The sequence below is a fragment of the Bacteroides sp. 14(A) genome (assembly GCF_000526555.1).
Taxonomy (GTDB): domain Bacteria; phylum Bacteroidota; class Bacteroidia; order Bacteroidales; family Bacteroidaceae; genus Bacteroides; species Bacteroides cellulosilyticus.
Map to the genome: position 1 here is coordinate 749,730 of NZ_JAGH01000004.1, position 55,693 is coordinate 805,422.

The 55,693-nt window shown below is 42.1% G+C and carries 67 protein-coding genes (2 of these 67 only partly in view); 49 read left to right on the plus strand and 18 right to left on the minus strand.

Annotated features, from left to right (window positions below; translation table 11 throughout):
- From K429_RS0122005 to K429_RS0122025, 5 genes are all read right to left on the minus strand, one after another.
- Positions 1-113: the 5' portion of a flavodoxin family protein gene (locus K429_RS0122005; protein ID WP_029328054.1), read on the minus strand. The gene continues 430 nt to the left of window position 1, outside the view; only the first 113 of its 543 coding nucleotides appear in the window; the start codon lies at positions 111-113; its stop codon lies beyond the left edge, outside the window.
- 40 nt (positions 114-153) lie between these two features.
- Positions 154-1,350, minus strand: a complete 1,197-nt coding sequence (locus K429_RS0122010; RefSeq protein WP_029328055.1) for an MFS transporter — start codon at positions 1,348-1,350, stop codon at positions 154-156.
- 171 nt (positions 1,351-1,521) lie between these two features.
- Positions 1,522-1,992 (minus strand): HU family DNA-binding protein, encoded by a 471-nt coding sequence (locus K429_RS0122015; RefSeq protein WP_029328057.1) that lies wholly within the window; start codon positions 1,990-1,992, stop codon positions 1,522-1,524.
- A 225-nt stretch (positions 1,993-2,217) separates the two neighbouring features.
- Positions 2,218-2,445: a hypothetical protein gene (locus K429_RS0122020; RefSeq protein ID WP_007216281.1), complete on the minus strand. Its 228-nt coding sequence runs from the start codon at positions 2,443-2,445 to the stop codon at positions 2,218-2,220.
- Between the two features lie 332 nt (positions 2,446-2,777).
- A complete protein-coding gene (locus tag K429_RS0122025) occupies positions 2,778-3,818 on the minus strand; it encodes a site-specific integrase (protein WP_029328059.1) in 1,041 nt (346 codons plus the stop codon).
- 198 nt (positions 3,819-4,016) lie between these two features.
- Between K429_RS0122025 and K429_RS0122030 the strand changes: the two genes are divergently transcribed.
- The 3 genes from K429_RS0122030 to K429_RS0122040 all read left to right on the plus strand — a co-directional run bounded on the left by K429_RS0122030 (position 4,017) and on the right by K429_RS0122040 (position 6,667).
- Entirely contained in the window at positions 4,017-4,751 is a 735-nt protein-coding gene (locus tag K429_RS0122030) for a DUF1349 domain-containing protein (RefSeq protein WP_029328060.1), read from the plus strand.
- Between the two features lie 114 nt (positions 4,752-4,865).
- Positions 4,866-5,774, plus strand: coding sequence for an AraC family transcriptional regulator (locus K429_RS0122035; RefSeq protein WP_007216284.1), 909 nt, complete (start codon positions 4,866-4,868; stop codon positions 5,772-5,774).
- On the plus strand, positions 5,771-6,667 hold the full coding sequence (locus K429_RS0122040) for an AraC family transcriptional regulator (RefSeq protein ID WP_029328062.1): 897 nt from the start codon (positions 5,771-5,773) through the stop codon (positions 6,665-6,667). The genes K429_RS0122035 and K429_RS0122040 overlap by 4 nt, the downstream gene beginning before the upstream one ends.
- On the opposite strand, the gene K429_RS0122045 is transcribed toward K429_RS0122040, so the two are convergent.
- From K429_RS0122045 to K429_RS0122065, 5 genes are read right to left on the minus strand one after another with little or no spacing between them, the layout of a single operon-like run.
- On the minus strand, positions 6,664-7,794 hold the full coding sequence (locus K429_RS0122045; protein WP_029328063.1) for a VWA domain-containing protein: 1,131 nt from the start codon (positions 7,792-7,794) through the stop codon (positions 6,664-6,666). The genes K429_RS0122040 and K429_RS0122045 overlap by 4 nt on opposite strands.
- 10 nt (positions 7,795-7,804) lie before the next feature.
- Entirely contained in the window at positions 7,805-10,021 is a 2,217-nt protein-coding gene (locus K429_RS0122050; protein WP_029328064.1) for a DUF5682 family protein, read from the minus strand.
- Between the two features lie 39 nt (positions 10,022-10,060).
- Positions 10,061-11,140, minus strand: a complete 1,080-nt coding sequence (locus K429_RS0122055) for an AAA family ATPase (RefSeq protein ID WP_029328066.1) — start codon at positions 11,138-11,140, stop codon at positions 10,061-10,063.
- An 11-nt stretch (positions 11,141-11,151) separates the two neighbouring features.
- Positions 11,152-12,630 carry a DUF5691 domain-containing protein gene (locus K429_RS0122060; protein ID WP_029328067.1) on the minus strand — a complete coding sequence of 493 codons (1,479 nt, stop codon included), beginning with the start codon at positions 12,628-12,630 and terminating at the stop codon, positions 11,152-11,154.
- Entirely contained in the window at positions 12,617-13,945 is a 1,329-nt protein-coding gene (locus K429_RS0122065; protein WP_029328068.1) for an SWIM zinc finger domain-containing protein, read from the minus strand. Before K429_RS0122065 ends, K429_RS0122060 begins: the two co-directional genes overlap by 14 nt.
- 199 nt (positions 13,946-14,144) lie before the next feature.
- On the opposite strand from K429_RS0122065, the gene K429_RS0122070 reads away from it, so the two are divergent.
- From K429_RS0122070 to K429_RS0122080, 3 genes are all read left to right on the plus strand, one after another.
- Entirely contained in the window at positions 14,145-15,080 is a 936-nt protein-coding gene (locus K429_RS0122070) for a homocysteine S-methyltransferase family protein (protein ID WP_029328069.1), read from the plus strand.
- 71 nt (positions 15,081-15,151) lie between these two features.
- Positions 15,152-15,682, plus strand: a complete 531-nt coding sequence (locus K429_RS0122075; protein ID WP_029328071.1) for a DUF4375 domain-containing protein — start codon at positions 15,152-15,154, stop codon at positions 15,680-15,682.
- Positions 15,683-15,780: 98 nt separating this feature from the next.
- Complete coding sequence (locus tag K429_RS0122080) at positions 15,781-16,416, plus strand: SagB/ThcOx family dehydrogenase (protein WP_029328072.1); 636 nt, start codon at positions 15,781-15,783, stop codon at positions 16,414-16,416.
- 91 nt (positions 16,417-16,507) lie between these two features.
- Here K429_RS0122080 and K429_RS0122085 read toward each other — a convergent pair whose 3' ends face one another.
- Positions 16,508-17,638 carry an OmpA family protein gene (locus tag K429_RS0122085; RefSeq protein ID WP_007209856.1) on the minus strand — a complete coding sequence of 377 codons (1,131 nt, stop codon included), beginning with the start codon at positions 17,636-17,638 and terminating at the stop codon, positions 16,508-16,510.
- A gap of 485 nt (positions 17,639-18,123) precedes the next feature.
- A complete protein-coding gene (locus K429_RS0122090) occupies positions 18,124-18,759 on the minus strand; it encodes an HU family DNA-binding protein (RefSeq protein WP_022210940.1) in 636 nt (211 codons plus the stop codon).
- Between the two features lie 415 nt (positions 18,760-19,174).
- On the opposite strand from K429_RS0122090, the gene K429_RS0122095 reads away from it, so the two are divergent.
- The 5 genes from K429_RS0122095 to K429_RS0122115 all read left to right on the plus strand — a co-directional run bounded on the left by K429_RS0122095 (position 19,175) and on the right by K429_RS0122115 (position 24,658).
- Entirely contained in the window at positions 19,175-21,265 is a 2,091-nt protein-coding gene (locus tag K429_RS0122095) for a BT4734/BF3469 family protein (protein ID WP_029328073.1), read from the plus strand.
- Positions 21,265-22,170 carry an AraC family transcriptional regulator gene (locus K429_RS0122100; RefSeq protein ID WP_029328074.1) on the plus strand — a complete coding sequence of 302 codons (906 nt, stop codon included), beginning with the start codon at positions 21,265-21,267 and terminating at the stop codon, positions 22,168-22,170. The genes K429_RS0122095 and K429_RS0122100 overlap by 1 nt, the downstream gene beginning before the upstream one ends.
- A gap of 82 nt (positions 22,171-22,252) precedes the next feature.
- Positions 22,253-23,254, plus strand: coding sequence for an aldo/keto reductase (locus K429_RS0122105; RefSeq protein ID WP_029328075.1), 1,002 nt, complete (start codon positions 22,253-22,255; stop codon positions 23,252-23,254).
- A 16-nt stretch (positions 23,255-23,270) separates the two neighbouring features.
- Entirely contained in the window at positions 23,271-24,146 is an 876-nt protein-coding gene (locus K429_RS0122110) for an AraC family transcriptional regulator (protein ID WP_029328076.1), read from the plus strand.
- 92 nt (positions 24,147-24,238) lie between these two features.
- The gene (locus K429_RS0122115) at positions 24,239-24,658 is read left to right on the plus strand and encodes a pyridoxamine 5'-phosphate oxidase family protein (protein ID WP_029328077.1); all 420 of its coding nucleotides are present in this window, start codon (positions 24,239-24,241) and stop codon (positions 24,656-24,658) included.
- A gap of 21 nt (positions 24,659-24,679) precedes the next feature.
- Here the strand turns inward: K429_RS0122115 and K429_RS0122120 are convergent, their stop codons facing one another.
- On the minus strand, positions 24,680-25,405 hold the full coding sequence (locus K429_RS0122120) for an RDD family protein (protein ID WP_029328078.1): 726 nt from the start codon (positions 25,403-25,405) through the stop codon (positions 24,680-24,682).
- A gap of 100 nt (positions 25,406-25,505) precedes the next feature.
- Between K429_RS0122120 and K429_RS0122125 the strand changes: the two genes are divergently transcribed.
- From K429_RS0122125 to K429_RS0122165, 9 genes are all read left to right on the plus strand, one after another.
- Positions 25,506-26,468, plus strand: coding sequence for a stage II sporulation protein M (locus tag K429_RS0122125; protein WP_007216298.1), 963 nt, complete (start codon positions 25,506-25,508; stop codon positions 26,466-26,468).
- Positions 26,449-27,381, plus strand: a complete 933-nt coding sequence (locus tag K429_RS0122130; RefSeq protein WP_022210933.1) for a hypothetical protein — start codon at positions 26,449-26,451, stop codon at positions 27,379-27,381. The genes K429_RS0122125 and K429_RS0122130 overlap by 20 nt, the downstream gene beginning before the upstream one ends.
- A gap of 16 nt (positions 27,382-27,397) precedes the next feature.
- Complete coding sequence (locus K429_RS0122135) at positions 27,398-28,012, plus strand: DUF4129 domain-containing protein (protein ID WP_007209828.1); 615 nt, start codon at positions 27,398-27,400, stop codon at positions 28,010-28,012.
- On the plus strand, positions 28,009-29,286 hold the full coding sequence (locus K429_RS0122140) for a DUF4350 domain-containing protein (RefSeq protein ID WP_029328079.1): 1,278 nt from the start codon (positions 28,009-28,011) through the stop codon (positions 29,284-29,286). Before K429_RS0122135 ends, K429_RS0122140 begins: the two co-directional genes overlap by 4 nt.
- A gap of 11 nt (positions 29,287-29,297) precedes the next feature.
- Positions 29,298-30,272 carry a MoxR family ATPase gene (locus K429_RS0122145; protein ID WP_029328080.1) on the plus strand — a complete coding sequence of 325 codons (975 nt, stop codon included), beginning with the start codon at positions 29,298-29,300 and terminating at the stop codon, positions 30,270-30,272.
- Positions 30,269-31,579, plus strand: coding sequence for a DUF58 domain-containing protein (locus K429_RS0122150; RefSeq protein WP_029328082.1), 1,311 nt, complete (start codon positions 30,269-30,271; stop codon positions 31,577-31,579). The genes K429_RS0122145 and K429_RS0122150 overlap by 4 nt, the downstream gene beginning before the upstream one ends.
- 73 nt (positions 31,580-31,652) lie before the next feature.
- The gene (locus K429_RS0122155; protein WP_029328083.1) at positions 31,653-32,786 is read left to right on the plus strand and encodes a GyrI-like domain-containing protein; all 1,134 of its coding nucleotides are present in this window, start codon (positions 31,653-31,655) and stop codon (positions 32,784-32,786) included.
- 17 nt (positions 32,787-32,803) lie between these two features.
- A complete protein-coding gene (locus K429_RS0122160; protein WP_029328084.1) occupies positions 32,804-33,640 on the plus strand; it encodes a zinc finger domain-containing protein in 837 nt (278 codons plus the stop codon).
- A gap of 172 nt (positions 33,641-33,812) precedes the next feature.
- A complete protein-coding gene (locus K429_RS0122165; RefSeq protein WP_029328085.1) occupies positions 33,813-34,586 on the plus strand; it encodes a class I SAM-dependent methyltransferase in 774 nt (257 codons plus the stop codon).
- Between the two features lie 55 nt (positions 34,587-34,641).
- Here the strand turns inward: K429_RS0122165 and K429_RS0122170 are convergent, their stop codons facing one another.
- A complete protein-coding gene (locus K429_RS0122170) occupies positions 34,642-35,265 on the minus strand; it encodes a hypothetical protein (protein WP_029328086.1) in 624 nt (207 codons plus the stop codon).
- 164 nt (positions 35,266-35,429) lie between these two features.
- Here K429_RS0122170 and K429_RS0122175 point away from each other — a divergent pair, with 164 nt between their 5' ends.
- Both K429_RS0122175 and K429_RS0122180 read left to right on the plus strand, forming a co-directional pair.
- Positions 35,430-36,212, plus strand: coding sequence for a DUF4377 domain-containing protein (locus tag K429_RS0122175; protein ID WP_029328087.1), 783 nt, complete (start codon positions 35,430-35,432; stop codon positions 36,210-36,212).
- 351 nt (positions 36,213-36,563) lie between these two features.
- Entirely contained in the window at positions 36,564-38,855 is a 2,292-nt protein-coding gene (locus K429_RS0122180; RefSeq protein WP_044097041.1) for an outer membrane beta-barrel family protein, read from the plus strand.
- 149 nt (positions 38,856-39,004) lie between these two features.
- Here the strand turns inward: K429_RS0122180 and K429_RS29060 are convergent, their stop codons facing one another.
- The 3 genes from K429_RS29060 to K429_RS30420 all read right to left on the minus strand — a co-directional run bounded on the left by K429_RS29060 (position 39,005) and on the right by K429_RS30420 (position 40,614).
- Positions 39,005-39,352: a hypothetical protein gene (locus K429_RS29060; RefSeq protein ID WP_029327687.1), complete on the minus strand. Its 348-nt coding sequence runs from the start codon at positions 39,350-39,352 to the stop codon at positions 39,005-39,007.
- A gap of 387 nt (positions 39,353-39,739) precedes the next feature.
- The gene (locus K429_RS0122195) at positions 39,740-40,153 is read right to left on the minus strand and encodes a hypothetical protein (RefSeq protein WP_029327689.1); all 414 of its coding nucleotides are present in this window, start codon (positions 40,151-40,153) and stop codon (positions 39,740-39,742) included.
- 209 nt (positions 40,154-40,362) lie between these two features.
- Entirely contained in the window at positions 40,363-40,614 is a 252-nt protein-coding gene (locus K429_RS30420; RefSeq protein ID WP_155923443.1) for a hypothetical protein, read from the minus strand.
- 120 nt (positions 40,615-40,734) lie between these two features.
- Between K429_RS30420 and K429_RS0122200 the strand changes: the two genes are divergently transcribed.
- Entirely contained in the window at positions 40,735-41,238 is a 504-nt protein-coding gene (locus K429_RS0122200) for an HNH endonuclease (RefSeq protein ID WP_029327690.1), read from the plus strand.
- Between the two features lie 86 nt (positions 41,239-41,324).
- On the opposite strand, the gene K429_RS0122205 is transcribed toward K429_RS0122200, so the two are convergent.
- A complete protein-coding gene (locus K429_RS0122205; protein WP_044096968.1) occupies positions 41,325-41,897 on the minus strand; it encodes a hypothetical protein in 573 nt (190 codons plus the stop codon).
- Between the two features lie 260 nt (positions 41,898-42,157).
- Between K429_RS0122205 and K429_RS0122210 the strand changes: the two genes are divergently transcribed.
- From K429_RS0122210 to K429_RS0122340, 26 genes are all read left to right on the plus strand, one after another.
- Positions 42,158-42,367 (plus strand): hypothetical protein, encoded by a 210-nt coding sequence (locus K429_RS0122210; protein WP_029328090.1) that lies wholly within the window; start codon positions 42,158-42,160, stop codon positions 42,365-42,367.
- A 128-nt stretch (positions 42,368-42,495) separates the two neighbouring features.
- Positions 42,496-42,612: a hypothetical protein gene (locus K429_RS31335; RefSeq protein WP_369796093.1), complete on the plus strand. Its 117-nt coding sequence runs from the start codon at positions 42,496-42,498 to the stop codon at positions 42,610-42,612.
- Positions 42,609-42,890 carry a hypothetical protein gene (locus K429_RS0122220; protein ID WP_029328092.1) on the plus strand — a complete coding sequence of 94 codons (282 nt, stop codon included), beginning with the start codon at positions 42,609-42,611 and terminating at the stop codon, positions 42,888-42,890. The genes K429_RS31335 and K429_RS0122220 overlap by 4 nt, the downstream gene beginning before the upstream one ends.
- Positions 42,891-43,392: 502 nt before the next feature.
- A complete protein-coding gene (locus tag K429_RS0122225; protein ID WP_029327694.1) occupies positions 43,393-43,683 on the plus strand; it encodes a hypothetical protein in 291 nt (96 codons plus the stop codon).
- Positions 43,684-43,728: 45 nt separating this feature from the next.
- The gene (locus K429_RS30720; RefSeq protein WP_029328093.1) at positions 43,729-43,983 is read left to right on the plus strand and encodes a hypothetical protein; all 255 of its coding nucleotides are present in this window, start codon (positions 43,729-43,731) and stop codon (positions 43,981-43,983) included.
- Complete coding sequence (locus tag K429_RS0122235) at positions 43,956-44,399, plus strand: hypothetical protein (protein ID WP_029328094.1); 444 nt, start codon at positions 43,956-43,958, stop codon at positions 44,397-44,399. Before K429_RS30720 ends, K429_RS0122235 begins: the two co-directional genes overlap by 28 nt.
- A 187-nt stretch (positions 44,400-44,586) precedes the next feature.
- Positions 44,587-44,736, plus strand: coding sequence for a hypothetical protein (locus tag K429_RS30425; protein ID WP_155923445.1), 150 nt, complete (start codon positions 44,587-44,589; stop codon positions 44,734-44,736).
- Between the two features lie 53 nt (positions 44,737-44,789).
- Complete coding sequence (locus K429_RS0122245; RefSeq protein ID WP_029328095.1) at positions 44,790-45,092, plus strand: hypothetical protein; 303 nt, start codon at positions 44,790-44,792, stop codon at positions 45,090-45,092.
- A complete protein-coding gene (locus K429_RS30430) occupies positions 45,089-45,247 on the plus strand; it encodes a hypothetical protein (protein ID WP_155923453.1) in 159 nt (52 codons plus the stop codon). The genes K429_RS0122245 and K429_RS30430 overlap by 4 nt, the downstream gene beginning before the upstream one ends.
- 384 nt (positions 45,248-45,631) lie before the next feature.
- The gene (locus tag K429_RS0122255; protein WP_029328096.1) at positions 45,632-46,513 is read left to right on the plus strand and encodes an AAA family ATPase; all 882 of its coding nucleotides are present in this window, start codon (positions 45,632-45,634) and stop codon (positions 46,511-46,513) included.
- Positions 46,510-47,253, plus strand: coding sequence for a hypothetical protein (locus K429_RS0122260; RefSeq protein WP_029328097.1), 744 nt, complete (start codon positions 46,510-46,512; stop codon positions 47,251-47,253). Before K429_RS0122255 ends, K429_RS0122260 begins: the two co-directional genes overlap by 4 nt.
- Before the next feature lies 1 nt (position 47,254).
- Positions 47,255-47,704, plus strand: a complete 450-nt coding sequence (locus K429_RS0122265) for a DUF3127 domain-containing protein (RefSeq protein ID WP_029328099.1) — start codon at positions 47,255-47,257, stop codon at positions 47,702-47,704.
- The gene (locus tag K429_RS0122270; RefSeq protein WP_029328100.1) at positions 47,704-48,138 is read left to right on the plus strand and encodes a hypothetical protein; all 435 of its coding nucleotides are present in this window, start codon (positions 47,704-47,706) and stop codon (positions 48,136-48,138) included. Before K429_RS0122265 ends, K429_RS0122270 begins: the two co-directional genes overlap by 1 nt.
- A gap of 160 nt (positions 48,139-48,298) precedes the next feature.
- Complete coding sequence (locus K429_RS0122280; RefSeq protein ID WP_029328103.1) at positions 48,299-49,171, plus strand: hypothetical protein; 873 nt, start codon at positions 48,299-48,301, stop codon at positions 49,169-49,171.
- Between the two features lie 534 nt (positions 49,172-49,705).
- Positions 49,706-49,951: a hypothetical protein gene (locus K429_RS0122285; RefSeq protein ID WP_025726544.1), complete on the plus strand. Its 246-nt coding sequence runs from the start codon at positions 49,706-49,708 to the stop codon at positions 49,949-49,951.
- A 1-nt stretch (position 49,952) separates the two neighbouring features.
- A complete protein-coding gene (locus K429_RS0122290) occupies positions 49,953-50,432 on the plus strand; it encodes a recombination protein NinG (protein ID WP_025726545.1) in 480 nt (159 codons plus the stop codon).
- Positions 50,429-51,601, plus strand: a complete 1,173-nt coding sequence (locus K429_RS0122295) for a DEAD/DEAH box helicase (protein WP_029328104.1) — start codon at positions 50,429-50,431, stop codon at positions 51,599-51,601. The genes K429_RS0122290 and K429_RS0122295 overlap by 4 nt, the downstream gene beginning before the upstream one ends.
- A gap of 23 nt (positions 51,602-51,624) precedes the next feature.
- On the plus strand, positions 51,625-52,371 hold the full coding sequence (locus tag K429_RS0122300) for a hypothetical protein (RefSeq protein WP_029328105.1): 747 nt from the start codon (positions 51,625-51,627) through the stop codon (positions 52,369-52,371).
- Positions 52,361-53,719 carry a DnaB-like helicase C-terminal domain-containing protein gene (locus tag K429_RS0122305; RefSeq protein WP_029328106.1) on the plus strand — a complete coding sequence of 453 codons (1,359 nt, stop codon included), beginning with the start codon at positions 52,361-52,363 and terminating at the stop codon, positions 53,717-53,719. The genes K429_RS0122300 and K429_RS0122305 overlap by 11 nt, the downstream gene beginning before the upstream one ends.
- A gap of 3 nt (positions 53,720-53,722) precedes the next feature.
- Positions 53,723-53,923 carry a hypothetical protein gene (locus K429_RS31015; protein WP_029328107.1) on the plus strand — a complete coding sequence of 67 codons (201 nt, stop codon included), beginning with the start codon at positions 53,723-53,725 and terminating at the stop codon, positions 53,921-53,923.
- A 16-nt stretch (positions 53,924-53,939) separates the two neighbouring features.
- Positions 53,940-54,128 (plus strand): hypothetical protein, encoded by a 189-nt coding sequence (locus K429_RS0122315; protein WP_029328108.1) that lies wholly within the window; start codon positions 53,940-53,942, stop codon positions 54,126-54,128.
- Between the two features lie 59 nt (positions 54,129-54,187).
- Positions 54,188-54,796, plus strand: coding sequence for a hypothetical protein (locus K429_RS30435; RefSeq protein ID WP_155923454.1), 609 nt, complete (start codon positions 54,188-54,190; stop codon positions 54,794-54,796).
- A gap of 82 nt (positions 54,797-54,878) precedes the next feature.
- Positions 54,879-55,013: a hypothetical protein gene (locus K429_RS31195; protein ID WP_255347658.1), complete on the plus strand. Its 135-nt coding sequence runs from the start codon at positions 54,879-54,881 to the stop codon at positions 55,011-55,013.
- On the plus strand, positions 55,013-55,228 hold the full coding sequence (locus K429_RS0122330; protein ID WP_029328110.1) for a hypothetical protein: 216 nt from the start codon (positions 55,013-55,015) through the stop codon (positions 55,226-55,228). The genes K429_RS31195 and K429_RS0122330 overlap by 1 nt, the downstream gene beginning before the upstream one ends.
- A gap of 11 nt (positions 55,229-55,239) precedes the next feature.
- Complete coding sequence (locus K429_RS0122335; RefSeq protein WP_029328112.1) at positions 55,240-55,557, plus strand: DUF551 domain-containing protein; 318 nt, start codon at positions 55,240-55,242, stop codon at positions 55,555-55,557.
- A 16-nt stretch (positions 55,558-55,573) separates the two neighbouring features.
- Positions 55,574-55,693, plus strand: partial view of a hypothetical protein gene (locus K429_RS0122340; protein WP_029328113.1) — the 5' end (the start) only. 159 nt of this gene lie beyond the right edge of the window; the window shows 120 of its 279 coding nt (coding positions 1-120); its start codon is at positions 55,574-55,576; its stop codon lies beyond the right edge, outside the window.

A 55,693-nucleotide genomic window follows, 5' to 3' on the forward strand; every position in this document is an offset into this window, starting at 1 on the left:
TTTTCTGCTTCGTTACCACTTTCAATTGCTCCTCGCATAAATTCGTTGCAAAGGGTGTCGGAGTTTCCGCCACGACGAGGGCTGGATGATAAAATCAATACTTTCTTAGTCATAATCATTTTATATTATAAAGTTAAAACCACTTCTTATTTCTTATGCAGCCATTTCCATTCTGATTTGTCTTTCGGATTGTGTAGCACGTATTCTTAATACGACGAATACAATGCTTAAAACAAGGAAAACCAAAGATCCGATGACGGAATAACGCGTATTGAAGAAGGTGATAAACAATCCGCAGACGGCTGCACCTACTGTAGTACCGAGATTGGCAGACAATAAATACAGTCCGTTGGCAAAATCCGGTGCTTCGGGAGCGGCATGCGTTATCATGTATTGCATGGTGTTCTGTCCGTATCCTGCCAGAATTCCCAGGATCAGAATGATAACTGCCATTGCCATCAGCCATTCCCCGAAAGCGAATACTCCTATATAAAAGGCCAGTAGTGCCAAAGGAATCATTATCATACTACGTACCGGATTGACCGCCAGTTGCTTTCCGGCTATTACATTTCCTATTATATTGGCCAGTCCATAAATCAGTAGCATTGTACTGATTACGGTGTACGAAACCCCGGTGATTGTCTTCAAGTAATCGGACATATAGCTGAAGAATCCGAATAAGGCTCCGTTAATCAGCGTGATAGCAAGAATGGAGTACCAGACTACTTTCTTTTTTAATACACTGAGTTGTGTACCGTAGGACAGTTTCTCTTTGACCGGCATAGAAGGTACAAACAGGATGGTTGCAACCAGTACCAGTGCATTTACAACGGTGAAGAATAACATGCCCATTGAATATGAAACTTCACTTGCAATGTAGCTTGTCACCGGTACTCCCAGCACCATACCAGCTGATACGCCGATGAATACCTTTGCTACCGCCTTTGGTGCCTTTTCCTTACTGACAGATGCTGCCGCTACCGTGAAAGCCATAGATACATATACCGGATGAAGGAATGCCGGGAGTGCACGGGATATCAGCAACACCGTAAAATTAGTGGTCATCATGGAGATGACATTACTTAATGTAAATAATCCCAGTGCCAGTATCATCACCTTTTTCCGGTTGATACCCGAAAATAGTAAAGGGGTGATGGGAGCGGATATTGCTACTACCAGCGCAAATATACTGACCGTCCAACCCGCTTCCGGAACAGTTACTTGAAAGTTCTCGGCTATCAGGGGCAAAATTCCAATCACACCCATTTCGGTATTGATTATTCCGAATACACCGGTTGTGAGGATGAATACAAGTAGGGTACTTGAATTGAGTTTGAATTTATTCTTCATATATTTCTTTTTTGTACTGCAAAGGTCGGGGAAACGTAGCATTTCCTTTGTAGATAAATTACGGATATGATAACCCCAAATACAGTTTCTTATAAATGCAAAAGCGCCCCGCTGCATCATCATTGTGCAGCGGGGCGCTTTTTTTGAATAGAGGTGCGTTGCGTTGTCTTCTTATCCCAACGGGTCTTCTTCTAAGCCACCGTCTCCGCCGCTCGGTTTACCGGAACCGGTGCCGTCAAGACCACTGATGGAACTGACGTTGGTCCACGTCACATTCTCGCCGATGAGGGCGCGGGTGATGGCGCTGCCTTGGCGGCGCGACTCGGGGATGAAGCGGACGCGAGTACCGGAGATTTGGTTGGCGTTCACCTTCTCGGCGCTGTCCACGCCCTTGCCGTTGGAGATGCAGGTGTAGTAGAAAGTGCCCAGACCTTCCACGTGGACGGTGCGACCGGTGTTCATACTGCTCCCCAGCACCAGGCCGAGGGCTTCGAGCGTGGCCTTACTGTCGGCGCTGCTCACAGTGGAGATGAGGGCGATTTGCTTGCAAAGCTCGTCCATCTCGATAGGTTTACCCACGCTCACGGCCTGGGGATGCCACTTCTTGGACATCTTTTTGTAAATAGGTTTGAAAAATGCCATACGTTATGGTTTTTAAGTAAAACATGCCCTGTAGACCATTCTGAAGGGGGTGGGAGACTTATAAGAAGTGTCATCGATACTTGTGCTAAGTGTCACGGACACTTGTGCTAAGTGTCGGGCATACTTGTGCTAAGTGTCAATGACACTCTTTAGAGGCTTCTATGGTTCATCTTGGCTGTCAGGATTTATTTAATTATTGCTTGCTGAAAGTATTTCAGTTGATGATTAGGGGGATTTATCGCATATTCCACAGATTTGTTCATAAGGGACGCATGCACAGCTATGGTTGTCCAGATAACGCAGTGCCACATAAGGAACTACTTCACAGGAGATGCGCAGATGCAAAGTAGCAATCACTTCCGCAAGGCGTGGATGAAAGGAGTAATCTCGCCCATTGTATATCTGTACCCATACATGGTCTCCTTTCTTGATGTGTAGTTCTGTATTCTTCATAAGTTGTATAATTAATGTGATTGTGTGGGGTTACTTGCATAGTAACGGCAGACAACTATAGTGGTGCAGGTTGAAAAAGCGTTTTTGGACGGCACCCAACCCAGGAATGAGCATATAAATAGAAGTTGTCTTGGTAATAAGGCGCACAAATAGTGCATCCGTTTTCAGGGATTGAAGGCGGAATTATATTTCGTATATCTATTAGGATAGTGAAGAGGAGTCCAGATAGTAAAATATAAGATTAAATAGCTGTTTTATTAGCATTCGTTTGCTTCTTTGTCAAAAAGTATGCATCTTTGTATGTGACTTTTGCCGTTACTATGCAAGTAATATCACCTCAATAAAGTGCCGTACAACATGTTGACACTATCGACTTTCTTCTTTTTACTTCCTTTCACTAAGGCAATCACTTGTCTGTTTACTTTGTCTATTACCTCCGCATCAAAGGGCTTCAGATAACTCATCGTCACCCGTATGGACGAATGTCCCAACGACTGGCTGATAAGTCCCAGAGGTGTTCCGCTATGATAAGCCAGCGTCGCCCACGTATGGCGGGCGGTATACGAACTCACGGAAACACCGGGCAGAAGTTTCTTCATCAGCTGTGCCAGTTCCCGGTTGAAGCGGCGCAGTGTATCCTGATAAAGATGATACCGTTCTTTACCCGGAGATGCCTCATTCAGTATCGGGAACAAATACTCCGATTCAGCCCTGTTTCTGTACTTTTGTAGCAACCGGAATGCGTCCGGCGGCACGTCCACCACCATCAATTTACCTGTCTTGTGACGCCGGTAGACGATACGCCTGCCTTGCAAGTTCTGTTTCCGCAAATGTGCCAGGTCGATGAAAGGCATACCGCGAAGCATGAACATCAGCATGAAGCAAGCAAGTACACGCTGTTGCGGTAGCGACAACGCACAGAATTCTGTAGTTTCTAACTGTCGCATCTGACCCGCTGTTAGTGCCCGCTTGGTGCGCGACTCTACTTTGGTATACAATTCCTTGAACAATACCGGATTGTAGTCTACCATGCCGGGCGGCATCCAACGGTTATACACTGCCTGAAGCGTGCGCATGTAAGTGGAAATAGTGTTCGGACTACATTCACATTCCGTTAGCCATGTCTCATACTCCTTCAGTCGCTCCGGTGTAAAGACATCCTGTATCGGTGCAAGGACGTTCGACATTGATGTCGGATCGTTTCGCATCGGTGCAGAGGCATTCCAAAAACGGGTAAAAGAGCGCAGTACACTCCGGTAAACATGTGCTGCCGGAAATTTCCCTTCTTTTTCCAGGTCGGCAATTACCGTCTCCATGTAGTCAGTCAGGTTATCACCTGCTGACACTACATTTTTCTTTTCTTTATCTTCCATAACGGTACTAAAATTAATCTTCACCAAAACAGGCACAAGTTCAGCAATGTTTATGAGAATAAAGAATAACCTGTTCCTGCTGTTCGCCAATAGGCATCGTAAATGATGTTTTAGTTTCTTTTCCGTTTAATTAGTATACTCTTACGAAGAAAGCCGATGGATGTGTCTATTTTTGTCCGAAACTAATACAATACATTTATGAAAAAACTTAGCTATCTCGTTTTATTTTTCCTGTTAGCTATCCCTGCATCGGCGCAGAATCAGTTCAAGTTGAGCTCTATTCCTTTTCTTCTTTCCTGGCATAACACGCCTAAATCCTTTCAGGTGACAGATATTAATAAGCGCATTTCCACCATTCCGCACAATCTGATTATCCACAACCGCCCTGTTGATTATGAAATAGAAAAAGACCGGATCAGCATAACTGCGGCAGGAAAGACGAATCTTTTCAACAGCCCTTCCGGGAAGTCGAAGGTTGCGAACGCCCCGCTTATCCTGTTTGAGCCGGAAGCTGATTTTACAATGAGTGCACGGGTTACAGGCAAATTGAAGTCGGTCTATGATGTAGCTGCCCTTGTCATTTATCAGGATGATGATGTCTGGGCGAAATTCTGTTATGAGAACTCGGTTCATCTTCAGCCGACAATTGTTTCCGTTGTCACCCGTACTTTCTCTGATGACTGCAACTCCATGCCGGCAGGCGATTACGCATATATGGCAGTAGTGAAGAGGGGATCGGAATATTCATTCTTCTACTCCTCTGACAATAAAAACTGGTTGATGGTCAGGAATTTCAATCTTGGGACGAAGGGGAAGATTAAAGTAGGTTTCGCGGCACACGGTTCTCGTGGTGATGGCTTTACGGGAGTATTCAGTGAGATAAAATATCAGCCGAAAGCTTTGGATGATATGCGAATGTTGTCTTTGTTTTGAAGCTGTATCCTGAAATTTGTACCCTTATTACGGATATGATAACCCCAATTACAGATACCTGATTTCTCAATTGAAATAATTTCTATCTTTGTTGCAGTTCAAATACTTATGAATATGGATAGAGTTATAAAATTAGATAATGTAGATCACTATAACAGTCTCTACGGATTGGAAACCCTGCATCCTCTGGTGAGTGTGGTGGATCTTACCAAAGCAACCAAATCGGTCAATCATATCCAAATGACTTATGGTCTCTATGCACTCTTTCTGAAAGGAGCTAAGAACTGTGATATCAAGTATGGTCGCCAGCATTATGACTATCAGGAAGGAACCATCGTTTGCTTTGCTCCCGGCCAGACCGCCGGAGTAGAGATGCTGAATGATGTAGTGCAGCAAGAAGTGTACGGCATCCTCTTTCATCCCGACCTGATTCGCGGAACCTCCCTCGGAAAGACAATAAAGGATTATACTTTCTTCTCTTATTCAGTAAGCGAGGCTTTGCACCTGTCCGATCAGGAAAAAGAGACTGTGATGGATTGCCTGAAAAAGATCAGCATCGAGCTGGAGCATCCTATTGATAAGCATAGTAAAGCATTAATTGCTATGAATATCGAGCTTCTGCTCAATTACTGTATGCGGTTCTATGAACGCCAGTTCATCACCCGGAGCGGCGCCAATAAAGACTCTCTTACCAAGTTTGAGCAACTTCTGGATGAATATTTCAGAAGCAATCTTCCTGTACAGGATGGCTTGCCGTCCGTGAAATACTTTGCGGATAAAATCTATCTCTCGCCCAATTATTTCGGTGACATGATTAAGAAAGAAACTGGTATGACACCTCAGGAGCATATTCAGATGAAAGTGATCGAACTGGCTAAAGAACATATCGTTGAAACGGACGAGACAATCAGTGAAATTGCTTACACCTTGGGATTTCAATATCCGCAACACCTCAGTCGCCTGTTCAAAAAACGTGTCGGCTGTACGCCCAATGAATATAGACTGCAAAATGTACAGTTTTGAAAAAGGATATATTGAACATAGAGACCGTACACCAGTGCAATTGCTGTTTGGGAAATAAGACCTTACATCCGTTGGTGAGCGCCATTGACTTATCTAAAGCCAATGTGATGCAGCGTACTATCAAGTTCGATTTCTACACCATCTTACTGTTGGAATGCGAATGTGAGGATTTCATCTACGGGCGTAAATATTACGACTATTCTAATGCAACAATGATTTTCCTGACTCCTGGACAATCCATCAATATCAACGAAGGAAAGGCATTTCCCCGAAAGGGCTGGTTGTTGGCTTTTCATCCCGACTTGCTTTGCAGCACTTCATTAGGGCGGAACATTAAGAATTACTCTTTCTTTTCTTATCATCTGAATGAAGCGTTGCACCTTTCCTTGCGCGAAAAGGATAAAGCAATTGAATGTATGTACAATATTGAGAAGGAACTGCAACATGCAATAGACTGTCATAGCAAGACCTTGATTTCAAGATATATAGAACTCCTGTTGGATTATTGTTCCCGTTTCTATGACCGTCAGTTTATCACTCGGAATGAAGTCAATAAGGTGATATTGAACAAGATGGATATTGCGTTGGATGACTATATCCAGTCCGGACAATTGAAAAACGGTGTATTACCCTCTACAAAATACTGCGCAGATATACTTCATTTATCTCCCCGTTATTTCAGCGATTTATTGAAGTTTGAAACGGGGAAGAATCTGGATGAATACTTCCAGTTGAAAAGGCTGGAAGTCGCTAAGGAGATGCTATTAGGCAAAGGCGATACAGTAAGCTCGGTTGCTGAAAAATTGGGCTATCCAAGCGTACAATATTTCAGCAACCTGTTTAGAAAACTGGTAGGGGTATCTCCCTGCGAATATAGATTGTCACAAAATTAAGTGCTCTTGACATTCTGCGATACCCACATTCCTATATCCTGCTTACTGAGTGCCGCCGCCATCAGGTCGGGGAACCTATCGGGCGTACAAGCAAAGGTAGGTACACCGATATTTGCCAGAAATTCTGCATGATTTTTGTCATAAGAAGGGGCACCGTCATCATTCAGGGCGGGCAGTACGATAAGTTGCACGCCACTGTTCACCAGTGATACGAACTTCTTTCGCATTTCTCTCGGATCGCCCCCTTCATACAAGTCGGTCACCAGTACCAGCACCGTATCTTGCGGACGGGTGATTACTCCCTGGCAATAGGTCAGGGCGCGGGCGATATCCGTACCGCCACCCAACTGTACACCGAAGAGTAAGTCTACCGGATCTTGCAAGTCATCGGTAAGGTCTACCACAGCCGTATCAAATACCACCATCCGCGTGTTCACTGCCGGAATGGAAGCCAGTACAGACCCGAAGATTCCGGAGTAAATGACGGATGTCCCCATTGAACCGCTCTGGTCCAGACAGAGGATGATGTCTTTCATCGCTTTCCGTTTTCTGCCGTAACCGATACGGACTTCCGGGATGATAGTCTTGTATTCCGGTTGGTAGTTTTTCAAATTCTTGGTGATGGTGGTCTTCCAGTCTATCTCGTTATAACGTGGATTTCTCCGCCGTGCAGAACGGTTGAGCGCTCCCGTCACAGCCTGTTGGGTAGGGGCGGAGAGCTTGCGTAGCAGTTCGTCCACCACTTTGCGGACTACCTGCCGTGCCATTTCCTTATTCTTTTCAGGAATAACCCGGCTGAGTGACATCAGTGTAGCTACAAGATGCACATCCGGCACTACCGTTTCAAGCATTTCCTTTTCCGTCAACAGTGAGGTGATATTCAGCCGTTTGATGGCATCGCGCTGAATGACCTGTACTACAGTCTGCGGAAAGAACTCACGGATATCTCCCAGCCAGCGGCTTACCTTTGGGGCGGATGATCCGAGTCCTCCGCGGCGGTCGCTGTCATATACGGCTTCTAATGACTGGTCGATGCGTTGCTCTTCCGGTGTCAGTGTGATACCCGTTCCATCGGCTTCGTTTCCACCCAGTATCAGGCGCCACCTTTTCAGATATTCTTCTTCCATTGTTTTCTCTTTACTTCGTTTCAATTCCTAATAACCGGTGAATCAAGGGAATCACCCTCACAGCTTCTTCTTCATTGTGTGAAGTTGCTGAGGCTGTTGCAGTCTGTATGCCGCCTGCACCGCCCGCCTTGGCTTTCTCACCCAACTTCCGGCGTTCTGCGGGACTGAATTCGCTGAACGTGCGTTTCAGTATGGGAAGCAGTTCCATGAAGGTTTCTTTTTCCTGCGAACATACCCAGGTATTTACCAGGTTCCACAAATTATCATCCAGCAGCAGAATGGAACCGGAAGAACGGAGGAAACCTTCGAACCAGTAGGCCATATCTGCCGGAGCATTACCGATGGAAGAATAATAACTAAGGGTATTTTGCGCTTCTTCGGCTGAAATGTCTCCCTTGTCGTTCAGCAGCCGTGTGGCATAGCCGGACAACAGCGGATGTACATTAACGGATGTACGCACCTGGCGGATGAATTCCAGCCACATCCTGTTCAGTTCCGGATCATTGAGAGTGGAAACTGCGTAATCCGTAGACACCAGTTTGTTGAGTATGTCCGTAGCGGCTTCCTCGTCTATATTGATACAAACAAGTACTCCACCTGCAAGGATACGGGCAATCATAGCTTGGAGCATATCGCCTACCTTTGAGAAATCCAGATTACGGACATTGCCGTAGCGGACGATATTTACCAGATCGGGTACTGCCTCCATCATCTCGATAATATCAGTGGAGGCGGCCGAGAGGCGGTCGAGTTGCATCGTCATGGCCTCCACTAAGTCCGGTAGATTGGCAGGGATTACCCGGTCGAGCAGCCGGGTGAGTTCCGGAAGCCGTATCTCTTTCGTCTGTTTGAGCAGAAACTTCTGCGTTGCTTCTTCCAGTGTATTTCCCCAGATAGCCTTTTCGATGATGCTTATAATCTGTTCCGGCTTATGGTAGAGTGTCCATTTTTCTTTGAAAGTACCTTTACCGTCAGTACCGCCCGGAATTGCCCAATCTATGTCGAGCAGGTGCAGGCGATGGAAGAAGATACTTCTATCCAGATCATTCGGTTTACGAAGGTCGAGAGTCAGCTCTTTGATTTCGGCTGTAAATGGAACACGCAGCCGTTTTTGAGTCTTTTCCACATCTACCAGCAAGGGAACTTTGGGTACATCGTCGGGAACACGTCCCAGACGGTTACTGATGATAAGTTCTTCCTTGATGATTTGTAAAAGGATATCGTCGCCAAAGCCCATGACGGTGGTGATGGCTTCATTAAACTCAGCCAGTGAAGGGGCGGGGAGATTGCGTAAAGCAGCCGTCACTTGTGCCAGACGCACAGTTTCGATGACATGGGCTACGGAGATATCCATATTCTTCTTGCGGAAAAGGGAAGCAGCCTGACTGATCCAGAGGGTACCGTCGTCCTGCGGATGATGCCAAAGATAATGATACCAGCCCGGGGATTCTATGCCGGCTCCGTATCCGCTGCGGAAAGCAAGCCGGTCGTATGTCCAGGGAATCCAGGTACATTCTATTTTTATTTTGGGCAGTCCTTTCAGCAGTTCGTTATCCTCTTTTACTTTAGGCATATTTTCGAGGACGGGCACATGCCAGGCACCACAGACCACGGCGATGCGTTCGAAGTTTTCTTTCTGTGCCGTGCGGATCATCTTACGCATCCAGGCTTCGCGGAGCTGGTCACGGGGAGAGGTATGTTCGGGAAGTTCCTCCCGCAATGCAGTTACGGCTTCTTTCACAGCCTGAAATACATCGGCACTGTCTTTACGGTGCTCGATGGTAGTTTCCCACCATGACTCCCCGTCTGTATATCCGGCCGCTTCTGCCAGATAGTCAAAAGGATCTCTGTATACGGTGGGGATAATCTCCTCCTGTTGCTCTTCGGTTGTATTATGGGGCTCCTGATTTTGCGCCATCGAATGTACCAGTGGTAAATCGAAGAAGCGTAACGGTACTTCGTTCCGCAGGGCATAAACTATCGTCTGCCATTCCGGAGAGAATTCGGCAAACGGATAGAACACCGCATTCTGTGGCTGGTCGGGTTGATAGGCGAGTAAGGCGACGGGTGGTTCCATCTGCTCATTCAGCACGCATGGAAGCAGAGTCTCGGCTTCTGCCGGACCTTCCAGCAAGATGAGATCGGGCTGAAGCTCTTGCAGGTATTCCAGTACGTTCCGGCATGAACCGGGACCGTGATGCCTTATTCCTAATAAGTGAATTGCCATTCTTTTAATCTTTTAGTTCGTATGATGGAGTGGGAGGTATCAGATCATATCCCTTGATGCACGGTAGATATCTTTCCATCCGTCGCGGTTCTTCACTACCGTCTCCATGTATTCCTGCCATACCACTTTATCCTGTACCGGATCTTTCACCACTGCTCCGAGAATGCCCGAAACAAGGTCTTCGGCATGTATCTGTCCGTCTCCGAAATAACCTGCCATGGCCAGACCGTTATTTACCACCGAGATAGCCTCGGCCGTACTTAATGTACCACTGGGTGCTTTCAACTTCGTCTTTCCATCATTGGTAGCTCCCTGCCGCAGTTCACGGAAAATGGTTACTACACGACGGATTTCTTCAAGCGCAGGTTTCTCTGCCGGAAGTTGCATCACCTTTTCAAAGCTTTCCACGCGGCGGCGTACAATGTCTATCTCTTCGTCAATCGTATCCGGCAAAGGGAGAATAACGGTATTGAAACGGCGTTTCAAGGCACTCGACAGATCATTGACTCCTTTGTCGCGGTTGTTTGCTGTTGCAATGATATTGAAACCGCGTATCGCTTGTACTTCTTTATTCAACTCCGGAACCGGAAGTGTTTTCTCCGAAAGAATCGTGATCAGAGTATCCTGCACGTCAGAGCCGATACGTGTCAACTCCTCGATACGTCCTATCTTGCCTTCCTGCATGGCCTTCATTATTGGGGTTTGCACCAGTGCGCCTTCACTGGGTCCTTCTGCCAGCAGTCGGGCATAGTTCCAACCGTAGCGGATGGCTTCTTCTCCTGTTCCGGCAGTACCTTGCACTATCAGTGTGGAGTTACCGGAAATGGCAGCAGCAATATGCTCGCTCACCCAGCTTTTCGCCGTACCGGGAAGTCCGTATAGCAGCAATGCGCGGTCTGTTACCAGGGTAGCTACTGCTATCTCCATCAGACGGCGGTTACCTATATATTTAGGTGAAACTTCAAATCCGTTCTTCAGTTTGCCACCCATCAGATAGGTGACTACCGATTGCGGAGACATTTCCCAATTTTCGGGAACAGAGTTTGTTTCATTCTTTTTCAGTTCGTGCAGCTCTTCTGCGAATTGCTGTTCGGCATGTTGTCTAAGTAAGGTACTCATATTGTTTTGTATTATTTATTGTCATTAAACAAGCTGTTTATTTTTTCTTTCATTCTCATATACTCCGCTGTCAGTCGGCAGAATTTGGCAATGGCATGGTCGGCATCGTATGCCACTGCCTGTTGTTCCACTTTGGGCAACATCTCCGGAGGAAAGTATAGCGATAGGCGTTCTGCCATCTCTTTCGGATAATAGTAATAATTGCTATGGAACAATCTTTGTAAAGCTCGTGTGGAGAATTTTATTCCCCATTGCGTCCCGTCCGCATTATACCAGGGTTCGGGAATATAATTGCTCTTGCTGTCTGTCTGGAAGTTGATTTCCTCCCGTTGCTCCGGCGTCAGTAATCCCATCAGCGAAGAGGCGTAGGCTTCATTTGAATCTTCTTTCAGGGTTTGATACGCCCACAGATTGCCACCGAAGTTTTCTATCGGCTGGCATAAGTTGAAGTAGGAACCGAATGGTGGCTTCTTTGCCAGTTTTGCGGCGGCTTTCTCCGGTGAACAGTCGTAGAACTCTGCCCAGAAACTGAGTGGTACACGTTCGGCGAGTTGGCGGAGCAGAAACTCTTCATCTTTTTCTTTCTTGTTGGAACTGACCTCTTCCAAACCCAATTTCTTCATCTCAGGTGTAAAGGTGATTTTATCGTATGACCAGCCCAGTAACATCTTATAATGAAGTTTTCCACGCAGCAGGTCACAGTATGTTTTTACCAGTTCCGAGTCGGGCAGACTGCATAACAGGCGACGGGCGGTTTCTTTTACATTACTGCTTCGGTCGGTAGTGGCAATCTCTTGCAGGAAGTTTTCATCCGCTTTACTCAGATTGGCGCGCAGGCATTGTATCAATTCGTCGCGGTGGGCGGCAGATTCATTTTTCAGTTCGGTTTGCAGCAAGGCAAGTCCCTGTCCGGGGTTCTCTTTTCTCAGGCGTTGCAGTATCCGCTTCCGTTCTTCATGCGAGGCTGTTTCCCAAGTTTCGTTTCCGGTATCTCCCCAGTCCGGTAATTCCATGTGGCTAAGCAGCCAGCGTCCACGGTTACCTGTTAAGGAAGAAAGCAGTGCTTGCTCTTCGTGCTTATCGGGATTATTGCGGTCGTAGGCATGTGAGATTAGCGTCCGCAGATAGAATGGCGGAATAAGCTTGTTGCACCGGGCAGCTTTCCGGTAGGCATATAATAAAAGATGCCGGTTCTGTTCATTGACCATCTGAATCAGCAGGTCGCCAACATTCCGGTCGAAATAGGGTAGACTGTCATCCGGAGCTTCATTCATGGCGATAGCTTCTCCGGCAGGTAACGGTTCCATTCCGGCACGGCTGTAGGCGAAAGTCAGGGCTGAAAACTGATAGAAAGCGTCTTCCGCATCTTCGCTCTTTTCTTGCAGCAACCGGAAGTTTTCTTCCAGAGTTTCCGGTAAACCGTTTGGAATGAATTCTTTGGCAGCGGTTCCCAATAAGGCTGCATTAATGATTGGTTCAGTTACGTTCATCTCTCCAAATATAATAGTCAGATTGATACCACATTGAATTTAGCTCCCAGCAATTGGCGTCTGCCAGAAAGAAGGCGGCAAACGGCTTTCCACCCGTGACGGACAGGATGTCTGTTCGGGTGATGTCTTGCATCTGCACAGGCATCAGTTCATTGTTTGCATCCTGCACACAGAGTTGTTTCCCTTGAACAGCCAGTCGCAGATTTTCTACTAATACGGGTACATTTTCGGCAAATGGGTTCTGTTGCAGGGCTTCCCTGTATCGGGCGGTTGCTTCTTGCAGATTCGCACAGAAATGCGGGATAACCGCTTCTTCGGATAATTCACATTCTTTGAATAAGGCTCGAAGACTGCCTACTCCTTTATAATAACAGAGTTTTCCGTCGTAGGTACTTCCGGGAACAAGATTGAATTCCGCCAAGGTTCCGGGAGCTGTGAAACTGAGATAGATGGCGAAACGATTACTCCGACATCCGTATAGCCAGTAAATATCATTATTCAGCTCGTTTATCTTCTGACTTCTCTTATGGAGTACCAGCCACTGGTCGGTAATTGTTTCACCCGCCAGCACATCCTCTTTTGCTTGCGGATAACCTATCTGTGTGCGGATTTCCTGTTGCCACTCTTCCGGTTGCAGGTCCAGGTTCCGGTAACTCTTCATCAGGAGGTAGAGTTTTCCGAGTTGGTCGGTTAACTTGTATTTCCAACTTTCCTCGTAGAAGTTTATTTCCTGAATGGCTTTCAACCGATTGGCAAGTCCGGGAGCCTGGGCGTCGACCATACGGCGGGCAATACCGTCGAAAAGAGTATAAGCCCGTTCCGGTATATTGATTAACCCGTTGCGTAGCAGGTCTTTCAGCCAAATCTCCAGTTCATCAATACCGTTCAGCACCTTTTGGTGGCGCATAGCCTGACGTTTGGCTTGTGCTGCTTCATCTACAGGCGTGTCGCTTTTGGCTTTCTGTTCCTTCTTTTCGGCTTTTTCTTCCCGCTTGGAAAGCCAGGAAGTCACCCATTCCGGTTCGTCCGCTTCTTTGAACTGCTCAGCCTGTGCGGCATATAAAAATAAGAGTCCCAATCCATGTTTGCATGGAAACTTCCGGCTGGGACAGGAACATTTGAATGCTACGTTTTTTGTATCGATTACGGTCTGGTATGGAGTTTTCCCACTTCCTTGGCAATGCCCCCAGATAGCACGGTCACTGTGTTCCAGCAACACCCACTTGGCTCTTGTCGCCAACCCTTTTCCGGCTTTTACGGAGGCTGCATCCGGGGCTAATTGTATGATTTGTTCTTCTGTTAGATTTAATAACATGATAATCTTAGTCAGCTATTAGTGTGTTTTTAGATTGCAAGTATAATGCTTTTTTTCTGTTTTTCAGATTTTTCGAAGAGAAGAGTTTTCTGTTTTTACCGGAAATCATTTGATCCGTATTCTTAAAGCCGGGAAAGATTCTGTAACTTTGCGGCAACAGGCATCACATACCTGCGAGTAATATATAAAACCGACTTGTATGGATTTTGAAACTTGCATAGCCTCTCATTCTTCAGTTCTGATGGAGGGGGCATTGGGAGAACGATTGAAGCGTGAGTATGGTCTCACCATCAATGGCAGTGTAGCTATGGCTGATTTGATTTATAGTCAACAGGGGCGGCTGGCATTGGAAACTCTTTGGCGGGGCTACATGGGGATTGCTGAAAAATACAATCTACCGTTCTTGGCTACCACTCCGACCAGACGGGCTAATAAGCAGCAAGTTATTCAGGCCGGATATGATGAGGCTATTATTGAGGATAATGTCAGGTTTCTCCGTAAGATAAAGGAGACATCAAATATTGAAATGTATATTGGCGGTCTGATGGGGTGTAAAGGAGATGCTTATACAGGCGCCGGTGCTCTGAACATTGAGGAAGCTCACGACTTTCATCATTGGCAGGCACAACTATTTAAATTTGCGAAAGCAGATTTTTTGTATGCAGGAATTATGCCTGTGCTGACCGAGGCAATGGGTATAGCGAGGGCTATGTCCGATACCGGAATCCCCTATATCATTAGTTTTACCATTCAAAAAGACGGGAAACTCATTGATGGGCATACCATCGACTATGCTATCCGCTTTATCGACGATAATGTATCTCGCAAACCGGTGTGCTATATGACAAACTGTGTACATCCCTGCATCGTTTATGAAGCTCTTGCGCACAACTTCAACCAAACCGAGGCTGTCCGGACGCGGTTTATCGGTATTCAGGCCAATACTTCCGCTTTGTCTTATAGTGAACTGGACGGTTCCGCTGATCTGCAATCTTCTTCTCCTGCCGACTTGGCTGAAGGTATGATGAAATTGAAATCAGAATATGATTTTAGGATATTTGGCGGCTGTTGCGGAACGGATGATACACATATGGAAGAAATCGCTAAGTCTATATCTTGCGGAGCATTGTCCTGATGCTTTCGGTCTTTTCCGAAAAGAGTGAATTTGAATGAGTTAATTTTGACTATATCTTAAATTATATTATTATGCTTACTTGGTTCTTGAATTTGCTTGGTTTTAAGAAAAAAAATATTGGTAAAGGTATTTCTGAAGATTATGAGCCTATTACTCAAGAGTTGATAGATGCAACTCCTGAAGATGAGCTATATACTAAAATTATGTGGAGCTTGCTTAGCGACGAAGTTTGGTTTAGCGATTCACAAAAGGCTTTCTCTCTTATTTATGAATTGGATGGAGAAGTTTGTAACGGAGGATTTAATCAATACTATTTCAATCCGTCGGGTGAGGATCGGTATGAAGTTGAAAAGGCTTTGGAATTGATTGGAGCTATTGACTTCTCTAGTCTTATGAGACGAGCTAATGCTTGTTACGAGACAATAAAACCAGAATTAGAAAAGTTTGATGACGGTACATCGGAAAATTTTAGTAAAAGTTATGAGGATAATCCTCTGACAGAATTTGATAATGAATATTATGAGTTGAATAATGGAGGCCGTCTTTTTGTATTGATGTCACAATTTGTAAAGAAACATCCACAGGATTTTATTAGTAAGTAAATTAAAGCCTATCTAAAAGAGAATACTATAATGCTCAAAAAATGAAAATTCATTCCTTTTTTGTATATTTGCCTCTTAACTTTTAAAATACCACAGTTATGAGAAAAGTACAACTATTGTTAGTTTGTTTAGTGCTTTCAGTGGCTGCTTCTGCTGCTGATAAGGTAGTTAAGTTACCCAAACCCAATTTGAATCGTGCCGGTACGGTAATGAAAGCATTGTCTGAACGTCAGTCTACACGTGAATATGCTTCGAAAGCATTGAGCCTTGCTGACTTGTCGGATTTATTGTGGGCTGCTAACGGAATCAATCGTCCGGAGTCTGGAAAGCGGACAGCTCCATCGGCTTTGAATAAGCAGGATGTAGATGTATACGTGATATTACCCGAAGGGAGCTATGTGTACGATGCGAAAAATCATCAGTTAAATCTGGTTTCTGAAGGAGATCATCGCGATGCTGTTGCAGGTGGTCAGACTTTTGTAAAAGCGGCTCCGGTATCTTTGGTACTGGTCAGTGATGTTTCCCTCTTTGGCGATGTTCAGAAACCACAAAATCAAGTGGTTGGAGCTATGGATGTTGGTATCGTTTCGCAGAATATCTCTTTATTCTGTGCTAATGCTAAATTGGCTACAGTGCCGCGAGGTTCGATGGATGCCACTCAGTTGAAGAAAGTATTAAAACTGAAAGATAGTCAGATTCCTATGTTGAATCATCCTGTAGGGTACTTTAAATGATAGAATAAGAAATGAGGGTGTGTCGGAACTCTCATAAACTAAAAATCCCCCTCGCTACAACTATCTGTGGCGAGGGGGATTTTAATTTTGTTTATTTGGCATCTTCAATAATAGAACAGATACTAACCCGGTTCCAGTCTGGTTCTGTGAACATGTCACCCACTCCCTGACCTTCTGCAGTAATGCGTGACGGGTTGATTTTATACTTATTGACCAAGATTGTCTTTACGGCTTCGGCACGCGCTTTAGCTATTCTTGCATTGACTTCGGCACTACCTTCCGGTGAAGCGTAGCCTTTAATCACCACTGTTGTATTTGCGTATTTCTTCATGTAAGAAGCCACACGTTCCACATTTGGCAACTGAGAGGCATCGACTGTAGATCTACCTTGTCTGAAAGTAATGATGGATTCTGGAATACGGCTGGTCTCCACTACCGTCTCAACAGGGATTACCCGGTTCTGTAAGTTGTTTACTTCTTGTTGCAGTGCGCTGATCTTCTGTGCGTCGACATTGATCTGACCGTTCTTCTCATTCACTTGTGAGCGAAGATTATTGATAGAATTGTTCAGGTCGCTAATCTCGGCTGGATCATAGAGTTTAGCCAAGGTAAAGTGATGGCTTCCGTTGCTACCACCAAAGTGGTAAGCTACACCTGCTGTTAGTTCAAAGGCGGCATTGTTTACATTGAATCGGCTACGGTTGTGGTCGCCTTGCATATCATATACCAATGCCGGTTTGACTCCTATCGTCCAGGCTTTAGCTTCTCCGAGATTGAAGTTGAAATTCATTCCGAAACGGCTGGACCAGGAGTTCACATCTCCAGGGCCGTCCATGTAGTAGTGCAGCCATCCCGCACCGGCTACGGCCTCTACTTCGAATATGCGCGGAGTACCTGTATAGCCTGCGAACAGGTTCATCAGGTTGACTTTACCCAATAAGCTAAGGTCTGAAGCATCAAAAGCTGTCTTACTGTTCGAGGTGTTTATATATCCCATGCCTTGAACTCCCAGTCCGAAAACGGGGGTAAGTTGCTTCGTAAACTCAATTCCCAAAGCCGGGCGGGCATTCTTGAAGAAAGCGCTGTGGCTTACAGGAGTTATAATACCGGTTTTTAGTTCTATAGACCAATTGTCTGTGAATTTGCTGCCTTGTACGGTAGTCTGGGCATTTGCAGCCAATGCTGCTAAAACAAATGCTGATAAAATAATTGATTTTTTCATAATTGAAATGCATTAATAGTTGATACAATAAAATATAACATGCCCTGAAGTAGTTTATTTGTTTGCTCTTTTCAGGAATAAAGCGGGAGGGTTAGGTTGCAGATTTCTTGTTTGCTTTGATCTTTGTTAAGTTTAAAGTTAGTTTAATCATATAATCTACTCTTTCTCGAATCCCGTTCATTAACGTAACAGCGATTCTTTCTTTAAAAATTTAATTTTCTTCTTCATAATTCATTATTTTAAATTCATAATTAAGGTTGCTGTTCATTTGTAACAACATAATCTTTGAAACATGGTTCGATGTATGAAAGGGTAATTAACAATAATTTAATGTTGCTCAAGATTCAATAAAAAGTTGGCTCGGTTTACTCTCACTACCCTCACTTTTAAAATAGCTTATTGATAATTAGAATATTAAGTGTGGGTGAGAGTAAAAATCCGGCGTGAGAGTAAGCTGCTTACTCTCACGCCGGATTTTTACATTTCTACATCATAACTTCTTCTGTTATACCGTAATACCCCACGTTTGGCGCATATATCGGTTGATTCTGTAATCCGATGTTTTTTAGCTTTCCTTCCCCGCGTAAGCGGCGGATATGCCCCATTGCGGTCGATTTCATCATGCCACATACCCTTTGGAAGTCACTTCTTGTCATCATGTGGTGCTGACTGAAGTAGATGGTTAGCCGGCTGTCTATTTCTTCATCCGATAATTTGTTGGAGTGTCCGTTGTGTTTTATATTCTTCAGTTTCACATTTCCGATTTCACTTCTCAGTTCCTGGTCCGCCCGGAATTTGATGCCTTTCAGCCTTACTTTCGTATTCTTCCGTTTTGTATCTTCTTTTATTTCTTCCGTGCAGGTCAGGGTAGGGTGGAAGTAACCGATACCATCCAGATGTACCTGCCTGCCTTCCGCCAGTTCTTCACCCATTGCATGAGACAGGGCGTCGAGCACGGCCGATACATCAGTTTCCGTCAGTGAACAACGTTCCTGGATTTTGCGTCGCAACCTGTCGGTTCCTGTTTTTCCGTTCAGTGTGATGCGTGCATGAAGTTTAGTTTCTTCTTGTGACTGGTTGGGAGCCACCGGGTTTTCGTACCATTCAAATAAGATTGCCATAGTTGCTTGTTTTAATTATAAGGTATTAATTTGTTTTACATTAGGGACTATTCTGTTTCCTCCTAAGGAACATCCCTTTTACCCTTAGGAATGATTGGGTATTAACCTTGGTCAACAGGCTTGTCAACGTTGGTTGCTCGGCTTGTTGACCTCCATTGCACGGCCTGTTGACCAAGGTTAACACCCAATAGGACTTACTACAAAGATACAAAATAAGCAGGGCTAAGTCAAGTGATTCCCTGTTTATTTCTCAATTATTATTGAAGCTTTTACTGCAAAATGTATGAGCTGAACTTTTTTGAAATAAATGCAGAATAATATGCTTAAATACTTGACTTTCGCTTTTTGGAGCAGTATCTTTGTAACTCTTTAAAGGAATTATACTATATAAATAAAATTCAAAACAGATAATGATATGAAAATCACTTCAATAAGACATGACAAAGATGCAGGCAGAGAGATGATGACCGTTTATGATGCCGACGTGCTGATGAAGAAGATGAAAACGGAAACCAGAGACGGGTATGTAACGGGGTTACGGACTGTCATCCCTCAGTTGGAAGGTACTGAATCCGCATTCTCTCATATTGACAAACTTCCACGTGTCTATCCTGCCGTGGAGTGCGCCCGGACTAAAGACGGAGGGCGAAGAATGAAACGATACAATGGTCTGGTTCAGCTTGAAGTGAAGAAGCTGGCTGGACTGGCGGAGGCTGAACTGGTGAAACGTCAGGCGATGCTGCTTCCTCAGACGTTTGCCGCTTTTTGCGGTTCCAGCGGAAGGAGTGTGAAAATATGGGTGTGTTTCGCCTTACCGGATGGAAACTTACCGAAGCGTGAACAGGAAGCCGCATTGTTTCATGCCCATGCCTATCGCCTGGCGGTGAGTTGCTATCAACCGTTGTTCCTGTTTCCTATTACCTTGAAAGAGCCTTCACTGATGCAAAGTTGCCGGATGACGCTCGATGAACATCCCGGATACAATCCTCATGCGGTACCTTTCTGTCTGGAACAGCCATTCTCCATGCCCGGAGAACAGACCTTCCGGCAACGGCAGTTGGCTGAGAAAAATCCGTTACTGAGGCTGGAACCGGGTTTTGAAACATCGCAGACCTTCACCATGCTTTTTGAAACCGCCCTCGATAAGGCGCTCCGGGATATGGAGAACTGGCGACGGGGAAATAATCTCCAACCGTTGCTTGTCCGCCTTGCGGAGTATTGCTACAAGGCGGGCATACCGGAAGAGGAAGTTGTGAGGCAGACGATTATTCATTATTATGCACAGGCGGAGCAGCAAACGGTACGTACTATGGTTCATAATATTTACCAAGAGTCTAAGGGCTTTGGCTCTAAAACTATTTTGACTCCGGAGCAGGATACCGCTCTGCGCCTGGAAGAGTTTATGGAACGGCGCTATGAGTTTCGTTATAACACGGTGTTGAACGATCTGGAATACCGTCAGCGGAATTCCATTCATTTCTATTTCAGACCGGTGGATCGGAGGGTACGCAATACGGTGGCGATTAATGCCCTGAAAGAGGGGATTCGTGCCTGGGACCGTGACGTGGAGCGTTATCTGACATCAGAGTATGTGTCTTTGTACAATCCTGTTGAAGAATACCTTTGCAGTGTGGGGCGTTGGGACGGAAAAGACCGCATCCGGGCGCTTGCCAATCTTGTGCCATGCAATAATCCGCATTGGCGGGAGTTGTTTTATCGCTGGTTTCTCAGTATGGTGGCTCACTGGCGTGGGCTCGACCGCCAACATGGAAACAGTACGTCGCCATTGCTGGTTGGGGCACAGGGGTATCGTAAATCTACCTATTGTCGCATTATTTTGCCTCCTGAACTGCGTTTCGGATATACGGATAGTCTTGATTTTAAGAGCAAACAGGATGCGGAGCGTTATCTGGGGCGTTTTCTGCTGGTGAACCTGGATGAGTTTGATCAGATTAGTTCCAACCAGCAGGGGTTTCTGAAACATCTTTTGCAGAAACCTGTGGCAAATTTGCGGAAACCTTACGGTTCTACCATTCAGGAAGTGCGCCGTTATGCCTCGTTTATCGGTACCAGTAATCAGATGGACCTGCTTGCCGATCCCAGCGGCAGCCGCCGTTTTATCTGTATCGAAGTGACTGCACCTATTGATACGAATGTCACCATCAACTACAAGCAATTGTATGCTCAGGCCATGGATGCCATTTATAAAGGTGAGCGCTACTGGCTGAATGATGAGGACGAAGCTATCCTGAAAGAGACCAACCGGGATTTTGAACAGGTCAGTCCGCTCGAACAGCTTTTCCACTGTTATTTCCGGGTGACGGAAGAAGAACGGGAAGGGGAATGGCTGACCGCAATGGAGATATTCAATTATCTACAGCAGAAAACCCGCGATAAACTGTCGGTCAGCAAAATAGGGCACTTCGGACGTTCGCTGAAGAAATTGGATATCCCTTGCAAGAAGACGAATAGGGGGACGGTGTATCATTTAGTGAGACTTGGATAATGGCTGAAACAATTCCTCAATTCTACAAGAGAATACAACGTTGCGATCCGAAACTGGATGCAACTTATTCTAAAGGGAAAGAATATTTCAATATCTTTTCCCGCCGGTGCAATTTCGGTACTGTGCAATTCAGCTATCGGGATTTCTATAAAGTAACTTTAATCATGGGTATTGGGAAATTATATTATGCTGATAAATGGATTCTGGTAGATCGTCCGGCGCTGCTGTTTTCCAATCCTCTTGTGCCTTATGCTTGGGAGTCTGTCAGTGAAGAGCAGAGGGGTATGTTTTGCATTTTTAATGAGCAGTTTGTGCAATCCGAAGAGAAGAACGGCTCTTTGGCGAATACACCTTTATTTAAACTGACGGGTGACAAAGTCTTCTTCCTGGATGAATCTCAACTGATGAAAGTACAAAATATATATGCTCAGATGCAGGAAGAGATACAATCCGGTTACACAGGTACACTTGATGTGTTGCGTTGTTATCTTCATTTACTGATACATACGGCCATGAGGATGCAGGATGCTAATCAGTATGAATCGCATCCGAATGCTTCACTGCGTATTGCAGAATTGTTTATGGAGTTACTGGAAAGGCAATTCCCGATAGATTATCCCCGTGCTGCATTAGTTCTGCGTACACCGACTGATTATGCCAATCGGTTGTCTGTGCATGTGAACCATCTGAATAAGGTTATTAAAGAAACGACAGGAAAAACGACCTCAGTACTTATTGCAGAAAGAATCGTAAAAGAAGCTGTTCAATATCTGCAACATAGCAATCTCTCTATTTCAGAAATGGCATTTGGACTGGGCTTTGAGTCTGTTTCCTACTTTAGTAAGTTCTTTCGTAAACATACAGGTAAGTCGCCGACTGAAGTCAGGGGGAAGGTAACTATTTGATTTGTACAAAGGATGATTTGAATAGTACTCATCTGTCCGTACGCTAACACCTAACTTTGCACCGAAATGAAATATTAAAATTATGAAGTACAGAAAATTAGGTAAAACAGATGTGCAACTTTCCGCTATCGGACTGGGTTGTATGGGAATGAGTGCTGCGTATGGAGTGGCGGACGAAAAAGAGAGTATCGCAACGTTGCACCGTGCCTTGGAATTGGGCATAAACTTTTGGGATACGGCTGATGTGTATGGGAATGGAGCCAATGAGGAACTGCTTTCGAAGATGGTAAGTGAAAAAAGAGACCGGATTTTTATTGCTACAAAGTTCGGCTTTCGTTTACGTAATAATCAAGGCAGTGTATTTGGTGGTGGTGAAAGTTATGTGGACGGTTCTCCCCGGTATATTAAACAAGCGGTAGAAAACAGCCTGAGGCGATTGAAAATAGAAACCATTGATTTGTATTATGCTCATCGGATAGATCCTGCTGTTCCGGTTGAAGAGACTGTGGAAGCAATGGCTGAACTGGTGCGCGAAGGTAAAGTCCGATATTTAGGTTTAAGTGAGTGTTCGCCCGAATCCTTGCGAAGAGCTTGCGCTGTGTATCCTATTGCCGCTGTAGAGAGTGAATATTCTCTGCTGACCCGCGATGTGGAGAAAGAGATCCTGCCACTGACCAAGGAACTGGGAGTTACGTTAGTTCCTTTCTCACCATTGGGTAGGGGGCTGGTTGCCAATGCAATCCGTGTAGAGACATTGGGTGAAAATGACTTTCGCAGGCATTTGCCGAGATACACTGGTGAGCATTGGGTAAATAACCAATGTCTGGCTATTGATTTGGCCGGTATGGCTGCGGAGAAAGGTGTCACTTCTGCCCAACTTGCATTAAGCTGGATACTGGCACAAAGTGAGAATATCATTCCGATACCGGGTACTAAGCGGATGAAATATTTGGAAGAGAACGTTCGGGCGGTTGATGTGGATTTGTCAGTTCAGGATATGGCGGATATAGAAAAGCTGTTGCAAAAGTATCCCAATGTTGGCAACAGATATAATGAGCATGAATTTAAGTTTGTAAATAAATAAATTTAGTACTGATAAGATGAAAAACTCAATTCCTCGGTATACATTCTATAAGAATAAGTATGGAAGTGAACTTCTGATAGATGTGGTAGAACTGAAATATGTAAAGAGGTTCCTGGCTGAAAGCGCCGTACACACGTTGACTTATTATGACATTACTTTTGTAACGGAAGGGGAAGGGAGTTTTTCTATTGATAACCGGACATATCAGGCTGTTCCCGGTGATGTTTTCTTTTCCAAACCGGGTGAGGTGCGGAATTGGGATACCGGTCGGATTGTAAATGGGTATGCTCTGATTTTTGAAGATGACTTCTTGTCCTCCTTCTTTAAAGATCCTCTGTTTGTGCAGCATCTTCCATTCTTCAAGATGGAAAAAACTGCATCCGGATTGCACTTGCCCGATGAACTTTATAAGCGTATGCTTCAGCTTTTGCATGATATTAAGGTAGAAATAGACCAATACAGGCAGGACGATGTACATGTGTTGAGGGCATATCTTTACGAGGCGCTGATGTTACTGAACCGAGCCTATCAGAATCTGATTTCGATGGAAGAGGGGAACAAAGAAGCGGGTGGTACACATATCAGTAAATTTATTGAATTAGTCGGGGCAGATATGAGAGAACACCATTCTGTCCGGCATTATGCAGACAAACTTTGTATCACTTCCAATTACCTGAATGAGATTGTAAATTCAGCTATGGGAATGAGTGCAAAACAATATATTCAGAATAAGGTTATGGAGGAGGCGAAAAGACTGCTTGCCTATACCGATTTTCCTGTTTCGGAGATTGCATTTGAACTTCATTTTTCTACTGTTTCTTATTTTGTGCGATGCTTTCGCCAATGTACGGGTGAGACCCCTTTGGTTTACCGGAGTATGCATAAACCGTGAAAAGTACTATTTCTCCCTTTGTTTTTGTTATGCCGATTTTCTGTTGTGTCCTTATCTTTGCCTCATTCAATAACCATTAAAATAATAATAGAATGAGAGAAGCGGAAAAAACAATCGGGAATATGATTGATAAATTGAAAATCGCTTTCCTGGGTTCGGTGGATGAAGAAGGCTTCCCAAATGTAAAAGCTATGTTGCAACCCCGGAAGCGGGAAGGGATAAAGACGATTTATCTGTCGACAAATACTTCATCGATGCGTGTTGCACAATTCCGGGAAAACAATCGTGCCTGTATGTATTTTTGTGATTCGAGGTTTTATAGAGGAGCAATGCTGCGTGGCACGGTAGAGGTGTTGACGGATAGTGCCAGTAAAGAAATGATATGGGAGGACGGGGATACCATGTATTATAAAGAAGGTGTTACTGATCCCGACTATTGTGTACTGAAGTTTACGGCAACTTCCGGAAGATTTTACAGTAACTTTAAATCGGAGAGCTTTGTTGTGGTGTAATTACGTATTGCTTGGGAGATATCAGATTTCTTCCAATGCATAATACTGGTAGTCGCGGAGAACGGTCTGGAGAAATTTCTCCTGATTGTTCTCACGGGGTGTCACAGAAAGAAGTTCCTGAACTTTTTTTGTCAGTTGTGCAATGTACCGTATGCGGTCTTTTTTCCCGGATTGTAAAGTTCGGGTAATTACGTTTATCTGTTCCAGCGATAAGTCAGCGGCTTGCGGATAAGTAGGCTGGTAGTTCTGGGTCAGATAATTAAATTCGTCAAGGCTGACATGTATTTTGCGGTAGTTTTTCTCTTTGATAACCATGGTACCCGCGGCAAGGTCTCCCATCCGTTGACTGTTTTTGGTTAATAGAGCGACTAATAGTCCGAGACCTCCGGTAATCGGACCATCGATAGGGAAGAGGAGCCACCGGAGTAAGTAGGAACTTATGCTCGGAACGGAACCGTCAGCTTTTACAACACGGATATTCATCAGTCGTTTCCCAAGGCTTTGTCCGTAATTGAACATCTCGCATAGAAAAGAATAGAACAGCACCGGTAAATAGATTACCGCCAGGAAGAAAATCATAGTGAAATCCGAAGGCAGGCAGAGCTTGGATAATACCGTTACAGTTGAAAATATATAGAATCCAATCAGAACGTAATCAATAATCAAAGCAATGATTCGCTCGCCAATACTGGCGGGCGTCTGGCTGATGCGGACAAATTGCCCTGTAAGAATAGTAGATTCTGCCATTGCTGATTGAATATTTCTAAGTATTTCGTTGCAAATATATCATTATTCTCTTACTTTTGTTATTGATTTCAGACAAAACTCATTCGAAGTCAGTAAAAATATGAAAGAAGTAACGTTTATTCGTCGGAATATAGAAAAATGGAAAGAAGCCGAAGGCGTGGTGGAGCAAGCCACAAACTCGTCTCCTGACCGGCTTGCCGATGTGTATACGGATCTTACTGCCGATCTGGCATTTGCGCAGACGCACTTCCCGACTTCCCGTATTACTATCTATCTGAATAATCTCGCTTCTGCTTTACACAATAAAATTTATCGGAACAAGCGTGAGAAATGGTCGAGAGTCATCACTTTCTGGACGAAGGAAATTCCTCAGGTTATGCACGATGCACGCCGGGAATTGCTGGTTTCATTCCTGATTTTTATAGTGAGTGCCTTGGTCGGTGTTATATCCGCTGCCGCTGATCCGGATTTTGTCCGCCTGATTATGGGGAATTCTTATGTAGACATGACGTTGGACAATATTGCGAATGGCGAACCCATGGCGGTGTACAATAGCTCATCTGAGGTTCCGATGTTTTTGGGAATCACGTTGAATAATATTATGGTTTCTTTCAACTGCTTCGCAATGGGGATACTGACCAGTTTTGGTACAGGTTATATGCTTTTCAGTAATGGAGTCATGTTGGGAGCTTTCCAGACATTCTTTTATCAGCACGGTTTGCTTTGGGATTCTATGCTTGCCATCTGGTTGCATGGAACACTCGAAATCTGGGCTATCATTGTAGCCGGCGCTGCCGGTTTGGCTTTAGGTAACGGATGGCTTTTCCCCGGAACTTATTCAAGACTGGAATCTTTTAAAAGAGGAGCGAAAAGAGGATTGAAAATTGTAGTGGGGACAGTCCCTGTGTTTATTATGGCAGGTTTTATTGAGGGGTTTCTCACACGCCATACCCAACTGCCGGATATGTTGAGACTCGGCCTGATTCTTACATCCCTGACATTTATTTTATTCTACTATATTTATCTACCTAATAGAAAACGACATGGAATCACAAAAGCCTAAAATCGCAATGTATGTAAAACGTAATTTCGGTGAGAAACTGAGTGCGTCTTTTGATTTTATAAAAGAAAACTGGAAGCTGATGCTGAAATTTACTACGTATCTGCTTTTACCGATTTGTCTTATTCAAGCGCTGAGTTTGAACGGGATGATGGGATATATGACGGTGCTGGCTGATTTATCAGGTGGCAGCGTATCTTCTGATGCATCTCTAATGATGTCATTCTTTTCTTATTATAGTCTGTACATGTTTGTTTTTTTGATAGGAACGATTGCGCTGACTTCTTTGATTTATGCATTGATCCGAACCTACAACGAACGTGACGAACGTCTGCAAGGCGTAACTTTGGGGATGTTGAGGCCGATGTTGCTCCGTAATGTGAAAAGATTGGTTGTGATGACTCTTTTCGGATTACTCTTAATGGTACTTTTAGGGGTGATTATGGGATTCATGGCGGCATTGCTTTGGCCCGTCCTGTTCCTGGTGATTCCGTTTGTGATTATTTTGGCTGTACCATTTGCTCTTTGGGCACCGATTTATCTCTTTGAGGATATCTCCGTTATGGAATCTTTGAAGAAGACTTTTCGTCTGGGTTTTGCTACGTGGGGAGGTATTTTCCTGATTTCCCTTATTATGGGTTTAATTGCCGGTATCTTGCAGGGAGTGACGATGATGCCCTGGTATATAGGCACTATTGTGAAATCCATATTTGCAATGAGTAGTGGAGGCAGTGAGGCTACGGTATCGGTAGGATATAATTTCATGCTTTATCTGTTGGCCATTGTCCAGGCATTCGGTGCTTATCTTGCTATGATCTTTTCACTTGTAGGTCTGGCGTATCAGTACGGGCATGCTTCGGAAAAGGTGGACAATATCATGGTGGAAAGTGATATCGATAATTTTGATAAGCTCTAAAAACAGAATTGTATAAATGATAACTTCTCCGGCTGATACATTGGTATGTGATACTACCCAGCTTGCCGTGTGGCAATCTGATCCGGCGTATGACTATGGCCGTGAGTTGATGGCTCCTGATATTAATGTGTTTGAATGGTTCAACAGGTGGTTTGGAAAGATTCTGCAAAAAATATTCGGCAGCCATTTTGCTGAGGAATACTCGGAGCTTATTCTGATAGGCATTGCTATCCTTCTTTTAATTTTGATAATCTGGTTCGTTTACAAGAAGCGACCGGAGTTATTCATGATTTCCCGTAAAAATGCTTTGCCTTATGCAGTGGAAGAAGACACTATTTATGGAGTTGACTTTGCGCGAGGTATTGCTGACGCGCTTTCGCGTAGTGATTACCGGGAAGCGGTACGATTGCTGTATTTGCAGACGTTGAAACAACTCAGTGATGAAAAGCGTATAGACTGGCAGCTCTACAAAACGCCTACACAATATGTTTATGAAGTGCGGATGCCCGCTTTCCGACAATTGACCAATCATTTCCTGCGAGTGCGTTATGGAAATTTTGAAGCTACAGAAGCATTGTTTCATGTCATGCAGTCTTTGCAGGAAGAGGTGAAGAAAGGAGGCGCTGTATGAGAGGAAGCCATTGGTTTATCATCTGTATCGTATCCTTTCTGGTCCTGATGTTTGCAATAGAATGTCGGTTGCCGAAGAAATTCGTATGGACTCCTACTTTTAGCCACTATGATAAACAGCCTTTCGGATGTGCTGTTTTTGATAGTTTACTCTCTGCTTCATTGCCGATGAGATATTCGGTATCCGGGAAAACCTTTTATCAGTTGGAGCAGGAAGATACGGTTTCCCGCCGGGCGATATTGGTTGTTAACAATCATCTGGCTCTGACAGATGTAGATGTGAATGCCTTGTTGAAAGGGGCGGAGCGGGGAAATAAAATAATGTTGGTGAGTAATTCATTTACAGGAAACTTACGGGATACACTGGGGTTTGAGAGTAGCTACTCTTATTTTAATCCGATTGTGTTGAGAAAGTATGCCGCTTCATTGTTGTCGAAGGATAGTTTGCATTGGGTAGGAGATTCTACTGTCTATCCCCGGCGGATCTTTCGTTTTTATCCGCAATTGTGTTCCTCTTATTTCTGGCAGGACTCGCTCTCTGTGAAAGTGTTGGCGGAGAAATCTATTTCATCAGATGAATTCAGATATGACTTTGGGGTGAAGTTTGATTCATTGCAAGTGGATACCCTTTGCAATGTTCCGGTTGCCATGTCTTGTTCGTGGGGAAAAGGGGAAATTATTTTGGTTTCTACTCCGCTGCTTTTTACCAATTATGGTGTACTGGACGGAAAGAATGCAGCTTATATTTTCCGTCTGCTGTCTCAGATGGGAGAGTTTCCGATAATACGCACAGAGGGATATCTGGAGGAAGCTGCACAGGTACAGATGTCTCCTTTCCGCTATTTTATTTCGCAACGACCGCTTCGCTGGGCTTTGTATCTGACAATGATTGCCATTCTGCTCTTTATGACATTTACTGCGCGAAGAAGACAACGTGTGATACCTGTGATTCATGAACCGGAAAATAAATCCATGGAGTTTACGGAACTGATCGGTACGCTTTATTTTCAGAAGAAAGACCATGCCGACTTGGTTCATAAAAAGTATATTTACTTTGCCGAAGAGTTGAGAAGAGAAATCCAGGTGGATGTGGAAGACGTGGCGGATGATGAACGCTCTTTCGATAGGATTGCTCAGAAGACCGGCATGAGTGCGGAAGAAATCGGTAAGTTTATCCGTACGGTCAGACCGGTGATTTATGGAGGGCAAACGATAACTGCGGAGCAAATGAAGCAGTTTATTGATAAAATGAATGAAATAATCGATCATATATAAAGAAGAAGTTTATGGAAGAGAATACAGAAAAACGGGTGGATCTAACTCTCTTTTCCGAGAAAATACAAGAGTTGAAAGACCGGATTGCTTCCGTCATTGTAGGGCAGGAACAGATGGTGGACTTGGTGCTGACCGCTGTGTTGGCAAATGGGCATGTGCTGATAGAAGGAGTGCCGGGAGTGGCGAAAACATTGTTGGCACGCCTGGTTGCCCGTCTGGTCGATGCAGATTTCAGCCGCATCCAGTTTACTCCGGATTTGATGCCGAGTGATGTACTGGGTACAACGGTATTCAACATGAAAACCAATGATTTTGATTTCCATCGCGGTCCGATCTTTGCTGATATTGTACTGGTAGATGAAATAAATCGTGCTCCTGCCAAAACACAGGCTGCCTTGTTCGAGGTTATGGAAGAGCGTCAGGTCAGCATTGACGGAGCGACCTATCCGATGGGAGAACTTTATACGATTCTGGCTACACAGAATCCGGTGGAGCAGGAGGGGACTTATAAATTGCCCGAAGCACAACTTGACCGTTTTCTGATGAAGCTGACGATGGATTATCCCTCATTGGATGAAGAAGTGAATATTCTGGAGCGTCACCATACGAATGCTGCATTTGTGAAGCTGGAGGACATTACCCCGGCTATTACTAAAGAGGAGCTTTTGTCGCTTCGTAATCTGATGAAGCAGGTGTTTATAGACCGTACATTGCTTCAGTACATCGCCTTGATTGTACAGCAGACGCGTACAAGTAAAGCTGTATATCTGGGGGCTTCTCCGCGTGCGTCCGTGGCCATGTTGCAGACTTCGAAGGCTTATGCGCTTTTGCAGGGACGTGATTTTGTGACACCGGAGGATATCAAGTTTGTGGCTCCATACGTACTTCAGCATCGTCTCATCCTGACGGCGGAAGCTGAAATGGAGGGCTACTCACCAGTGAAAGTAACGCAACGCCTGATTGATAAGGTAGAAGTTCCGAAATGATTCTTACCCGTCGGTTTTATATGGTTCTCATCCTAATTATCCTGTTGATGGGTAGTGGGTATGCTTTTGCTCCGTTGTTTACCATCGGGCAGGGGTTGCTTTTTCTCCTCTTGCTGTCGGTGCTGGCAGACGGATATATGCTTTACCGGATTCGTGGGATTCGGGCATTCCGTCAATGCTCCGCTCGTTTTTCCAATGGGGATGAAAATGCGGTGAATCTTCGGGTGGAAAGCTGCTATCCGTATCCCGTCTTTACGGAGGTTATCGATGAAGTACCTTTCATTTTTCAGCAGAGAAATATTAGTTTTCGGGTACAGCTTCAGGCGAATGAAGGAAAACAAATCTGTTATCATTTACGTCCGACAAGCCGGGGGATTTATGGTTTCGGACAGATTCGCGTATTCGTAACCGGTCGGATAGGTTTGCTCTCCCGGCGTTATACATGCGGAGAGGAGCAGGATATTAAAGTGTATCCTTCTTATCTGATGCTGCATCGCTATGAATTGCTGGCAATGAGTGATAATCTGACGGAGCTGGGAATCAAGCGTATTCGTCGTGTGGGGCATCATACTGAGTTTGAACAGATAAAAGAGTACGTCAAGGGGGATGACTACCGTACAATCAACTGGAAAGCCAGTGCCCGCCGGCATGAACTTATGGTGAATGTATATCAGGATGAACGTTCACAGCAGATTTACAGTGTGATAGACAAGGGAAGGGTTATGCAGCAGGCATTTCGCGGAATGACTTTATTGGATTATGCAATCAATGCTTCCTTAGTTCTTTCGTACGTTGCCATGCGGAAAGAGGACAAGGCAGGGATCGTGACTTTCAATGAACATTTCGATTCGTTTGTTCCGGCCTCAAAGGCTCCCGGTCAGATGCAAACTCTGCTTGAGAATCTCTATAGCCAGCAGACTACCTTTGGTGAAACGGACTTTTCCTCTCTCTGCGTGCATTTCAATAAACATGTCAGTAAACGCAGTTTCCTGGTTTTATATACCAACTTCTCCAGTATGGGAAGTATGAATCGCCAATTGGCTTATTTGCAGCAACTGAATCGTCAGCATCGCTTGCTTGTTGTTTTCTTTGAAGATGCTGATATGAAAACGTATATTGCCTCTCCTGCGAAGGATACGGAGGGATATTACCGCCATGTCATTGCAGAGAAGTTTGCTTTTGAGAAGCGTCTGATTGTATCTACACTGAAACAGAATGGTATCTATTCGTTATTGACTACACCTGAAAATCTCTCGATTGATGTGATAAACAAGTATTTGGAGATGAAGTCAAGACAATTACTCTGAAAAACAGGAGCAAATCATAAAAGATGCCTATTTTGGATAATCATATCCGGAATAGGCATCGTATATTTGTGCCATGAATCAAACAGTGGACAAACAGTACTGCCAAAGTTGTGGGATGCCCCTCCGTTTCGATGTGGAAGAGTATTTAGGTACCAATGCCGATCACTCCTGCAGTGACGAGTATTGTTACTATTGTCTGAAAGATGGGAACTATACGGTGGACATCTCTATGAATGAAATGGTGGATATATGGGTGAAATACACGGATAAGTACAATTGGTATTCGGGAACCGACTATACTCCACAAGAATTAAAAACCTTATTGGACAAGCGTCTTTCCACCCTGAAACGCTGGCGACAGAAAGAGATGACGCAACATGTTCACTATGAAGCTGTCAATGGGGTTCGGACTTATATTGATCAAAATCTCTTTCATGAGCTTGATCCCGAACAGTTGGCTGAAATGGTTCACCTTTCATTCTTCCATTTCCGAAAGGTTTTCAGAAATGTTACCGGTGAGAATATCGGTACATATATTCAACGTTTACGGCTGGAATATATTGCCCATCTGCTTATCGCTACCGGACAGAGTATTGAAGAGATAGGTATGCAGACTAATTATCAGACAAAGTTTAGTCTGGCAAAGGCTTTTAAGAAGCATTTCGGCATTTCAATGTCAGCTTATCGTGAAAAGTATAAATCTGTCAATGCGAAACAAGAACCGGATAGTATGCCTGAGGCTAAAATTAAACGTATCAATACTTTGAAAGCCGTTTGCATAGAAGTAGGTGATACTTTTCGTGATAAATATGCTTACACTACAATCTGGAAGCAATTACTGCATTATAAAGCAGTTCATTTGCAGAATGGTCCCGGTAATCGTTTTGTGAGTATAAGTCAGGATAATCCTTGGGTTACACCGATGGAACAACGGCGGTTCTATATCGGGGTTCTTGTTGAAGGGCGTGTCAATTCCGAAGGGAAATTATTACTTCGGGAAATTCCCGGAGGGATGTACGCTGTTTTCAGGTATAAAGGCAGTTATTCTGATTTACCAGAATTTTATAAGACGATCTATAATCAATGGTTTCCTTACAGTATGTATCATCAGAAACGTCCGTTGACGTTTGAGGTGTATCTTAATGCACCGGATGAAACGCTGGTTGAGGAATTGCTGACGGAGATTTATATTCCTATTGATAAATAACTAAATGATATAAGAGTATGTTAGAATTGCCAGAAGTACTTACACTGAGTAAGCAAGCCAATGATGTTTTAAGCGGTAAAACGATTACGCAAGTGTTCAATGCTACCAAGCCTCATAAGTTCACATTCTATAGTGGCGATCCACTGGAGTATGGGAAGTTGCTCGTCGGAAAGACGATTTTGTCGTCTAAAGGATATGGAATGTTTGTCGATTTTTACCTGTCGGGCAATGTGATAATGAATATCGGTGATGGGGTGAGCGCACGTTACTATAATCCGGGTGATAAAGTTCCTGCCAATTACCAGTTGCTGCTGACTTTCGAAGATGAATCGTTTCTTGTATTCACGGTTGCCATGTATGGTTTTATCAGTGCCTATCCCGATGGCGTTATCGACAATAAATATTATACGATAAGTCGTGAAAGTATTTCTCCGTTGAGTGATGCTTATACGGAAGCGGAATTTGAGAAATTATTTGCTTCAGCCAAAAAGACATTGACGGCTAAAGCTCTGCTGGCTACCGAACAACGTATTCCGGGTGTAGGCAATGGGGTAACGCAGGATATTCTGTTCAATGCCGGGATTCATCCGAAACAAAAAGTGCTTGACTTGTCGGATGGACAGAAAGGGGCACTTTTCAAATCTCTGAAGGATACCTTAATGGCTATGACTTCCGGAAGAGGCCGTGATACCCAGACGGACCTTTATGGAAATGAGGGAGGGTATAAAACGATTCTTTCTTCCAAAACATGGAAGAATCCCTGTCCGCGCTGTGGCAGTGTGATTGTGAAAGAAGCCTATCTTGGAGGGTCGGTTTACTATTGTCCTGAGTGTCAGAAAATAAGGAAAATATAATAACAACTTAAATTACAGTTATGGCGAAAGGAACAGGTCGCAAGGGTGGTGTTCTTTTTTCTCTTCCGATAATTTGCAGGAATAAAAAGTCTGCCTATCTTTGTGGAGATATAAAAAAATGTTGAATGTTTAAAGTTAAGAAGAATTCGGTAAGTAAATAACTGTGGGCATCATGAGCAACGAAAATAAATCTATTCACGAATTCGATTTTAGTTTAATCTGCGAATACTTTTCAAGTGTAGAACGTCAGGGACCGGGAAGTGCTGAAACAACAATCAAGGCTCTTAGCTTTGTTGAGGGGCTTACGGATAAATCTCTGATTGCTGATCTGGGTTGTGGCACAGGTGGCCAAACGATTACGCTGGCGCAACATACTCCGGGGCAAATTACAGGCATTGATTTGTTTCCTGATTTTATCAACCAATTCAATAGTTATGCCGAGCACTTTAACCTGCAGGATAGAGTGAAAGGTATTATTGGATCAATGGATGAACTCCCGTTCCGGAATGAAGAATTAGATCTTATCTGGTCGGAAGGAGCCATCTATAATATTGGTTTTGAATACGGGTTGAATCTATGGCGTTCGTTTTTGAAGAAAGGCGGTTATATTGCCGTATCAGAGGTATCATGGTTCACTGACGAACGTCCAGCTGAGATCAATGATTTCTGGATGGATGCTTATCCTGAAATAAATACGATTCCCAATAAGCTGGCACAGATGCAGAAGGCCGGATATATTCCTGTAGCCTGTTTCTGTATACCGGAAAATTGCTGGATCGAGCATTTCTATATGCCACAGGTTGAAGCCCAAGAAAACTTTCTACGAAAACATGCGGGTAACCAGGCGGCTGAAGAACTGATTGCTAATCAGCGCCATGAGCAACAATTATACTATAAGTATAAAGACTTTTATGGTTATGTATTCTATATCGGAAAGAAAATCTAAATGAAGAAAAGACCGTATCAGAATGGATGATAATCCTTTGTTGATACGGCCTCTTTTATGGGTTGTAAAACTCTAATTCATCCACTGCTTTCCATCCAAAGATACCGTTTTTTATTGTAACATGCAATATACATCCCATAGCTACTTGTGCATTTATGGGGACATGGAAGTAAAGACAGTCGTCAGGATTATCCTGGTCGACAGCTTTCAGAATTCTGCATTCAGGCAATATGGTCCGATAACGAGCCAATTTATTGGGCTTTAAAAAACGGATTTCTGTTACTCTGTATTCTTTGCGTACGGGAGTCCTGCTTGCCAACCAATGATTCATATTCAGTAACAGATTGACACCCATACCGTGAAAAAGCATTCCTATAACAATGCCAAAGGCGATGGTTTTCAGGTAATATCCGACTTTTGTGTATTTATCTGCCAGTAGTATGCCAATAACAATGATAAAAATGGCGGTGAAAAGCATCACGAATGCCATGAGTGGGCGATAACTGATACCCCGAAATGCTGTTTGCTGGAGCAATACAGTACTGGGAGTGGCCAGATAACCCACTCCGACAAGTATTGCCAGGATCACAATTACTATCAGCCAGACATATATAGATTGCCTGCGCTCTTTCTTTTTTTCCCGGATTTGTCCGGTGGTTGTTATTCTTCGATATCTCATTCTGTTGACGAAGGTACGCTTTTATATCTTCATATAGCCTATCTCCTTTAAAATTCTATTCAAGCTTCTTCTGAGAAAAGAAATAAAAGGCTTTGTTTATAATAAGCTTAAAGAGATTTTGTATATCTTTGCATAATTAAAAAACTAGACTTAAAGAAAACATTATGAAGACAAAACGCTTATTAGGATTATTGCTATTAATCCTGTCAATCACTGGCTTTGTTGCTTGTAGTGATGATGAACCGCAAGACAAAGTAAAAACTGTAAAAATGCTTATTTCTGACAAAACAGGTACTTATCAGCCTTGGGGAAGTGATTCTCCCATTGATTGTATGCTGGTGAAAGAAGAAAGTGAAAGCGACTACAAAACGCTGGATTTTCAAGGTATTACTGATTTCGTTTACGAAAAAGGCTATGAGTATGCTTTATGGGTTGAGAAAAGAACTTTGGTTGATCCTCCTGCTGATGGGAGTAGCATTGTCTACAAATTGATAGATGTAATATCGAAGGCAAAAGTAGAGTATGAATACACTATAAAAGTAGATGGTCCTAATCCTTTTATCCTGTCTCCCGAAGGTGGTGAATATGAAATACCTTTTACCTGTAAAGCGAAGAAATTTGCAGAGGGTGGTCTGGTTGAAGATAGGTATATTCCTTTAAAAGGGTTGAGATATAATATGGGTACCAATTACGGAGGGTTGACAAGAGTCGTAAAAGATGGTGAAAAGGTTGGGTTTTATAAATTTGTAATAGAAGGTATTCCGCGTTTTAATATGAAAGCGGCTCCTGTATGGTATTGTGGTATTTACACTCCGGATGCAGATTTACTTTTCGGACCTGAGCCGGAGTCTATTTATAAGCAACTGTTTGAACAACCGCAAACAGAGGGTGAAGATTATTTTATGTATTCGGTAGTCTTTATGTCTACAGGCACATTTGCTGAATAAACTCTAAAATAATATTTGAAATATACCTGAACCGTGTCTGGTCCGTACCAACTCCGTACCTGGTCCGTATAAAGGTACCTTTATTGGGAGTTGATACGGAGCGGGTACGGACTTGATACGGAGCGGGTATGGAGTTGATACGGAGTTGGTATGGACTTGGTAAGGCAGCGAGAGTATATTAGCGGATGCATCAAGAGTTGTGGGTGAATCTTATATTTAAGAATATTAAATGTTTTTCTTCTTTATAAACCAAATATGATTTTTTCGCTTCGTCTATAAACAGAGAAATCAAAACATGAAATTTCTGTAATCCGAGCTAATGGTGGCATTAGTATCTGTAAATGACATAGAATGATGCGATTGAATAAAGTAATCTTATCTGTAATCAGCTATATTGTAGTAGGCAGTTTTCAAACAGTCGTATGGGGACAAACCATTAGCGGCAAGATAATAGACAGTGAACAGCGCCCCATAGAGGGGGCAACCATTGTATTGCAAACGGTAGACTCTATTTATATAGATGCGTCGATATCAAACGCTGACGGTATATTCACTTTGAATGGCCAACAAGAAAAATACCGCTTGATTATCCAACATCTTTTATTTCATACGAAGCAAGTAACCGGCAATGGGAAAAATGCCGGGACTATTCAGTTGCAGCCTCAGGATTATGCTTTGGATGAAGTGGTGGTAAAGGCGGAACGCCCATTTGTAAAAGTGGAGAATGGACGTTTAGGTTATAATCTCGCTGTTTTATCTGAAAAGCAAGTAGTGAATAATGCTTATGAAGCATTGATGAGGTTACCGGGAGTGCAAGAAAGTAAGGGAGTGTTGACTCTGGTCGGTGCAGGAAATCTGACTGTAATCCTGAATGGAAAACCTACCACAATGGATGTCGGGCAGCTTGAAACTCTTTTGCGTAATACTCCGGTAAACAGGGTGGAGAAAGTGGAAGTAATGTATAGTGCACCCCCTGAATATCATGTACGGGGAGCGGTTATCAATGTTGTTTTAAAACGCTCGAATGACTATTCTTTTCAAGGAGAAGTAAGTGCTGATTATAAGAATCAATATTTTAATAGCGGTGGCATGAAAGGGAATTTCCGTTTATCGACACCCAAAATGGCTTTTGATGTGATGTATGGAGCGAATGATGTGAAGAATATGGAATATATAGACCTCGATTCCAGGCATGCACTGAAGAATGAACGGTACGATATCAGCCAGAATGAGCAATTACGCAGTAAGTATTGGAATCACAATTTCAGAACTGCGTTTGAGTATAATTTCAATGACAATCATACGATTAATGTGATATATACAGGTAGCTATAGCCCCGATCAGTATAATAGCAGCGAAACGACAGGGAATTATCAAACCAGTAATGTGGATAAATATCTTGATACGCGGATGAATAATGTCACATTGCAGTATCATTCAGGATTTGGACTTGAAATAGGTGGTGATTATACGCATTATAAATCCGACAATCATCAAAGTCTTTATGCCGACTATCAGGATGGCAGGCAAAGCAGTTTTTCAATGGTTGGCGGACAAAGAATAGATCGCTATTCTATTTATGCAGATCAAAAACATTCATTATCTAAAGGATGGAGTTTAGGATATGGGGTATCCTATCGGTTTGCAAAAGATCGTGATTTTCAGACTTATGATAAGGTAGTGGGGGATATTCATACTCAGAATATGTACTCTGATCTGAAAGAACAGACTACTAATTTTTATGTGTCACTCAGTAAAAACTACGAGACAGGAGTTTCGTTCTCTGTATCGGCTACGGGAGAATATTATACTATCGGCAATTATCATAAATGGGCGGTTTATCCACAGGCATCGCTGACTTATTTTAAAACGCCAAAGCATACATTCCAATTCTCCTTATCTACAGATAAGGCGTATCCGGGCTATTGGGATATGCAATCGTCTGTTAGTTATCTCAACGGGTACACTGAACTGTGGGGAACACCGGGATTGAAACCTATGACTAATTACAATTTGAACGGGAGTTATATCTTGAAGCAAAAATATATTTTTAACCTGTTCTTTATGCATACTCCAGATTACTTTATACAAACTCCTTATCAATCTACCGACAGACTGGCGTTAATTTATAAAAATACAAACTGGAACTATATGCAGTTGTGGGGGGCAAACATCATATTACCTTTCAAAACAGGAAATTGGTTGGATTCTCGATTGACTGTAGCCGGTATGCAGATGAGGCAACGTTGTGATGATTTCTTTGATATACCTTTCAATCGAAAAAAGTGGGTGTTCAGTGCTATGCTGGATAATACTTTTAAAGTGAATAAAAATCTGGCTTTTGAATTGATGGGGAATGTGCAGACACCGGTTATACAAGGAACATTCGATATTGAATCCATCTTTAATCTTACTGCCGGATTGAAATGGAGTTTTGCAAACGACAGGATGAGCCTTTCCGCTCGTTGTAATGATATTCTTAATACAGGGATGCCTAAGACAAAAGTTCGTTTCAAGGGACAGGACTTAGATATGAACAGTGCTTTCTATTCGCGGGCTTTTACTCTGAATCTCAGTTATCGCTTTGGAGGGTATAAGAAAAAGAATCTGAAAGAGGTGGATACATCAAGGTTTGGAATGTAATTATTATTAGGTGGAACACCTGGTATATTGAACAAAAAAACTCTGAAATCATTCGATTTCAGAGTTTTAAGCGGTGCGTACGGGACTATGCAATAACTTGTAAAATACTAATTTTCAACACAATGCATTGTTAATAATAATCTATGGTATCACATTTTTTCATTATTTCCTCTTATATTCATCTTCTTTACCGCATTTTGAAGCTTGGATATAAGCGTCATAATCTCTTTATATTCTTTCTCTTTTTCTTTATAATTCAACATATCCCCTTTTCCGGTACATAACCAGTATATATTAAGCATTGGGAACTTCTCTATTATGCGAGCTATATTATCGCTTCCTATACCTCCAGAGCTTGCGTGCAACGCATTGTTTAAATAGCCATTTGACAATCCGCACTCATCTTCAAAATTCCGTACACTCTTAATCATTTTCTCACTTTTAGCGTACATAACAAATTTATGTAGTCGTATCGCTGCACTTTCTTTATTTCCCATTTGGTATATGTTTTCGTAACAAATTCGTTGTTAAACAGCATGTTTAACAACATATATAAATCTCGAACCTTTTTAAAATACAAATGTTATCTATCAACCATAATTTAAATAATCGTACTATATGGAGAAAGTTAACCTTCCCGTTTGCCGTCTCATAAGGCAAATTAAAATTCTCATGCGACAGTCTTTGCGTATATCTGAAGATTTAGAATGTGCGCATAAAAGAATAACCGATCTTGAGAAAGAACTACAGGCGCATAACCTTGTATCGCAACGTAAACAAGCAATTTACGAGATGAAGATACTGCAACATGTCGAACCTCAAGGAGCATGAAACTACTTTTAGCCTGGATAGAAAGGCTTCATGTAAATGGGCTTTTCTATCATTTATGCACTTTCTCTATTAAACGTTTCCTTTGCATCTACAAACGCATGCTCAAGAGTTTCAAACTTCATCTTCATATTTTCAATGAGCCTTTCATAACGTGACACGGTTGTTTCGTATAGTCTTGCCAGTTCATCATAGGTAAGCCCGAACGTTCCGATGTCTGTAGATGACGACAATTCATCATTATTCAAGAACATAGAACCTTTTCCGGTAAGGATGTAGTTAGCGTTGACTTGGGGGAATGCCTCGCAAAATGAAGATAACACATTAATAGAAGCTCCTTGTCTTCCTGTCCTTATGTGCGACATCAATGTCTTATCTAGTCCATCTATACTATTTGCGATTTTAGCATCGCTAATCCCGATTTTATCAACTATTGATAAAAACCTTTCAGAATAAAGATTCTTTGCCATAATATTATTTTTAAAAAATTTATCTACTTTTCTTTGTAGTAGATAAATTATCTACTACCTTTGTCCCCGTAACACCTGCACGTGCTACGATACAAATTTGGTTAAACTTTCCTCGAAAGAGGTTTAACATATATAGATATCCGTTTCATGTGCAGATGAAGCGGATATTTTATTTATATCCAGTTGTACAATCGGTTATTGTTTCCGCTTTACGAGTACTGCGGAGGGCTATCGGGGAAAATACGTTCGACCAATAACAGATTTAAAACAACCTTCCGAAGCTTCACGGTGAAAGCCCGTGAGGGGATGCACGAAAGAAGGCAGTCGATTGAAATAAGCAGACTGGTGCGCAGGTGCAGGTTACGAGATAACCAACTCTGTAGAAGCTGAAAGCCGAGATTGGAAGCACCCAATTCAGAGCCGATGGGGTCGATACCTAACTTATACTGGTGATTTGCCATCGAATTATCCCTGAACCGTTAGAGAGAAAAACCGCTCTCTACGGGTAAGGGGATGATTCACTCAAAAATCAACGTTCCTTCAAACCTGGTAATTTATAAGTTAACACAATATATAATAATATGGATAATGTACTTAATGTAAATACACAATTTAAGAAGAAAGATATAGATATATTCCTTACTTCAAGAAAGAAACCATATTTAATAACCGCAGAACAAGTTATAGAATATTGGGATAAGAAGAATTGGTTAACAGTAAAAGGTGAAAAAATTAAATCAATAGCTGCTCTCGTAAATGTGGCAAATAGTTACCTCACTGAAAACAAACGAAAAGAATGTCTTTTGCCTGCTATTGACGAAACAAATCGTAGAAATCGCCAAAACGAATGGTCGCAAAAGAGAAGCCAATATTATGACCAATTAGAAATGCCACAATGGAAGTCTTATAGAGAATTTATATTCACTGTAAGAGGTCGAAAATGTGAAATTTGCGGCAATGAGAAAAAACTAAATATACACCATGTAAAATATATCAACAATAGATTTGCATGGGAATATCTACCTTCTGATGTTCTTGTTGTATGTGAAAGCTGCCATAGGAACATACATAAGATACCTCATTAATAACCGATGTAAATATTTCAAAGAACGAATTATGAAAGAAGAAATATTAAATTCATATACAAACTGTTTTTGTTCAGCGAATAATTTCAATCTTTTACCTCCATCTTCGTTACAAGAGAAAGAAGGTTGTCTGTATTATGTATATCATGGTTCTTTCGGAATAAAAAAATCAGTTCTATTAAGGAGTTCTTCTGAACTTGAGTTAATAAAATCTTGTTGGGGTCAGACACGGAAGATATGATTGTATTTATCATTGCGTTTGCCCCATTGATATCATTAATTCTCTCCTGATGGACTATTGTTGATATAGAATGAAGCAAATATTTGAATACAGCTATTCTATCATTTGTTTCTAATCCTCTTTCTAAATAATACTGCGATAAAGACATTTGTATTTCTATAATATTTTTTTCCGATCTAATATAATTCTCCATATTCATATTTAATACATCATCCTTTATCCTTCGTATATCTATTGCGGAAAATATCTGCCACCCAATAAGTACTGTAACCAGCAAAGACAATATTCCCACTATTATCCCTTGGTAATCCATTCCTAAATCAGAGGTATGCGGATAGGTTCTGCATAATGCAATTATAGACACTAAGACGGATATTCCAGATAATATCAATATTACTATGTTTCTATATTTATTCATATATACTTATTAATCAACTACTTACTTAAAATATGTTTTATAACATATATAAGTAGATAAAATATCTACTATTATTCTTTGCGGTAGATGATTTATCTACTATCTTTGCATCGTCAACCAATAAACAAACAAACTTGGTACATGCAAAAAGAAAGTGATGGCTTTCCCAAGTCTCACACATTTTCAAAGACAAATATAGTCGTAAGCTTTCTTATTTGCAAATAAAATACATATAAAATCTAAATAAACATAGAAATAATATGAAAAAAGTGAGTAAAAAGGATATTTTGGGTATAAAGGCAGGAAGTTCTATGACTTTCCACATGGATACCTACGAGGCTTTGAAAAGTGCGCATACATATGCTTATCAATTAAGCCATTCAAGTGACAAGCCACAGGATGTTAAGAAATACAGATGTTCCTACTCATTAAAGGATTTGACTATAACCATTATAGCGGTGGGGAAATGACACGTTCAGAGGCTCGTTTAATCGCAGAGGAGTTGTACAATCTGATAGGCAAAAATATGAAATCATATATATCAGAATGCATAAAGTACAATTCAGATGAGTATCTGAATACAGAAGAGGCTTCAACTATGATTGGTATTAGCGTAAAAACTCTCCGAAGAAGAAAAGACGAGTTTCCTCATGTCAAAATAGGTAAAAGAATAATGTTCTCAAAGAATGGGATCATTGAATTGATGAACAGATGAAAGCAAGAGATTACAAACTGGTGAAAGATGGCAAATACAATATGAAAGCCATCATGCAAAGAGCCTGGGTTTACATGAAGCAGAATAAGGCTTTCAAGTGGTATTCTTTTAATAATGCATTGAAAGATGCTTGGATGGATGCACATTTGAAAATGGATGATTATAAGGCTCAATTTAATCCTCAGTATCTGGATTATCCCAAACCCGCTAACAATTTTAGGCAAGCCTTGATGGATTTAGATCCAACTTTAAGATGCTACGATAGTAGTTGGAGATAACAATTAACCTCATATGATTATGATAGAAACAATTATGATATCGCTGAGCTTGTACGCTGGCTATAAACTGTTCAGTAAGTCAGGTGAAAAGTTCTTCTACAAAGATTGATCCACAGCCCTACTGACGGATTGAACGACATCCAGTAGCGAGAACTGGGTAGGGATCTAAGGCGAAACCGATGAGCCTAACATTCGGGATGGCATGGTAAGCCTCAATAGTGTACCAGTGTTCCGCACACTTAAAATTAGGCGGCGCCGATAAGCATATAGCCGAGGCGAAGTGGTAGCGTAATGCAATTCTGCGATGATATGAGCGGATGCGTGCAACGTGGTTAAATATATAAATGCGCGGAGCTTTACGCGCCATTTGATAGAACAAAAGCTTAGTGAAAGCTATCAATATACCTCCCTTCCCGTCAAATTCGGGCGTGTTGAAATGCTAAATACGTATTGTTACGTTGAAGGGAGCTAAACTTATTAATCTTTTAAATATTATAGAATTATGATTGGAAAGAAAGTTATTATTAGAGCTGATAGAAGCGGCGTATTTTTCGGAACATTGAAAGAAAAGAATGGCAGTGAAGTTACATTAACAAACTGCCGCAGATTGTGGTGCTGGTACGGAGCCGCATCCATTTCCCAGCTCGCGGTCGAAGGGACAAAAAGCCCAAGCGAATGCAAGTTCACTCTGGTAGTTCCTACCATCACGATACTTGGAGTAATTGAGATTATCCCTTGTACGGAAGAGGCGGTCAAATCCATTGAGGAGGTGTCGGTATGGAAGAACAGATAAAGCTATTTCTTAGCTCTGGCTCTGGCTCTGGCTCTGGCTCTGGCGATGGCTCTGGCTATGGCGATGGCTCTGGCGATGGCTCTGGCTATGGCGATGGCTCTGGCTCTGGCTCTGGCTCTGGCGATGGCTCTGGCTCTGGCTCTGGCTCTGGCGATGGCTCTGGCGATGGCTCTGGCTCTGGCTCTGGCTCTGGCGATGGCTCTGGCTATGGCTCTGGCTATGGCTCTGGCTATGGCGATGGCTCTGGCTATGGCTCTGGCTCTGGTATTAATATGTTTAATGGTGATAAAGTCTACATAATAGATGAAACGCCGACCATTATTAAAAGTATCCGAGACAACATAGCCAAAGGATATATTCTCAATGGAGACTTTACCTTAACTCCGACATTTATTGTCAAGGATAATGGCAAATTTGCACATGGAGAGACATTACATGAGGCATTCTTTGCACTCCAAGAAAAACTGTATGATAATTCAACCGAGGAAGAGAGATTAGAAGCTTTTAGAGCACATTTTCCTGACTTTGCGAAGAAGATATCTGCTAAAGAATTATTTCATTGGCATCATGTTTTGACTGGTTCATGTAAGCAAGGAAGACTATCATTCTGTACCAATAAGGGTATAGATATTGACAAAGATGCATATACCATACATGAGTTTATAGAATTAACTCAAGATTCGTATGGCGGTCATATAATCAGGAAGCTGAAGTAATTATGCAATTATCCCGTGGCTTACCTATCCTTAGTGTAAGTAGTAAGGCAATCATCGGAACGCTCACGGGAACTATCCCGCAGAAAAGGTTAGTGCTAATACTGTACTAAAAGCCATGAGAGAAACGAAGTGCGCACCGTTTTACTTTACCCTTGTACAGGCGGTTATTTTTTAAATCTGAATAGATATGATAGAAATATTAGAATTTATTTTCCAAGACTTTTGGCATTGGTTGGGTACATTAATACTTGTAGCTGCCATTCCTGTTCCATTTGGGGAAATAAGAACCTTGTTACGGATTGGGAGAAACAAGGGAAAAAGTAAAACGGAAGTTTAATTTAATACAGAACAGAATAATACCTTATGGTGTACAGGTAACCGTGTAATAAAATGAGTGCAAATAATAATTCAACAGGTGGTATTGGCTTCTGCGGATTGCTAACGATAGTATTTATAGTACTAAAACTAATGCATTATATTGATTGGTCTTGGTGGTGGGTATTATCTCCTCTTTTGATTCCAATCGCAATAGTATTAATCATTGTTTTTTTCATTGTGATATTGAGAGTGTTTTTTGCTTTAAAGGTAAAACGTACAGTAAAGGAATCGGGATTTGCTGCAAGAATTAAAAAAATGGAAAGAATGAGGGAGAATATGCAACGTAGTAAATTCAAAGACAATTGGAAATCATGAAAAAAGGAGCATTGGTAAAGTATAAAGCTCCCGGTTGGGGAAATAAGATCGGGAAGATATATAGCGTTAACGGTGACAGAGTAATGGTGCAGTTTGGAAAGCATGATTTTGTAGAGTTGTATTCAAATGATTTAATCGTAATGACAATGCTATGAAAGTGATTATGTTTATTCTCTCACTATTCGTCTTTTTATGCTCAATAGTGATGTTGTACGGAGCAGTTGTTAATGATAGTCCTATGTATGCTACAGGGATTATTATTATGCTTATCATTTGTGGAGTATCATTTATAATGGCCCGAATATCTTATAAAGAGTTGGGGCATTAATTGCAATAAAAAATCCTTTGAAATGTAGTTATTTTTACTGTGTTGTGTGCGGTCTGTGAAGATAGTACACTTTTTTATTAGGAGAAGTGGCGGAATCAGTAGACGCACCACTCGATAATAGGACTGCCAACCTTAGATGTGGCGAGCTTGGCAACTCGTCCCAGTGCAAATCTGGGCTTCTCCACGAATTATTAATTTAAAATTTATTATTATGCCAATTATTAAAAAGAACGACGTTACTCCTGAACGTCCGGTCATCATTGTATTGTATGGTACTCCAGGAACAGGCAAGACATCCCTTGCCACAACAGCGGAAAATCCGTTATTGATAGATACGGATAGAGGTTATGATAGAGCGGTACAACGTTGTGATACCCTCACTGCTAACAAATGGGAAGATATAACGGCAGAGTATGAAACAATGAAGTCTTACAAGACTATTATCTGCGACACAGCCAAGGCATGTTTAGATGACTATCTGATGAACTTTGCCATAAAGAACAATTATAAGTTGGCAAATAATGCTTTAAAGCGATTTGGGCAAATGGCAGAGGATTTCAAGTCATTTGTTAACCAACTTCGTTCTAATGGTTCTGACATAATCTTTATCTGCCATGATAAAGAAACAGTGGAAGGTGATATTGTCAAGCACTCTCCTGATTGTACAGGACAGAGTAAGGATCTGCTTCTTCGCATTGCTGACCAAGTAGGATATATATCAAAAGTCAATGGAAAACGTACTGTTTCATTTGAGCCTACCGATACCTTTATTGGTAAGAATGTCGCCCAGCTTCAGATGATGGAAATTCCCGAATCCACTAGTGCAGATTTCTCAAATTGTATGGCAGGAATTATTTCTACTGTGAAGTCCGCGATACAGAACAAATCGGAGGAACAGAAGAAAGCCAATGAGATGCTTGCTATGCTTAGAGAGAATCTAGCGGCAGCTATGACCGATGAAGATATAGCCGCACTCATCGAAGGTATGAAAGAACTTCCAGTAGTATTGCAATATCCGTTCTTTCAAGAAATGAAATCCAACCTTGCATCCAAGGGCTATAAATACGAAAATAAAAAGTTCGTCAAGGAATGAGACCGTTAATTCGCGTGACTACTATTGAAGCATTCCGAAAGTATATGGAGCAAAGCGAATACGCTAACTTCGAGATAACTGAGCAATCGGTTATTGATAGCATAACGGGTGTATTTGAGGGAAATGCCTATACTCGCATTGGGACGGCTTTTCATAAAATTGTAGAAGAAGGTACACCGCAATGCGAAAAGATAGAAGCAGGCGAGCGTACCTTCCTCTATTATGGCAAAGAACAGAAAGAACCTATACCTTGTGGACGTATTTTTGACATTGAAGGAAACAAAGTAATATTAGACGTACCGCAATGCAAGGTGGCACTTGCGTACCACAATGAACACCCGGATGCGTTTCACGAAATAAGGCTCTACAAGGACTTTGGGGATGCAGTTATAACAGGGTGCGCCGACATGATAGATGGTGTGGAGATTAGGGATATAAAGACCAAATATTCTTATCCATCCGATGCTGACTATATAAATTCTTGCCAATGGCGGTTTTATCTACAGCTATTCAATGCGGATGTATTTCACTTTGACTTATTCATCTTTGAAGGATACGACAAAGATAAGCACGGATATGATGTAAGAGGACTCCCACTGAAACGATATGAGCCTTCTATCACATGTTATCGTTATGATGGTATGGAGCAAGATAATATGAATCTGCTACACTCTTTTTTAGAGTGGGCAGAATATAGAAACTTAACCAAGTATTTATTAAAAGAAAAAATAGAAGAATAATATGGCGAATCAAATAACTGGGCGGATAATTGAAATCGGTCAGACCGTCCAAATCCCATCCAAAAACGGGGGAACACCATTTACTAAACGGGAATTTATTTTAGATGCTACCACTTATGATCCTTATACTGGTGAGCGTAGTGAGTATGAGAACATTATTCCTTTAGAGTTCTCGGGTGATAAATGTGCAGAACTTGATCGTTATAAAAATGATGATGTTGTTACTGTATCATTCGTGTTACAGGGGCGTTCATGGACAAATCTAGATGGAGAACTAAAACGTATGGCGTCTATTCGATGTTACAAAATAGAAGCGCGTGGAGGTGTATCTCAATCCCCTCAGAGTGTACCAGTACAACAGCCGGTACCACAGCCGACTTATCAGCAACCGCAGAACTTTCCGCCTCCTGTTGATGCGAATGGTAATACCAAAGACGATCTCCCCTTCTGATGAAATACGATGGTTCCAATCCTTTCCATGCCCAGCAGGCAAGAGCGAAGCTGGAGAAACTGATAAAGGAAAAGAAGATATTTGAACTGACCGAGAAGAAGCCGCAAAGGTCATTGAGTCAGAACAGGTATCTTCATATATGCCTTGCTTATTTCGGTTGCCAAATCGGTGAAACGATGGAGTATGTAAAGCGAAACTATTATAAGATTTTGTGCAACAAAGACACTTTCATCCGTGAGAGAGAAGATAAGTTCCTTGGCAAAATAAAGTACCTGCGGAGTTCGGCGGACCTTGACAGTGCGGAGATGAGCCTTACAATCGAAAGGTTTCGGAATTTCTCAAGTGCCCAAGGTATATATATTCCTTCTCCAGAAGAAGAGCGTCTGATTCAGATGATGGAGATTGAGATTGAACATAACAAACCTTATATTTAAAAAATGAAACTTACTCTAACAAAACAAGAAGTGCTTCTCCTGCAAAAACTACTTTATTCATACAAGGAATGTCTTCCCGATGGAACGACGGAGAAGCATGGACGTTTTGTCGGGAAGCTGAACAAGAAAATTAAAAGACAAATTATTAATCAATTAAATTATGATAGAAACAAGAAAAACAGAAATCCGGTATGTGACATCTGACCCGAAGAAGATGCTTAACATGTACCTTGCAAAACGTGTCCTCAAAACATGGGAGGAATCTTTCATTGATGAAGATACCGGTGAAACAGTCAACATAGAACGGCATGAAGTCCTCTTTGAGCGTGGCACGCTGATAGACCAAGACTTATTAGCAAAAATCCGTTTCAGTATGGAAGCTGATGGTATCAAGGAAGTGGAAGTTAGCAACCAGAATCGTTTGGCGTTCGAGAATGAGAATAAGTTTTTATATCCATACATCGCACAAGCACAGATAAGCGACAAGAAGTATAAGTTCTTGTTGTATGCCACTGGGCTGGAGAATGCTTGCCTTATTTTGAAAGACTACATCGAACTCAATTACCAGTTCGGGTTCACCCTGACGATGGCAAAGGAATTCGATTCCTGCGTGATTCTTACCGACAATCTGAAAGAACGTAAGGTCGATGATGTGGCTGTCGCTTACCTCAAAGACGAAATAACAATGGAAGAATACGTTGACAAGATGGACGATGAGACTGAAGATAGTAACGAAGAATCTAAGCCGAATGAAAAGAAATTCTACCAGATTGAGACGAAAATCACCTTCACAGACGGGGAGAATGAAGACGAAAGGGTTCAGACTTTTGTCGTGAACACCTTCAACGTTGATAGGGCGATGATGCTTATCACTCACTACCTCAAAAATAAAGAGGAGGAATGCGAGAAGCAAGCCAAAGAAAAGGGGCATGAGTTCAATAAAAGAGAAATTCACACGGCTATTGAATCAGCCAAACCGATTCCAGTTGGGCGGTTTATTTCGAAAGAGTTTTCTATGGCTTATTTGGATTGAGTTATTCCTATACAGACGTAGTGAATATTCTGTATAGGAGCAATCTTGTATCAATGAACGCACCACTTTCGGAAATTTGAGATCGTTATGGGAGCGACCGATATATGAAAGAAAGTAGTAGATTGAGAGAGTATGGTAGAAACCCATATAAGTCCAAAGGGTATCAATCGAGGTGGATTACCACAAAATCATGTGGAAGTTGACTGTGTTACATGGCGGTTCATGATGTTGACAGCTCGGAAAGACGGGCAAACATGGCGGAGGTATTCTCAGTGGTAAAGAGAGCCTAAAGAAAGCGTACGAAGTGCTTTAGGTATTACAAGTTGTAATTGCTTGGGTTCGACTCCCAAACTGCCGCACAAACTTGTGTTGGAAAGGGAACATGAAAGTATTCAGTTGCAAATGGATATTTCTGTAATGCGCATACAGATAGTGTTCCCGATGGAATAATGTGAGCCACACATAAATGGCATGGGTTAGTGAATAATGGTTTCGCCCCGGAGAATACGCTTCGGGGCTTTTAATTCAAGAATTATGGAAAAGAAATTTACCGTTGTTGAAATCGTGGAAAATCTTATTGGTAAGATTAATCCTGTTGGTGAAACGAATGAAGACGAAATTCGTTTTGAAAACCTCAAATTGATGTGCGATTTGACAAATAGTCTGATCTCAAAAATAGATAATGTGTCTTATGAGAATAAAGACAGGCAAGAACATTCGATAAAAAGAGCCGCTGAGTATGCAGAAAGGTTTTTAACAGAACAGATAGGAATACAATAATATGCCATACTACATAAAAAGAACTAAGTCCAAGAAGAAAGACAAGCCTTTGCCCTTGTTTGATAAGGCAGGGGTGATAATAAAGAAGAAGCCGGATTTAAAAGCTAAACTCGACAAAGAGTTTTCCCTTTTTATCCGGCTTCGTGATTGTATGCCAAACGGATATTTCCGCTGTATCTCATGCGGGCAGATAAAGCCTTTCGAGCAGGCAGACTGTGGGCACTATTTCAGTCGTACACATTTGGCCACACGTTTCGATGAGAATAATTGCCATGCTGAATGCCGACACTGCAACAGATTCAAAGCGGACCATTTGGAAGGGTATCGGGTGAATCTGATAACTAAAATCGGACAACAGAAATTTGATTTACTAAAAGTGAAAGCTGCCGGTACTTCTAAGATGTCTGATTTCGAGTATGGGCAGCTAATCAAGTATTACAAGGCACTTAATAAGAAGTTACGAAAGGAGAAAGGATTATGAGTTATGTTTTGCGAGATTATCAACAGAAAGCCTCTAATGCAGCCGTTTCTTTCTTCAACAACAAAGCCAAGAAAACGAATGCTATCATGGTCTTGCCTACGGGTTCGGGAAAGAGCCTTATCATAGCGGATATAGCTGCAAGGCTTGACGGACATACCTTAGTGTTCCAGCCGAGTAAAGAAATTTTGGAGCAAAATTTCAAGAAACTGTGCTCATATGGTATTCTTGATTGTAGCATCTATTCGGCTTCTTTCAACTCAAAGGAGATAAGCCGTATCACATTCGCCACCATAGGTAGCGTGAAGAATCATCCCGAATTATTTACCCACTTTAAAAACATAATTGTGGATGAGTGCCATTTGGTAAACCCTAAAGAGGGAATGTACAAGGATTTCTTTGAAGCTGTAAAATGCAAGGTTCTTGGATTAACGGCCACACCTTACCGGCTTTCATCCAGCCGTGACTTCGGTTCTATGTTGAAGTTTATCACCCGTACAAAGCCCCATGTCTTTTCAGAGGTCATTTACCATGTACAGGTATCAACTCTTTTAGATATGGGATATTTGGCGAGGTTGAATTACTACCCTATGAATCCTTCAGGGTGGAACGAACTCAACCTGAAAGTGAACACCACCGGCGCCGACTACACAGATCGGTCCGTCCAGCGAGAATATGAACGGATAGACTTTTACGGTTATCTCGTTCATATCGTTCAAAGGCTGATGAATCCCAAAGCTGGAGGAAAACGAAAAGGCATTTTGGTATTTACTCGATTCTTGAAAGAGGCTGAACGATTAACGATGTCAATACCTGGTTGCGCTATTGTATCCGGTGAAACTCCAAAAGTCACGCGTGAAATGATTCTCAAGCATTTCAAGACAGGTGAAATACCTGTTGTTGCTAATGTCGGAGTGTTGACTACTGGTTTTGACTATCCTGAACTTGATACAGTAGTAATGGCACGCCCTACGATGTCACTTGCTATGTGGTATCAAATTGTAGGTCGGGCTATCCGCCCGCATCCTTCCAAGGAATGTGGCTGGATTGTTGACCTTTGTGGTAACATCAAACGTTTCGGAGAGGTGTCGGACTTACGGTTATTTGATAGTGGCAATGGTAAATGGGCTGTTTTCTCCAAGGACAGGCAATTAACTAACATAAGATTTTAATATGGTATTAAAGAGGAATAAACATGGCACGAATAAGAACAATTAAACCGGAATTCTGGGAAGATGAGAAGATTGGTAAATTACCAATCCCGTGCCGCCTCTTCTTTATTGGTTGTTGGAACTTTGCCGATGATTTCGGAGTTATCAAAGGTAATGCTGCATTACTCAAATCTCAAATATTTCCTTACGATGAAAACTTACGAGTATCTGAAATAAAAAAGTGGATAGATTCCTTAGTGGATGCCCGGATGTTAGTACCTATTATTCATGCAGAAGAAAGCTACTACTTTATCCGCACATTCCGTAGTCATCAAGTCCTTGATAAGAGATACGATAAGTCTTATATCGGTAAGGGTATAGTAAAAGAATTGATTAGTAAGGCTTTAAATGATAACGATGTGAACACTACGTCAACACCACGTGATAACGATGTGAACACGATGGAGGAAAAGGAAGAGGAAAAGGAAGATAAGAAAGAATCTCCTAACGGAGATAAGAAAGAAGCTGTGGCTTCTTCACCCGCTTATTCAAATCCTGATTTTCTAAAATTCAATGATTGGTTGGAACGTAAAGCCCCTTTTTGTAGTAACCCTAAAAATTTCTCTTCTCAAATTACAGAAGCTGAGTTCCTAAAACTCAAAGAGAAATATACCGGTAAGCAGATAGCGGATATCATTGAGCAGATAGAGAATCGAAAAGATTTACGTAAACGATATACTAACCTTTACAGGACGGTATTAAACTGGGCAAAAAAGGAATATGGAAGTTAATGTACAGCTACGTGATGAAGATGCTGAAAAAATAGTTCTAGGCACTATAATTCTTCAACGCAATGCTTTTGAAGAAGTGAGAGAGTTACTATCGGAAGAATCTTTCTACAATCCTTTCCATCAGGAGATATACAAGGCTATTCTTCAAGTGGTATCATCTGGAAACAGGCCTGATATGATAACGGTCAAGGGAAAGCTTGTCGCCAATGGTGTGAAGTTTGAACTGGTGGAGTATATGAAGATTGCTTCTAACAGTACTTTTGACTTGTATCAGTATGCAGCTAGGCTTCATGACTTGGCCATCAGGCGTAAGTTCTATGTAATAGGGCAATATCTAGTCTCAAACTCTTATTCGGAATCAGAAGATATTCTTGATGTGACTAATTCGGTCAGTAATGAACTGGCGTCTCTGTTTAAATCAAGTAGCACTACGGTATCAACCATTAATGATGGGCTAGAGAATGTTTACAGCATGATAAATGAGAATCTCTCAGGAGCTAAAGCTATCACTGGAACTCCTACAGGTTTTGAAAAGATTGATAGCAAATCAGGTGGTTTACAGAGATCGGATTTGATAATTATTGCCGGTGAGACTTCGCAGGGCAAGACCTCTTTAGCTGTTTCTATCATGAGGAATGCAGCAGATTTTGGTGCCAAAATTGCCATGTATTCTATGGAGATGAAAAAAGAACAAATAACAGCTCGTATTCTTTCTATGGAGAGTGGTGTTTCTGCCAATCAGATCATGTACTCACGCTTGACAGATTCGCAATTACAGGCAGTTGACAAAGGTATTGGCAAGATATCAGGTAAGGGTATCTACTTTGATGATCGAAGTACTTCCAATATTGATACTATCATTTCGTCTATTCGCTATATGAAGTTGAAATATGGCATTGATGGTGCTATAGTTGACTACTTACAGATTCTCAATGTGAACATGAAGGGAGCCAATAAGGAACAGCAGATGGGAGACGTTGCAAGGCGTTTGAAGAATCTTGCAAAAGAACTTGATATTTGGATTATAGCCCTTTCTCAATTGAATAGGGACACCATGAATCCGGTTCCTACACTTGCCCGCCTTCGTGATAGTGGACAAATAGCAGAAGCTGCTGATGTAGTCATTCTCATTTATCGTCCCGAAGTAACTAAGAAATCCTATCCAAGCGATTTCTCAAACGTGGAAACGAAAGGAACGGCTATGATAGATATTGCTAAAGGACGAAACATTGGACTTCTACGGTTTATCTGTGGGTTCAATGCTGCTACAACATGCTTTTATAATCTTGACTCTGTTCCTCTGTCGGGGTGTCAACATGCCGACATAGAGGATGAAAATCCATTTTAAACAATGAAAGTTACTATTTACTGGGATACCAAACATCTTGATCCCAAAGACGTCCCCCGAATTATAAAGAAAATCAGAGACAGGTTTAACATTCCCGATTACACCACAGTAAACGGAGAAACTCCCTGTAACATCAAAGATGAGGATATGGAGCTTCTCAGGGAGTGCGCTAAGCGTGGATTTCTTCAGATCAGAAATAAATAGTTCTAAAAAGTACAATATGAAAACAATATCAATAGATGTGGATGCGACAAGCGTTCAGATAGAGACAAGTATGGCTGGAAATGGATATGTCAGAGTAACAGCAGAAGTCGATGAAAGAGATTCTACTAAATTACTGGATTCCATATCCAAAGACGATATTTCAGATTATATGCGTGAGAATGGTTATATCTGTGAAATTGAATAATTTAAATAAAAGATAATAATGAGTGAAACAAAAATCATATTAGATGCTTATTCCGGCTTGTGCCGTCGGAGCGCCCCACAGAAGAGACAGGGTGTGGTTTGTTGCCCACCGTACAGACACAAGGCTTGAAGATGTGCGACGAACAAGGGAAGACGGCATTTTATCCGCTGGAAATGTTGCCGACACCGACTTCAATAGATGCCGGGACCGGAAGAATGAACAAGAGCAATTCACCCAATGCAAAGGAACGTCCAACGCTTGCTTTAGCAGCGAAGATGGGATTATTACCAACACCAACAGCAAGAAGCTACAAGAACGGATCAAAGTTAGAAGACGGAAGAACCAAGAGAAAGCAGAAACAAGGGTGGACGATGGAGTTGAACGATTTGGCAACATGCGGTATGCTCCCCACTTCAACAACGAGAGATTACAAGTCTTCAATGTCTCCCAACGGGATGATGCGGAAAAACGGAAAATTGAGGAACGATGCCTTGAGCAATATTCCAGTGATGTTAGGGGAGCATTGCACCCAACGCCCTGGGACGACTTCCCAACTCAATCCCCTGTTTGTCGAGGAAATGATGGGCTTCCCTTTAATGTGGACGACCTTACCATTCCTTTCACAAAGTGGAGACAAGAATCAGTCAAAGGATATGGAAACGCCATAGTGCCACAGGTGATTCTTGAGATATTTAAGGCGATAGAAGAAATTGAACATTTAGAGTAAAACAATAAAGAAAGGAATTAAATATGGGAAAGAATATCAAAGGTTTTGCTGGTTCTACCATCTTCAATCAAAAGACAATTAATCAAATGAACGGCATAAATAAAAACAATAAAGGGAAAGCATCCCCAATTTATATACCAACTAAAAAACGAAAGTAATGGAAGTTAAATTTAAAATTGGAGAAAGAGTAAAAATAGCCAATCATCCGGATAAATCTAAAATTGGTAAAGAGGTTGAGATAATTAACCTTCATCATTCTAATTTCAATCCGCAAAAGGGATATGTGGATGAATGGTTATACAATGTATGGGATGGTACGAAGTCTTTAGGGTGGGCACCTGAGTGCGACTTGGTAGCTAATAAACCTTCATAACTAATAAGGAAATGAAGCTAAAAGACATAGTAAGCCAATTGGCTAATCGAATAAACCAACCTCATGTAATTGAAGTTTATCTTCGACAAATTTATGCGAAAGGTTTTGTGGAGGGAACCAAGCAATCCCCGTGGATAAACGTAGAAGAGCAGTTACCAGAGGAAAATACAGGTGTCTTTTTTACTGTAGAATGGAAAGATTCTCATAAAGGCTACTTTACTGGATTATATTATGGAAATGGTCAATGGGAATCGGATCATCGAATATTCTTGCCAAACTCTCCTTTGGCTCGTATTACTCATTGGATGCCAATACCTAAGTTTAACTAATCAAAATTGATCAAAAATGACTGAAATGATTTTTCCGCAGGAGAATAGAGATTTAAAACTTACCTGCAAGCTAAATATTGATATGTTTGCTAACTCTGTTCGCTATTCATTTAAGTTGATGCAGAGAGCGAAGGGA

Coding starts and splice junctions, on each gene's coding strand:
- K429_RS0122045 (WP_029328063.1), bottom strand. CDS start 7,794: ATGGAAGAAGAATATCTGAAAAGGTGGCGCCTGATACTGGGTGGAAAC.
- K429_RS0122015 (WP_029328057.1), bottom strand. CDS start 1,992: ATGGCATTTTTCAAACCTATTTACAAAAAGATGTCCAAGAAGTGGCAT.
- K429_RS0122165 (WP_029328085.1), top strand. CDS start 33,813: ATGAGCAACGAAAATAAATCTATTCACGAATTCGATTTTAGTTTAATC.
- K429_RS0122155 (WP_029328083.1), top strand. CDS start 31,653: ATGAATCAAACAGTGGACAAACAGTACTGCCAAAGTTGTGGGATGCCC.
- K429_RS0122180 (WP_044097041.1), top strand. CDS start 36,564: ATGATGCGATTGAATAAAGTAATCTTATCTGTAATCAGCTATATTGTA.
- K429_RS0122255 (WP_029328096.1), top strand. CDS start 45,632: ATGCCAATTATTAAAAAGAACGACGTTACTCCTGAACGTCCGGTCATC.
- K429_RS0122025 (WP_029328059.1), bottom strand. CDS start 3,818: ATGGAAGATAAAGAAAAGAAAAATGTAGTGTCAGCAGGTGATAACCTG.
- K429_RS0122335 (WP_029328112.1), top strand. CDS start 55,240: ATGAAGCTAAAAGACATAGTAAGCCAATTGGCTAATCGAATAAACCAA.
- K429_RS0122270 (WP_029328100.1), top strand. CDS start 47,704: ATGAAATACGATGGTTCCAATCCTTTCCATGCCCAGCAGGCAAGAGCG.
- K429_RS0122055 (WP_029328066.1), bottom strand. CDS start 11,140: ATGAGTACCTTACTTAGACAACATGCCGAACAGCAATTCGCAGAAGAG.
- K429_RS0122140 (WP_029328079.1), top strand. CDS start 28,009: ATGAGAGGAAGCCATTGGTTTATCATCTGTATCGTATCCTTTCTGGTC.
- K429_RS0122100 (WP_029328074.1), top strand. CDS start 21,265: ATGGCTGAAACAATTCCTCAATTCTACAAGAGAATACAACGTTGCGAT.
- K429_RS0122120 (WP_029328078.1), bottom strand. CDS start 25,405: ATGGCAGAATCTACTATTCTTACAGGGCAATTTGTCCGCATCAGCCAG.
- K429_RS0122225 (WP_029327694.1), top strand. CDS start 43,393: ATGATTGGAAAGAAAGTTATTATTAGAGCTGATAGAAGCGGCGTATTT.
- K429_RS30720 (WP_029328093.1), top strand. CDS start 43,729: ATGGCTCTGGCTATGGCGATGGCTCTGGCGATGGCTCTGGCTATGGCG.
- K429_RS0122210 (WP_029328090.1), top strand. CDS start 42,158: ATGAAAAAAGTGAGTAAAAAGGATATTTTGGGTATAAAGGCAGGAAGT.
- K429_RS0122095 (WP_029328073.1), top strand. CDS start 19,175: ATGAAAATCACTTCAATAAGACATGACAAAGATGCAGGCAGAGAGATG.
- K429_RS0122110 (WP_029328076.1), top strand. CDS start 23,271: ATGAAAAACTCAATTCCTCGGTATACATTCTATAAGAATAAGTATGGA.
- K429_RS0122060 (WP_029328067.1), bottom strand. CDS start 12,630: ATGAACGTAACTGAACCAATCATTAATGCAGCCTTATTGGGAACCGCT.
- K429_RS0122150 (WP_029328082.1), top strand. CDS start 30,269: ATGATTCTTACCCGTCGGTTTTATATGGTTCTCATCCTAATTATCCTG.
- K429_RS0122245 (WP_029328095.1), top strand. CDS start 44,790: ATGAGTGCAAATAATAATTCAACAGGTGGTATTGGCTTCTGCGGATTG.
- K429_RS0122280 (WP_029328103.1), top strand. CDS start 48,299: ATGATAGAAACAAGAAAAACAGAAATCCGGTATGTGACATCTGACCCG.
- K429_RS0122265 (WP_029328099.1), top strand. CDS start 47,255: ATGGCGAATCAAATAACTGGGCGGATAATTGAAATCGGTCAGACCGTC.
- K429_RS0122075 (WP_029328071.1), top strand. CDS start 15,152: ATGCTTACTTGGTTCTTGAATTTGCTTGGTTTTAAGAAAAAAAATATT.
- K429_RS0122295 (WP_029328104.1), top strand. CDS start 50,429: ATGAGTTATGTTTTGCGAGATTATCAACAGAAAGCCTCTAATGCAGCC.
- K429_RS31015 (WP_029328107.1), top strand. CDS start 53,723: ATGAAAGTTACTATTTACTGGGATACCAAACATCTTGATCCCAAAGAC.
- K429_RS0122020 (WP_007216281.1), bottom strand. CDS start 2,445: ATGAAGAATACAGAACTACACATCAAGAAAGGAGACCATGTATGGGTA.
- K429_RS0122175 (WP_029328087.1), top strand. CDS start 35,430: ATGAAGACAAAACGCTTATTAGGATTATTGCTATTAATCCTGTCAATC.
- K429_RS0122285 (WP_025726544.1), top strand. CDS start 49,706: ATGGAAAAGAAATTTACCGTTGTTGAAATCGTGGAAAATCTTATTGGT.
- K429_RS0122300 (WP_029328105.1), top strand. CDS start 51,625: ATGGCACGAATAAGAACAATTAAACCGGAATTCTGGGAAGATGAGAAG.
- K429_RS0122235 (WP_029328094.1), top strand. CDS start 43,956: ATGTTTAATGGTGATAAAGTCTACATAATAGATGAAACGCCGACCATT.
- K429_RS29060 (WP_029327687.1), bottom strand. CDS start 39,352: ATGGGAAATAAAGAAAGTGCAGCGATACGACTACATAAATTTGTTATG.
- K429_RS0122030 (WP_029328060.1), top strand. CDS start 4,017: ATGAAAAAACTTAGCTATCTCGTTTTATTTTTCCTGTTAGCTATCCCT.
- K429_RS0122305 (WP_029328106.1), top strand. CDS start 52,361: ATGGAAGTTAATGTACAGCTACGTGATGAAGATGCTGAAAAAATAGTT.
- K429_RS0122135 (WP_007209828.1), top strand. CDS start 27,398: ATGATAACTTCTCCGGCTGATACATTGGTATGTGATACTACCCAGCTT.
- K429_RS0122195 (WP_029327689.1), bottom strand. CDS start 40,153: ATGGCAAAGAATCTTTATTCTGAAAGGTTTTTATCAATAGTTGATAAA.
- K429_RS0122330 (WP_029328110.1), top strand. CDS start 55,013: ATGGAAGTTAAATTTAAAATTGGAGAAAGAGTAAAAATAGCCAATCAT.
- K429_RS0122085 (WP_007209856.1), bottom strand. CDS start 17,638: ATGAAAAAATCAATTATTTTATCAGCATTTGTTTTAGCAGCATTGGCT.
- K429_RS0122130 (WP_022210933.1), top strand. CDS start 26,449: ATGGAATCACAAAAGCCTAAAATCGCAATGTATGTAAAACGTAATTTC.
- K429_RS0122160 (WP_029328084.1), top strand. CDS start 32,804: ATGTTAGAATTGCCAGAAGTACTTACACTGAGTAAGCAAGCCAATGAT.
- K429_RS0122290 (WP_025726545.1), top strand. CDS start 49,953: ATGCCATACTACATAAAAAGAACTAAGTCCAAGAAGAAAGACAAGCCT.
- K429_RS0122035 (WP_007216284.1), top strand. CDS start 4,866: ATGGATAGAGTTATAAAATTAGATAATGTAGATCACTATAACAGTCTC.
- K429_RS0122080 (WP_029328072.1), top strand. CDS start 15,781: ATGAGAAAAGTACAACTATTGTTAGTTTGTTTAGTGCTTTCAGTGGCT.
- K429_RS0122090 (WP_022210940.1), bottom strand. CDS start 18,759: ATGGCAATCTTATTTGAATGGTACGAAAACCCGGTGGCTCCCAACCAG.
- K429_RS0122050 (WP_029328064.1), bottom strand. CDS start 10,021: ATGGCAATTCACTTATTAGGAATAAGGCATCACGGTCCCGGTTCATGC.
- K429_RS0122105 (WP_029328075.1), top strand. CDS start 22,253: ATGAAGTACAGAAAATTAGGTAAAACAGATGTGCAACTTTCCGCTATC.
- K429_RS0122010 (WP_029328055.1), bottom strand. CDS start 1,350: ATGAAGAATAAATTCAAACTCAATTCAAGTACCCTACTTGTATTCATC.
- K429_RS0122260 (WP_029328097.1), top strand. CDS start 46,510: ATGAGACCGTTAATTCGCGTGACTACTATTGAAGCATTCCGAAAGTAT.
- K429_RS0122115 (WP_029328077.1), top strand. CDS start 24,239: ATGAGAGAAGCGGAAAAAACAATCGGGAATATGATTGATAAATTGAAA.
- K429_RS0122205 (WP_044096968.1), bottom strand. CDS start 41,897: ATGAATAAATATAGAAACATAGTAATATTGATATTATCTGGAATATCC.
- K429_RS31195 (WP_255347658.1), top strand. CDS start 54,879: ATGGGAAAGAATATCAAAGGTTTTGCTGGTTCTACCATCTTCAATCAA.
- K429_RS31335 (WP_369796093.1), top strand. CDS start 42,496: ATGATTGGTATTAGCGTAAAAACTCTCCGAAGAAGAAAAGACGAGTTT.
- K429_RS0122070 (WP_029328069.1), top strand. CDS start 14,145: ATGGATTTTGAAACTTGCATAGCCTCTCATTCTTCAGTTCTGATGGAG.
- K429_RS0122220 (WP_029328092.1), top strand. CDS start 42,609: ATGAAAGCAAGAGATTACAAACTGGTGAAAGATGGCAAATACAATATG.
- K429_RS0122125 (WP_007216298.1), top strand. CDS start 25,506: ATGAAAGAAGTAACGTTTATTCGTCGGAATATAGAAAAATGGAAAGAA.
- K429_RS0122170 (WP_029328086.1), bottom strand. CDS start 35,265: ATGAGATATCGAAGAATAACAACCACCGGACAAATCCGGGAAAAAAAG.
- K429_RS0122145 (WP_029328080.1), top strand. CDS start 29,298: ATGGAAGAGAATACAGAAAAACGGGTGGATCTAACTCTCTTTTCCGAG.
- K429_RS30420 (WP_155923443.1), bottom strand. CDS start 40,614: ATGGCAAATCACCAGTATAAGTTAGGTATCGACCCCATCGGCTCTGAA.
- K429_RS30430 (WP_155923453.1), top strand. CDS start 45,089: ATGAAAAAAGGAGCATTGGTAAAGTATAAAGCTCCCGGTTGGGGAAAT.
- K429_RS0122065 (WP_029328068.1), bottom strand. CDS start 13,945: ATGTTATTAAATCTAACAGAAGAACAAATCATACAATTAGCCCCGGAT.
- K429_RS0122315 (WP_029328108.1), top strand. CDS start 53,940: ATGAAAACAATATCAATAGATGTGGATGCGACAAGCGTTCAGATAGAG.
- K429_RS30425 (WP_155923445.1), top strand. CDS start 44,587: ATGATAGAAATATTAGAATTTATTTTCCAAGACTTTTGGCATTGGTTG.
- K429_RS0122200 (WP_029327690.1), top strand. CDS start 40,735: ATGGATAATGTACTTAATGTAAATACACAATTTAAGAAGAAAGATATA.